Raw genomic sequence first — 57671 nt, 5'->3', positions numbered from 1 at the left:
CTACAGCATCTATACAAGACGCCATCTCTGAACTTCGTCATTAAAATATAAATCGCATAGGAGTGTACATGATGAACATACTGGATCGAGTTGGGATTCCTAAAACACTGGCTTGGGGTTATCTCGGTGTATTGATTTTCATGATGGGTGATGGATTGGAGGCAGGCTGGCTCAGCCCGTATTTGGTACAGCAAGGATTGAGCGTACAGGATGCCGGGCTATTATTTACGATCTATGGTGTAACATTAGCTATCGCTTCCTGGTTCTCCGGTGTATTTTTAGAAGCATTTGGCGCGAAGAAATCGATGTTACTTGGCTTTTTATTTTATGTGATCGGCACTTCGGCATTTATCGCTTTTGGTATTTCGAATCTTAATTATCCGATCATGTTAATCACGTATGCAGTCAAAGGGTTTGGTTATCCACTGTTTGCGTATTCTTTTCTGACGTGGATTACGTATCGAAGTCCGCAAAAGCGTCTCGGTACAGCGATCGGATGGTTCTGGGTCGCTTATTCCGGGGGGATGTTCGTACTGGGTGCATATTATTCCAGTTATGCGATTACCCACCTCGGTTATATGCGCACATTATGGAGTGCCGTAGTACTGGCAGCGATTGGTGCGGTGTTCGCCTTATTGTTAAACCGTGATAAGCTTCCTAAAAAAGCAGGCAATACGAGTGAGACACTGCGCGAGTTGGGCAAAGGGTTAACGATTGTGAAATCTCATCCTAAAGTTGGACTGAGCGGTATTGTACGTATTATTAACAGTGTTGGCTCGTATGGATTCCCTGTCTTTTTACCGTTACATATGGCTCAGTACGGGATTACAACGACAACATGGCTCAATGTATGGGGCACGATTTTCCTCGGAAATATCGTATTTAATCTATTGTTTGGTATAATCGGTGATAAATTTGGTTGGAGACAGACGGTCATGTGGTTTGGCGGTGTAGGCTGCGGAATTTTCACCCTACTGCTATATTATGTGCCCGAATGGACAAATGGTAATCTGTGGCTAACGACGATCGTCGGGTTTATCTGGGGCGGCTTGCTGGCAGGGTATGTACCGATTGCTGCGCTGGCACCGTCCGTGTCTGGCGGCAACAAAGGTCCTGCCATGTCGATTGTCAATCTGGGCGCAGGCTTATCCGCTTTTATTGCGCCTGCGATTGCGTATGCTTTTATCGGTACAATCGGTGCACAGGGAGTCGTCTGGGTGTTTGCGATCCTATATTTTATTAGTGCCGTTATTACTCGATTTATTACGACACCGGAAGAAGAGGCAACACGTGTCAAAGCGAAAAGACGACTGCGTGGCAAAATCGCCTGATTGAGCTGTTGACTTTACCCGTTAACTTTTTTACAATAAAAACATTGTTACAACCGGGCAAGCCATGTCTGGACATACGTAATACTCAGTGAAAAGGAATAGTAGTACCGGTAAGCATTGGTAGAGAGTCGGCGGTTGGTGCAAGCCGATATGATACGGGTACGAACTCGCCTTGGAGATATGTGGCAAGAAAGACTACAGACATGCTGTATGCTGATACAACAGTGCAGTCAATCCAAACCGCATCGGCTTCCTGCCGTTATCAGGCAACTAAGTGAGTGAATAGTGAAGCATACTGTTCGCTAACTAGGGTGGTACCGCGAGAACAGCCTCTCGTCCCTAGCGATTTTATACGCTGGGGATGAGGGGCTTTTTTATGGTTTACGCGCCGTGCACATACGGTATACAGGGTCGCCGCAACGACCATACTTACATTATTTGAAGGAGGAACATGTATGACGACAGATAATCATGCAGCTCCACAGGGTTACCGCCCGCAGGAGATTGAACCGAAGTGGCAAGGCTACTGGGATCAGAACAAAACATTCAAAACCGAGGACGAGACGAGTAAGCCGAAATTTTATGCACTCGATATGTTCCCTTATCCGTCAGGGGCCGGTCTGCACGTAGGTCACCCTGAAGGATACACAGCAACGGATATCGTTTCCCGTTACAAACGGATGAAAGGCTTTAATGTGCTGCATCCGATGGGCTGGGATGCATTCGGTTTGCCAGCAGAGCAGTATGCGATTGATAAGGGTGGTCATCCACGGGACTTTACCCAGCAAAACGTCAACAACTTCCGCCGTCAGATCAAATCACTCGGTTTCTCCTATGATTGGGATCGTGAAATTAGTACGACAGACCCGGATTATTATAAATGGACACAATGGATTTTCCTGCAATTGTACAAAAAAGGTTTGGCTTATATCGCTGAAATTCCGGTGAACTGGTGTCCTGCACTCGGTACCGTACTGGCAAATGAAGAAGTCATCGATGGCAAAAGTGAGCGTGGTGGACACCCGGTTATTCGTCGCCCGATGCGTCAATGGATGCTGAAAATTACCGAGTATGCCGATCGCCTGCTGGATGATCTGGAAGAGTTGGATTGGGCGGAAAGCATCAAAGACATGCAGCGCAACTGGATCGGCAAATCGACCGGTGCGGAAGTGACGTTTGATATTGAAGGCAGTGACGAACAGATTCGTGTGTTCACGACTCGCCCCGATACATTGTTTGGTGCGACATACTGTGTACTTGCGCCAGAACACGCGCTGGTCGAGAAAATCGTCACCGCAGATCAACAGGACGCGATCAAAGCGTATCAGGAGAAAGCATCGCATAAGAGCGATCTGGAACGTACCGATCTGAACAAAGATAAAACAGGCGTATTCACTGGCGCATATGCGATCAATCCGGTGAACGGTGAGAAACTGCCAATTTGGATCGCTGACTATGTACTGGCTGCTTATGGTACAGGCGCAATTATGGCGGTTCCTGGTCATGATACACGCGACTGGGAGTTTGCACAGAAGTTCGAGCTGCCGATCATCGAAGTCGTTGAAGGCGGCGATGTGACGAAGGAAGCTTATACTGGCGAAGGTCCACATGTGAATTCCGGTATGCTGGATGGCATGACGACCGAGCAAGCGATTCCGGCTATGATCGAATGGCTGGAGCAACACGGTAAAGGTGAAGGCAAAACGACGTACCGTCTGCGTGACTGGCTGTTCAGCCGTCAACGTTACTGGGGTGAGCCGATTCCAATCTTGCATCTGGAAGATGGTACGATCAAGCCCGTTCCAGAAGAAAGCTTGCCGCTGTTATTGCCTGATCTGGACGAAATCAAGCCTTCCGGTACAGGGGAATCGCCACTGGCAAACGCAACCGACTGGGTGAACACGATCGATCCAGAAACAGGGATGAAAGCACGCCGCGAGACGAATACGATGCCACAATGGGCAGGTAGCTGCTGGTATTACCTGCGTTATATCGATCCGAAAAATGATCAGGAGCTGTGTTCCAAAGAGAAGCTGGACTACTGGCTGCCCGTCGATCTGTATATCGGTGGTGCAGAGCACGCTGTACTTCACTTGCTGTATGCTCGTTTCTGGCATAAAGTGCTATATGATATTGGTGTTGTGCATACGAAGGAGCCATTCCACAAGCTGGTCAACCAGGGGATGATCCTCGGTACAAACAATGAGAAAATGAGTAAATCGCGCGGTAACGTTATTAATCCAGATGATATCGTAAACGAATACGGCGCAGATACATTGCGTCTGTATGAAATGTTTATGGGTCCACTGGAAGCGACCAAGCCGTGGAACGAAAATGGTGTGGAAGGTATGTATCGCTTCCTCGGACGTGTATGGCGTCTGTTCATCAGCGAAGATGGTAGCCTGAATCCAAAAATCGTTGCTAACGGTGGCGATGATGCGTTCAAACGTACATGGCACAAAACGATTAAAAAAGTGAGCGAAGATATGGAAGCACTGCGCTTTAACACAGCGATCAGTCAGCTGATGATCTTCACGAATGAAGCTTACAAAGTAGAAGAATTGCCACGTCAAGCGATGGAAAACTTTGTGCAGCTGCTGTCCCCGCTGGCTCCGCATATTGCCGAAGAGCTGTGGGCACGTCTTGGTCATGAAGGCGGTATTACGTATCAAGCATGGCCTACACATGACGAAGCATGGACAACAGAATCCGAAGTGGAAATCGTGATTCAGATTACAGGAAAAATCGTACAGCGTGCTAACGTGGCGAAGGATATGGACGCGAAAGCATTGGAAGAGTTCGCACTGTCACTGGAAACGGTGCAAAAAGCAATCGAAGGCAAAACCGTTCGTAAGGTCGTTGCCGTACCGGGCAAGCTGGTAAACATCGTTGCGAACTAATGGTTAAGCTATCGTTTAAAAATTGAACTATAGTTTACTGTGTATAGTTCAACTAAATTTTCATTTATAAAGATGTACTGACCAGTATCGATTTGATGTATCGCTTTATTTTACAATTGTATATTCATAAAGCATGACAAAGTGAAAGCAGCACTTGACGCTCCGACTATCTAATGATGGTCGGAGCGTTGTTTTGTATATATGCGCTCTATTTAATTGCATATTGTTAATGTAGGTGCATATGTTGAATACATCTATACATTCTCAAGCTGTACCGTCAAATAGTTGGATAACGAAATTGTCCACATCTGCTCGTGTTAGTGCTCTTCTAACACGAGGTACAATGAAAAGGGATTTTTGCGAAGGCAAAATATGTTGCTGCTATAGAAACTGAAGCGTCTACATGTTCAGTGATCGCAAGCAAATTCAATAATGGAAATTAAATAAATTGGTAGCAATTAAATAAAGTAATAGCAAGTAAATGCAGTGGTAGCAAGACAATGAGTCATTATGTTCATTACACTACGCTTATTGTATTGTCTGAAAATAATTTTGGCGTAGAAAGGGTAAGCTTTTTCCAATACATAGGAGGTAAGATGATGAAGCGAGGAATGATAGCAGGGATGGCAGTGCTGGGCATGCTAGGAGTCGGATTAATGATCGCCGGACTGATACATTCACCGGACAAGGAGGCAGCATGGCAATCATGGAATGATCGTGTCGCAGTGTCTATGCAGGAAAATGAAGCGACAACGAAGAACAATCCATATAGCAAGCAAAAGGGTACGCCTAACGTTGTGACCGATCCACCAGCAACAAGTCAAGACGCCTATACAGGGGCAGTCAGCAAGGGAAACGTTGTACCGCAAAGCGAGTCAATTACGCACGCTGATCATCGCTCAGTAGCGGATTCAGCAATTGGAGCATCGACAACAGAGGTCATACCAAAGGCTGACCAACGCATGGCTACGGATGCTGCATCAGTTGACGGAGCACCGGCTAACGGAAAAGCAACAAAGGATGCTATGATAGATCATAATAAACATAAGTCAGACACGAATCAGACCGACAACGCGACAACTACGATCGTCGCCAGCGAATCGACTCTTTCCCCAGCTTTATCAGTGCAAGCTAGTAAAATTAGCATCAATGATGCTGGACTGGCTGAACTTACCGAGCTGCCGGGCATTGGAGAGAAAAAAGCACAGGCGATTATCGATTATCGTCGTACACATGGCCCCTTTCGTCATGTGAATGAACTGGATCGTGTAAAAGGGATTGGTAGCAAGATGCTTGCCAAAATGCTGCCGTATGTAAAGCTGTAATGATAGAGGGGGAAGTGGAAATGCGCAAAGATTGGGACACTTATTTTATGGATATCGCCCATATGGTATCTACTCGTTCACGTTGCCCAAGAAGGCATGTAGGAGCTGTACTGGTACAGGGGAAAAAGCTGCTCGGTACCGCTTATAATGGTGCGCCGATGGGCGTGCCGGACTGCTCGGAAGCAGGCTGTATGATTTCCGAAGCAGTCGAGATTGTACGTGTGGATGGCGTGGAAACGATGGTCAAAAAACAGCGCTGTATCCGCACGATTCATGCGGAACAAAATCTACTGCTGTTCACCGATCGCGCCGATCGTGAAGGTTCGACCGTCTATGTCACGGATGAGCCATGCTGGACATGCGCGAATATGCTGGCAAATAGCGGCGTGATTGAGATTGTATACCACCGCAGCTATCCAAAAGATAGCGACAAAGTGCATGAGATGATGGGACAAAAAGGTATTATTTTCCGCCAAATTCAAGCGTATGAACCACCACGTGAGACCGTAGCTTACGAGATTCCATAGAGTCGGCATAGGTAGAACGCTGGGCAGTGGCTGAACATGGCTTGATTGTAGGTAGAACGCTGGACTATGGCTGAACATGGCTTGATTGTAGGTAGAACGCTGGACTATGGCTGAACATGGCTTGATTGTAGGTAGAACGCTGGACTATGGCTGAACATGGCTTGATTGTAGGTAGAACGCTGGACTATGGCTGAACATGGCTTGATTGTAGGTAGAACGCTGGACTATGGCTGAACATGGCTTGATTGTAGGTAGAACGCTGGACTATGGCTGAACATAGCTTGATTGTAGGTAGAACACTGGACTATGGCTGAACATAGCTTGATTATAAGTAAAACATTGGGAAATGGCTGCGCTGCATGATAGGTAGAAGTTCGTACTGAAAAGATACATTGAATTATAGATTCGGGGAAGTATACATTCGTGAAATCTTAGCAAGATCGACTCAACACGATCGAGATCACTTTGAAGTTTGAAAAGTTCATGGCTGCACTATGTGATTGTCCTATGATGCATGAAGCTGCTCAAACTGTTAAATCATCATTATAATAAAGATAGATCAATAAAGATCAATAAAGATCAATAAAGATCAATAAAGATCAATGAAGATCAATGAAGATCAATAATGGAAGAACCGTTATTTTCATCTGCTGTTAGTGTGCTTTGAAGCACTAATCGCTGAGAAATAGCGGTTTTTTGTGTTGTCATTATTTTCGCATAATACGTTGATTACGAGCAAACATGTATAGCTAAATCAAGCTGGTACAGGCGGATATATATGGTCCAACCGATGAATACAAATGCAATAGTAATGTATAGGAGGCTATGACCTAATGAATATAAGTTATACGATAGAAAAGGATAACTCCATCAGACAAATCTACCATAACATAGCGAATGAAATGATAACGAAATCGAGCACAGAACGATGACGCAAACACGTCCATTGGTCGTTTTATGTGTAGCATGGATCGCAGGTAATGCATGTGCAGCATTATTGTCCGGTAACTCTTTCTGGTATGCGTGGTCTGGGGTTGTTATTTTAATGCTGTTAGGTGGGATGTGTTTACATTTTTTGGCGCGCACTTCGTCGCCTAGATCTCATCTACAAGTGCCGGTTGTTATCATACGGTCTGTCTTACTCTGGATGATCGTATTTATTGTAGCGGCAGCTTACTGGCATTGGAACGATGTGTGTAATACAAGTCAGCTGCCAGACATTCTCGGTCAATCCCGTGCTGATCTAATCGGGCAGCAAGCTAAGGTGACGGGTGTTATTGCGGGCGATACGGATATCGATGGAGATTGGGTTCGTTTTCCGCTGGAAGTGTATCAATTGCAGTCTGTTGAGCCAGCAACAACATCGGTTTCGCAGGACTCACCTGATCATCCGTATCATAATGTGCATCAGGATCATAATGAGCACGCGATCCATTTACCAAAACATGAAATGATTATCGTTCAACTCAAACTTGCTCATGAACAAGAACTCCAGCTTGCCGCAGGCTGGCGGCGTGGCGATCAGATAGCTGTGAAAGGAAGCTGGAAAGAGCCGGGCGTAGCGCGTAATTTTGGGGCGTTTGATTATCGGCAATATTTGCGTAAGCAGCATATTCACTGGATGATGGAAACAAATGGAGCTGATTCGCTGCATACAGTAGAGCTACCTTTATCGATAGGGGCGGAGTACAAGGGAAAGATGCTGCGCTGGAATGATCATGTGCGAAAGCAATTGGGCACGCAAATTGAACGCATTTTCTGGGCAGCTGATCAAGGATATATGAAAGGATTGTTGATTGGTGACGCCGATGATATTGATCCAGCATCATTTGCGGCTTTTTCACGGTTAGGCTTGACCCACATTTTGGCGATTTCGGGGTTGCATATTGCGATCTATGTCGGTTTATTATTATGGCTGTTACGTAAAATAGGGCTGACTAAAGAAAGCGCATGTCTGATCGTGATGATATTATTGCCGTTTTATGTCCTGTTAACTGGAGCTTCACCATCTGCAATTCGGGCAGGTTTGATGGGCATGATCGGCCTGTATCTGGCAAGTCGGGGTATGCTCAAAGATGGACTACATATTTTGTGTGTTGTTGGTTGGATGATGCTTTTATATGAGCCTTATTATTTGCTGGATGTGAGCTTTCAGCTGTCTTTTGCTGTGACGGCTGGACTTATCATTTACGTTCCGCTGGTCCATGCACTGCTTGCGAAAGTTCCGGTTCGTATGCGTTCGGCTGTAGCGGTGACACTGGTAGCACAGTTGATTTCATTTCCATTGACGATTTATTATTTTAACCAGTTTTCTTTGCTGTCGTTTGTAGCGAATTTCCTACTTGTTCCCGTGTCAGGCTTGCTCGTATTGCCATTGGGCACACTTGCACTTGCCATTAGTTATGTATGGCTGCCTGTCGGTATAGGACTGGGCAGCTGTGTCTCCTGGTTGAACCAATGGTGTTTCTGGTTGGTCGATGTATTGGATGCGATACCAGGGATGCTAACGATCTGGGCGTCGCCGGAACTATGGCTTATTTTGGCTTATTATGGACTATTGTATGTAGCTTTACGGTGGATGCGCGATATACAACAATGGGTGGAGCAGCATGGGGATGATCCATTGTATAGATCAGGGAATCGGCGTCTGCCTATTCATTCTGTACACCCACATGCACATACCGCACATTCGCATTCTGCACATTCTGCTCATTTATATGAAAATAATACACATGCACATTCTGCCCATTCACATGCGTATACCGCACATTCATATTCACATTCACATACTACACATTCGCATGCCCATACTGCATATTCATGCGAAGCGGATGCGGTTTTTGTCAGAGCGGACTCCTTATTCTATGTAATCCCGTTTTGGAAATTATATGCTCGGCGCGGTTTACACTGGCGTGTCGGTTGGACACGACGTCGGTTGAGGTCGATACCTGCTCTGCTATTAAGTTTAATCATATTACTTGGATACTGGTACCATTCGCCACATCATGGTAGCGATGGCATCGTGCAATTTCTGGATATCGGTCAGGGAGATAGCATTTTGATTACGACACCGACAGGCAAGCATATTTTGGTAGATGGTGGGGGGACGGTACATTTTCAGCCATCAGGTCAGCAATGGCGTCAGCGCAAGCAACCGTATGAAGTAGGCAATAAACTACTTGTACCTTTGCTAAAACAACGCGGCGTGCATGAGCTTGATGCTGTTATTGCTACCCACTGGGATCAGGATCATGTAGGTGGACTGCAAGCGGTCATCGAAGCGATACCTGTGCGCCAATTTCTATTCAATGGAACGATGCCAGACCATCATCAGCGTGCTGAGATGATTCAACTTCTGCTGGATAAAAAGGTGCCGATGTATGCTCCAACTGCCGGTATGACGATGCAGCCGGATGAGGCTACCCGGCTCGATTTTTTGGCACCTGCGGCTTCGTCTTCATCGTCGGTCGCAGCAGTAACAGCTGCGCCGCTTATAGAGAGTGCATGGACTGCTACAGAACAACAAACGATGCCATCAACACTACCAACGTCGTTACCGGTACGCGAAAATCAGAATTTGTATTCACTAGTCTTCATGTTAACGTTGCACGGAAGGCATATATTGTTCACTGGAGATGCAGATACAACCGAAGAACAATCGATATTAAATGAATTACAGGCGCAGCAATTGCAGTGGCGTCCCTCTGCCAAAGCAGATACAAAAGCAACAAACAGCTATGTTGGATATGCTAATGCAATCGATCCGGTTAAGCATGAGAATAAATTGGCAAATACTAAACAAAGTGTTCCAAAGCATACTGCTAACACCACTAAAAGTATTACTGCTAATAACACTACTCATACTTTTAATAACATTGCTAACAGTAACATTAGCAGTGTTATTAAAAATAATGCTGCCAATAGTACCTTCACTGCGATAGATCAAAATAATGTAAATCAATACACAACAAACAGATCTGCACTCGTGCCTTCTGCGGATGCAACGTTACATGTAGCCCCATTTCCTATACCTATCGATGTGTTAAAAGTAGGACATCACGGCAGCAAAACGTCTACGTCAGCCGCATGGCTCCATTATTGGCAACCGCGTTTGTCTGTCATCTCAGCAGGTGTGAATAATCGCTATGGTCATCCGAAACAGGAAGTGTTGGATCGCCTTGCTGCCGTACATTCCGCTATCGCACGTACAGATCAGCAGGGCGAGATTCAAATTCGTATCGATTCTTCCGGTCATATACAAATGCGATCAATGCTTGAAGAGGCTAAGTTTGTAAACTAATAAATTGGTCGCGTTCAACCGTCTGTATTTATATATCTGTATTTGTATACAAGAACCAGATATTGAATGAGGAAACGGCTAATTCCTTCATGCTATGCCATCTGTACATATAGCTTTTCAACTGCGATCGTGTGACAAATTGCGATCTTGTGATAAATAGCGGAGTTTTTAAGCAAAGTATAGAGTCACATGTGTCCATAGATATATATTGTTTGTGAAACTTTTTAGCGCGATATACATGATCCTGTTCATTGGTAAAAGGCAAGATGATGTACAAACCACCTGCATAATGCAGATTGTCTCACATAAGCAAGCGAGCCAGAAGATGACGGATACAGCGGTTTTTGGTATCCTAAATACAGCTATGATTTGTTTTCGCATATGACCCGGCTCGATGTCGCCCGTATAGTAGTCCAAATGCATCCCGGATTCGTATGATTTCTACATAGGGTAAGTGTTTGTAAAGCGATTTACTGCACTTTCCGAGTTGAAGCAATAAAATGAAATTAATTTAACAAAGACTGCAACAATCTGGATGCGTCTTGCGTCTAAGAGGTTGTAAGGAGAGGGGGATCCTCCGTGGTGGAGCAGGGACTCATCAAGGCCGCCCAAGAGGGAGACCGGGATGCTCTAATCACCCTATTAAGAGAGATAGAACATCATGTGTACAAAACAGCTTATTACATTTTGAACAATGAACAAGATGCTCTGGATGCGGCTCAGGAAGCGTTAATTCGCATTTATACCAAAATAGGTTCCTACGAAGAAAAAGCTCAATTTAAGACATGGGTACAGCGGATCGTTACGAATATCTGTATTGATAAATTCCGTCGCAACAAACCGACGGTTTCGATTGAAGAGCACGAAATGGTGTTTGAAGGTCATGATGATGTGGAGCATGAGGTCATGCGGGCGTATACCTCCAATGATGTACGGGAGGCTATTAACCAGCTACCGGAGCACCACCGCACTGTGATTGTACTACGCTATATTCAAGATCTTTCTTACAATGAAATCGCGGACTGCCTGGATTTACCTTTGAACACAGTCAAATCGTATTTATTTCGCGCCCGCCAACAATTACAAAGTCTGCTAGCAGACTATGAGAAAGGAGGATTGATTGGATGAAACGTGAAGTAGCGGAAGAAAGGATGAGCCGCTATTTGGACGGGGACTTGAATGGAGAAGATACCAAGGAGTTGTTCCGCTATATGGATGAGCACCCGGATGCAGCCGAAACTTTTCGCATCATGACCGCATTATCGCTGCGTCTGGAAAAGCTGCCGGATGTGAAACCGAGATACAGCCTTGTGGACGCGATATTGCCTCAGCTGGATGAGCTTGATGCTCAGCGCCGTACCGATAGCGCAGCCGAGATCGGCATTATGGAACGGCAGAAGCCAGAGGTTGATGAAGTGGCTGAACGTCGCCGTCAGCGTGGCAACTGGCGTGATCGACTGCCTGTGCGCACGATCGGGGGGATCGTCGCAGCAGGTGTTGTGCTCGGTATTTCCATCGCCAGCTATGAGCCTAAGACGCTTACTGACGCAGGGCCGGAAGCATCGCCTTATCGTTATAACGAGACAGGCAGCATCGGTCAAAAAGATAGCCCAACTACAAATCCTGAACAAAGTTCTTCACCTAAAGCTTCGGACTCTACCGGTAAGTCGCAGGATACCAAAAAGGACCCGTCCAATGCAACGGACGCAGAAAGTTCATCCAATGAGCCTTCTGACGGAAAGAAATCGACAGACACTCCTGAGAGCACAAAGTCGGATCAGCCACAACAACAGGAGAACAGTACGAAGACGACTCCTCCGCAAAGTGAGTCGAACAGCAGTGACAAGGGTCAACAGACACCATCTTCGGGCAACCGTGGCGGGGTTCCAACAACGACTGATAAAGGCAATTCGCCTTCTACAGACAATAGCGGGACAGCGGGAACTACACCGGACAAGCAGACAGATAAAGGATCTTCTGCTGCTAACTCAGGTAACGATGGTTCAGACAAAGCACGCTCGTTGACGACACCACCATCGGACCCAAGTACAACCAACCCTGAATCTACGAATTCGGGCGAGGCGACTGGCTCTACGAATTCTTCAACACTGACACCGTCAGATGGCCAACCGAATCAAATTGTGCCAGAAGGTACACCATCAACTTCTGGAACAAGTACGCCATCGACCGATTCACCATCCACTCCTAGCTCGACCGGTACTAATAATAATGGTGCAGGCTCAGCAAGTGTGAATTCACTGAAAACGGAGCAGGAATGGAAATCACCGTCGCAGGATTACACGGTCGTTCTGACAACGAACAACACACTTCGCCTGGATAGTATCGCTGCCGATAACGTGAATGGCCGCAGTGTCGTATCTTCGATCCCTTTAAAAGGAACGTGGATCGCTGGCAAATGGTCTGACGATGGCAAAGAATTTACGTACCAGGTGAATGAAAATGGTATTAACAAAACGTACAAAATTACAGTGGGCAACTAAGCTTCGCAGTGCTTAGCGGTTCCAGGGAACCTGTAACGGTATGGAAACGAATGAACGTATGAAGGTCAGAGCAGCACCAGTAACTATGTGTTTCTGGCATCCGGTTCATCAAACAATACAGCAACTTGCTGAAGCAAAGGACTTCCTCGGTGAATTCACCTGGGAAGTCCTTTGTTATGATGTGAGCTACTTTGCGGCTTCTCTATTTTCCGTTACAATGAATATATTGAAGTCAGGAGGCACACGGTATGGATTTGAAGACAGCAAGTAAAGATATTCAAAATAATAATCCTGCGCCGATCTATGTATGTTATGGCGCCGAAAAATACAGAATTAATGAATTTGTCGATTTTGCGATTCAGAAGCTGATTGAACCGGAGCATCGTGATTTTGCCCTTGCTCGCTATGATTTGTCGGAGACACCGCTGGAAACGGTGCTGGAAGATGCAGAGGAAATTCCGTTTATGGTGCCACGCAAGCTTATCATTATACGTGATTCGTCTGTGCTGGCGGCTGGCAAGGATAATGGTAAAATCGAGCATCGGGCGGAGGCATTGCTTCGTTATATGGAGGAGCCAGTTGATTATTCGATCCTATTGTTCTGGGTGAATGCAGAAAAGCTGGACGAGCGCAAAAAGGTTGTAAAAGCACTAAAAAACAAAGCCTGTTTGCTTCCTTTTCAACCGATGAATGCGGACGAGCTATTAACATGGTTAATTCGTCATGCCAAAAAGCAGGAATGCGAATGCTCTAAATCCGTAGCAGAAGCACTTGTACAGGCCGCAGGCACAACGCTTGGCATTTTATCGGCAGAGATGGATAAGCTCTGTCTGCATGCTGGACGCGGCGGTACACTTACCGAACAGGACGTCGAAAAGCTCGTTGCACGTAGCACCGAGCAAAATGTGTTTATTCTCGTTGAGCAGATTGCTGCCGTCCATTTGGAAAAAGCACTGACGATCTTTTATGATTTACTCAAGCAGCGCGAGGAACCGATTAAGATTGCAGCGCTCATTGCTCGCCAATTTCGGATTATGCTACAGGTGAAGGAACTGGCAGGGCAGAACTATTCGCAGCAGCAGATCGCTTCTCAACTGAGCTTGCATCCGTATGCCGTCAAAATTGCCGGCGAGCAAGCCCGCCGATTTGAGTCAGCAAAGCTGCGTTCGATTCTGGCTCATCTGGCACGGTTGGATTACCAGATGAAAACGGGAGCGATTGACAAGGTGCTAGGGCTGGAGATGTTTTTGCTGCGGTTAGGTGCGTAAATAGATAGTAAACTAGGAGAGATAGCCAAATAGTTCGCACCAGATCCAGACCCTAACGAGCTGATTTTACTTGTGAACCTTCGTAATTCTTTTCAGATTAAGCACAGCGAATGCAGAAAAATATATGCAAGTACGTAAGCTGGCAGCACTGTACCTGAATACGTAAACGGTATTGTAGGTCTTGTCATGGGAGAAGTATACAAAAAGCCTGTAAAGTAGAGGGATGCACGAGTAAGATCATCGTGGTATTTTCTACGTTGCAGGCTTTTATTTATCTATTTATTTATTTATTTATTTTGCAGGGCTTATCACTGTTAACAATTAACGATAAAGCGCAGCTTATATCCGCTTTAAAACTTAAATTTGATCGTATAGCGCCATGTCTATAGCTTAAGATTTATATCCGATCTAAAGTTGAAATTAATCTCGGTCAGGATGCCAGACAGAATGAATGATCGATAGCATCTATTTTAAACAGATACGCCTAAAGCGATATATCCTATCAAAATAAACAAATCCCTATAAACAAATTCATACAAACAAATTTATATAAACAAAATAAACCCCTCACCGGCAAAGCCGATCAGGGGTTTATGGAAAAAGCAGCATTACGCTTGGCTGGAAAGTGCGTTCAGTTTCTTAGCCAGGCGAGATTTTTTACGGGATGCTGCGTTTTTGTGGATGTGACCTTTAGTTACAGCTTTATCCAAGCTTTTGGAAGCAGCAGCAACTGCTGTTTTAGCAGCATCAACATCGTTATTCACGAGTGCAGAATCAGCAGCTTTTACGCTAGTACGCAGAGCGGACTTTTGAGCTGCGTTCAGTGCACGACGCTTTTCGCTAGTTTTCACACGTTTTACCGCGGATTTAATGTTAGGCATTACATTCACCTCCTGTAAAGCATATACGAATCATCGTTAAGACTCACAACTCTAAATATATTATCATGTTATATTCAGTTTTGCAATATAAATTGCTGTTCGTTTCTGTTCAGAATGTTTGGGTGCTTTAATTTCTCACTGTTACGCAAATGAATATCAAAGCTTATTATTATTTATGTTGTACTTGCAACAAAAATAGCGTAGGATGAAATCATTTCTATACTATGGCATGTAATCAAACTGTTTTTGTGAGGGCATCAACTACTGTGGGAAGACATAAGGAGAACGACTTCGGTCTCGTACAGGAATCTTTAGAGTGAGAATACAATAGTAGATTCCCATGCTCAAAGGCAGCGCGATATTTTGCTTAAGCAAAAATCCTTTTTCATTGAACCTCGTGTTAGAAGAGCGCTAACACTAGAAGCAGTAAAATATTTTGCTTTGCAAAAATCCTTTTTCATTGAACCCCGTGTTAGAAGAGCACTAACACTAGAAGCAGTGAGATATTTTGCTTCGCCAAAATCCTTTTTCATTGAACCCCGTGTTAGAAGAGCGCTAACACTAGAAGCAGTGAGATATTTTGCTTAAGCAAAAATCCTTTTTCATTGAACCCCGTGTTAGAAGAGCGCTAACACTAGAAGCGGTAACATATTTTGCTTCGCAAAAATCTTTTTTCATTGAACCTCGTGTTAGAAAAGCACTAACACTATAAATCGTCTCTTCCCCTTAGTTCCTTCCCGCAGCGAAGTGCTGCTTACAGAAATACGAGTTTGCTTACACGTCCTAAACTAACCTTTTCCATAACGAAAGGAAGAACATGATGAATCCAACAACTGAATTAAAGCATGTGACCACGATAGAACAGCTCGAACTGGCAAAACATATCCGGCAGCATGTATTTGTAGAAGAACAGGGTGTGCCGCTGGAAGATGAGTTTGACGACTATGATCGTCTGGATGCGGCATGTACGCATCTGCTTGTTTATTATAACGAACAACTGGCAGGTACAGGACGGTGGCGGCTAGTAGACGGTACAGCCAAGCTGGAACGAATCTGTCTGTTGCCGGAGTTCCGTAAATACGGTCTGGGAAGATTTTTGATTGATGGACTGGAGCAGCAGGCACGGAAGCAAGGGCTACGCCATTTCCAGCTGCACGGGCAAAGTCAGGCGGCGCCATTTTATGAAAAGTTAGGATATCGCATCTTTTCCGTACCTTTTATGGAAGATGGAATTGAACATGTATGGATGATTCGTGAGGTGTGATTTGGATTTGCGCTGAATATACAATTAGGCAGGACTTTATTTCGTTCTTCTAATGGGATTGCTGGGTCAACGACCAACTGCTATAATGAATTGATTAATGGGAATGGTTAACCTTTCACACAGGACCGGACCATCAGCATTATATTTCAGGCTTATGTTGGGGGTAAGGCATGACTGATATTTCAGCAAGACAGAAGAACATCCGCAATTTCTCGATTATTGCGCATATTGACCACGGGAAGTCCACACTGGCTGACCGCATTCTGGAGTACACTGGTGCACTCACTTCGCGCGAGATGCAAGAACAGGTACTTGATCAGATGGAACTCGAACGTGAACGCGGCATTACGATTAAACTTCAGGCGGTTCGTTTGACATACAAAGCCGATGATGGCGAGGAGTATCTGCTTAATCTGATCGATACACCGGGACACGTCGACTTTACGTATGAAGTATCTCGAAGTCTCGCAGCCTGCGAAGGCGCATTGCTCGTTGTGGATGCGGCGCAAGGGATCGAGGCACAGACACTCGCTAACGTGTATCTGGCACTGGATAACAATCTGGAGATTTTGCCAGTCATCAACAAAATTGACCTGCCAAGCGCTGATCCTGAACGGGTTAAGCAAGAGGTTGAAGATGTGATCGGCTTGGATGCAAGTGAAGCGGTACTGGCATCTGCAAAAGCAGGAATCGGGATTAAAGAGATTTTGGAGCAGGTTGTACAGAAAGTTCCTGCGCCAACAGGCTCTCCTTCCAATCCGCTTAAAGCGCTCATCTTTGACTCGCACTATGATCCGTACAAAGGTGTTATCATCTATTCACGTATCGTAGACGGCAAGATCAAAGCGGGTTCCAAAATCAAAATGATGGCAACAGGCAAAGAATTCGAAGTTATCGAAGTCGGCGCATTTATGCCACGTATGACGATTGTCGATGAGCTGAATGTCGGCGATGTTGGCTTTATCGTTGCCGGTATCAAAACAGTGGGCGATACGCGTGTCGGTGATACGATTACTGACGCGAAAAATCCGACGACCGAGCCATTGCCGGGTTATCGTAAAATTAACCCGATGGTGTATTGCGGTCTGTATCCGATCGAATCGTCCGATTATATCGATCTGCGTGAAGCGCTCGAAAAACTGCAATTGAACGATGCATCGCTTAGCTTCGAGCCGGAATCTTCCAGCGCACTGGGCTTTGGTTTCCGTTGCGGTTTCCTCGGTCTGCTGCATATGGACGTTATTCAGGAGCGGATCGAGCGTGAGTTCAACATTCCGCTGATTACGACAGCACCAAGCGTTATTTATCACGTTACACTGACGAACGGCGAAGTTGTCACGATCGACAACCCGTCGAACTATCCAGAAGTCGGTCGCATTGAGTATGTAGAAGAGCCTTATGTAAAAGCTTCGATCATCGTGCCAAACGACTACGTTGGAACCGTAATGGAGCTGTGTCAGAACAAACGTGGTGAGTTCATCAATATGGAATATCTGGATACGACGCGCGTAACGATTACGTATCAGGTTCCATTGTCCGAGATCGTATATGACTTCTTCGATCAGCTCAAATCAAGCACGAAAGGGTATGCTTCGTTTGACTATGAGCTGTCCGGCTATCGTCGTTCAAATCTGGCGAAAATGGACATTTTGCTTAACGGCGAACAGGTTGATGCACTGTCCTTTATCGTTCACCGTGATCGTGCGTATCAACGCGGACGCATTATTTGTGAGAAACTGCGCGAGCTGATTCCACGTCAAATGTTCGAAATTCCGATCCAGGCATCAGTAGGGACGAAAGTCGTTGCTCGTGAAACAGTTAAAGCGATGCGTAAGAACGTCCTTGCCAAATGTTACGGCGGTGACATCTCCCGTAAGCGTAAGCTGCTGGAGAAACAAAAAGAAGGTAAAAAGCGGATGAAGCAAGTCGGTAACGTGGAAGTTCCGCAGGAAGCATTTATGGCGGTACTACGGATCGACGATTAGCGTCAAATTACTTCATGTATCATGTGCTAACTGGCATTTCTATCGGTAGACGGAGCGGCATAGCTTTATCTACGATCATGATGCTGAGCTTCACTTTGATATGAAGCGACATGACGGCTACTATCGTTTTGCATAGGGAAGATGTCTAACTTGAACGTTACGATGATGTAGGCTCAGTTGCGTAGAAGCAGACAGGATGATGGATGATGCAGGGAAGGCTCAGCTATGAGCTTTCCCTTTTGTCCATTTGTCGTCGTATATAGGAATAGTGGATGAGTCGGGTGAACCTGCTGTGCTGGACACTTATAAGCCAGTGTATGCTTATGCGCTAAATTGTGCTCATATACTAAAGTAGGCTTATGTGCTAAAATGCGCGCATACATTAAAAGTAGGCTTATGTGCTAAAGTGCGCGCATACATTAAAGTAGGCTTATGCGCTAACGTGTTCTCATACACTAAAGTATGCTCATGCACTACAACATGCCTATACATGAACGTATAGTTTGCACTATTTTACAAGCTAAAATGATATGGTGTGAATGTGAACTACAGGTATATAAAGTTATCGTTTGCCGATGAGATCGATTCGCTGGCATAAGTATACGAAAGCAATAAATCGTAATCATAAAGATGAACAGTCCCCGGTAAGAGCCGGGTTTACAATAGACTGACGGGGAGGATACCGGTCATGAATCAACTGATAACTACAGACGCGCCCCGTGCAATATATGTACACATTCCGTTTTGCACGAATAAGTGCTTTTACTGTGACTTTAATTCTTACGTTCTAAAGGATCAGCCGGTTATGGACTATTTGCGGGCGCTGGATCGTGAGATGGAATATACGGTGGCTCAGACGCCACCAGGTGTGATTGATACGATCTTTGTAGGTGGAGGCACGCCTACGGTATTAAAACATGACGAGATGGAATATTTCCTGCAAAGCTTGCGTCGCCATTTCCCAAACTGGGCGGGTGATATCGAGTTTACAATGGAGGCAAATCCAGGTACAACAGATGCAGACAAACTGGCGATTATGAAGGCAGGCGGTGTGAACCGTGTGAGCTTCGGCGTACAGGCTTTTCAAAATGAGCTGTTAACGGGCATCGGACGTATTCACAATACAGACGATGTGTACCGCAGCCTTGAAAATGCACGCAACGTCGGTTTGACGAATCTATCGATCGACCTGATGTTTGGACTGCCGAATCAGACGCTGGATATGCTGTCCTATAGTGTAGACCGTGCACTGGAGCTGGATCTGCCGCATTATTCGATCTACAGCTTAAAGGTAGAAGAAAACACATTGTTCCATACGATGTTCCAAAAAAATCAGCTACCTTTGCCTGATGAAGAAGTAGAACTAGGCATGTACTTGCTGCTCATGGACAAAATGAAAGCAGCCGGATATGAGCAATATGAGATCAGTAATTTTGCTAAACCCGGCTTCGGCAGTCGCCATAATATGACGTACTGGCGCAATGAGGATTATTACGGTCTGGGCGCTGGAGCACACGGCTATGTGGACGGCAAACGTCATATTAACATCAAAGGCGTAAACCCATACAACGAAGCCGCAGCAAACGGCTTGCCCAGATTGGACGCATCCGAGATCGACCGCGATGAAGCAATGGAAGACTTTATGATGGTCGGCTTACGTATGCTAGAGGGGGTATCCAAAGCACGATTTGCTCAACAATTTGGCGGACAACAGCTGGATGACGTATTCCACAAACAAATCGCCCGTTTGCTTCGTGACGATCTGCTGGAACCAACCGAAGCAGGCTACCGTCTGAGCGAAAAAGGACTTTTGTTCGGTAATGATGTATTCGGCGAGTTTGTAGGTAGTTTGGTGCAGGAGCATGCTTGAGCGGTAGTGCATGGATGATCGTACCAGCGCAACATAGCTGAGCGTATACGTATAGCTAGATATTAGCGAATAGGTACTATTTTATACAATGAGATGGGCTATTGCTTAAGTGGAGCTAATTTTACGAAAAATTATCAAAATTATATAAGCAATCCATGATGCATAAGCCATGATATAGAAGTAATGATATACAGGCAACGATATAAAAGCGTTGTTCCTTATATAGGAGCAGCGCTTTTTTCGCTTAAATGGATTTCGAATATGAAGACGATAATATAAGAGAAGATGATATCAAAGAACGTACGTAGACTGTTCGGTTTGGTAAGAGTGGTATACGTATATTCTCATTTATTTCAGTAAGACATCACCTAACAGCATGAAATCGAATCATGAGAATTTACATATCAGATGGAAATAGAAATTCCACTCTGCTAAAAGTAGTACATTTAATCATTCTTTATAAATGAACTCTGGCAACTAACGAGTCTTTATAAATGAATTCTGGCTACGATACCTATCGAATAAGATATTTGGGATGGCTCTACAAAGAGTGTACGAATCAATGAATTAAAACGGAATTAAAGGTTCACATCATATATAGTACATAGTCTTCATTTCGAACTACTAATCTATACATCTAAACTCGAAAGTGAGTCGAAACTAAATAATTCTTTTCATCTGCCGATAAATTAGAATGTTAAAGCTAATCAAGTATTCTACTTCAACTATGAGTTAGATTTTTAAATTAACGAGCAATACAGCAAATCACATCATACATCTACCCTCATACATACGATAAAACAAACTCACTCCACCAACCACATTACATTTCAACTGATCCCGTTAACAAATCGCTAGCTGTATAAAATACACTCTAATCCGTATGAAACCAACACGATCCACTTACGAATCATTCGAAAAATGAGCGTTAAAATAAACATTACAAACCTACATTTTCCCTATATACCGCGCGGCTTCAGCTACAAAAAATTCAAACGAAAATTTAACATATTTTTTTCTATAAATTCTATTGAATTTTCATTTGCTGTGTTGTATATTTATACGTATTCATTTAACAATGATGTGACATTGTCGGTTATTCAATTCATCCATAGTTTACAAAATTAACATTGCGCAAATAAACGAAGAGGTAGACGGAGCCCTGAACATACCCAAGGACTGATCCGCAACGCCGCAACGAGGAGGAACGTATTCATGTATGCTGTAGTAACTTGCAGAGCAGCCGTACCCGAAGATGTAGAACCATTGTATCAATTAATCGCAGGTTATGCTGAGCGAGGTATCATGTTGCCGCGTTCCCGTGAGGCGCTGCATCGGCAACTGCAACATTTTGTCGTAGCTGAAATTGACGGTGAGCTGGTAGGTTGTGGCTCACTGTGCAAGCTTGGAGAAGAACTGGTCGAGATTCGCTCGCTGGGTATTTCGGAAGGACATAAAGGACAGGGCATTGGTTCCAAGCTCGTCGATACATTGATCGAGCATGCGGCACAGCGCAAATTGCGTAAAGTGATGGCGTTGACGTATGAAGTGTCCTTTTTCAAAAAGAACGGTTTTGAAGTGGTTGAGACGAGCATTTTTCCTGAGAAGGTATGGGCAGATTGCCGTCATTGTCCGAAGCAAGATCGCTGCGATGAAATTGCGGTATTGAAGGTGCTGGATATTTAATCCGAAACGAAGCCTTCTTTTCTATATCGTCTATATTCTTTTCTATATCATCTATCACTTGAGAATAAAGTCGATTGCTCGCTAGTAGAGGGGCAATCGACTTTTTGTATGAGCAGAGAGTAAAAAGGATATCAAATAAGTGTATTAATAGCATAACCATGTAAGAAGCCGTATCCCAATAAAAGCTTGCAAAATAAAATCTAAACTCTATAATATAGTTAGATAATCTAATCATATAGACAAAGGATGGATTTCGATGGTTCGCAAGCATATTAACTATGGCAAGACACCTGATCCATCGCTACCGCGACTTGGGAGTGAAGCGTATAACGAGCTATGTCAGCAAACTGCCGCAACGCACACGTCCGTTTCAGCTGCGCAGCTCGGTCTGTTGATGTTATGGAACAGCGATCATGTGCTTGACGTCATGGATGATGCGCTCGCACCGTATGATATTAGCGAGAGCAAGCTGGATGTGTTGATGCTCATTCGATTGCATGCAGGTCAGCATGATGTGACGGCATCCGAGCTTGCCCAGCGATTGGGAATACGTAAAGCATCGGCGACCATTTTGTTAAATGGACTGGAAAAGAAAGGCTGGATCCATCGTCAGCAAAGTCAGCAGGATGGACGGAAAAGCTTTATTCATTTAACTACAGCGGGCAAGCAACTGCTGGATCATGTATTGCCTGAATTCTGGCAAGCATGTGCTTCCTTAGTCGACGGATTGGATGAACAGGAACGTCAGGTGCTGCATAAGCTGATGCTTAAATTTAATACACATATCGAGAATCGGTTAGGCTCAGGTAGATAAGTAGCCGATTTTCGAATCGGTTTTCTGCGATACAGTTATTTTTTTGTATAAATGATTAGATTATCTAACTATAATAAAGAGGAGAATCGATATGTCGATAGTTCGTGATCAGATTATATTGAATGAAACGCAATACAGATGGAGAACTTGGCTACTCGCCTGGAGCGGTTTGATTGTCATGTGCAGCTTATATGTGACGATTCCACTAAACACTTTATTTGCATCGCAGTTTAACGTGTCTGCTTCTATCGCTGCTCTAAGTAGCAGTATATTTTCAATCTGTTTTGCCTGTGGTTGTCTCCTATATGGCGCAATTGCTGATAAATACGGTCGCAAACGCGTTATTTTGCTCGGTATGCTCGGTCTGGCTTTATTTACACTTGCCGCAAGCTTAGTGCATCCATTTCCAATGTTTATTGTATTACGTGCCTTACAGGGATTAACCGCTGCTACCTTTTCTCCAGTTATTCTTGCTTATATTGTATCGGTGTTCCCTGCCCAGCATCGCGTGACAGCGATTGGCTTTGTTAGCACCGGATTTTTGCTGGCAGGCATTGTAGGTCAGGTCGTTGCTGGATATATTGGCACACATGATGATTGGCATGATTTATTTTTAATGTTTGGCTGTCTGTATAGTATAACCGCCTTATTGCTCTGGAGATTTTTGCCGGGTGATGCGGCTGGGCAGCCAGAGCTGAATGTGTATGTGTATATGAAGCAAATCAAGCATGTTATTTTACAAAAGGGTTTATTGCTAAGTTATGTGGTCGCATTGGTGCTACTGACTTCTTTTATCGTGATGTATGCGATATTGAATCATCAGTTGCAAAGTGTTACTTATGGACTGAATGAGCAGTCGATCTTGTGGATTCGAATTGCAGGTATCGCGGGCATGATCTGTGCACCGCTGGCTGGGATCATTTCGCAAAAAAGAAGCTCATGCTTTACATTGCTACTCGGATTGACGACGAGTATGCTCAGTCTTATCATGATGGCGGTCTCTGTAGCTCTGCCACTGCTAGTATTGTTCAGTGTATGCGCTGTAGCTGGCATCGCGATTAGTGTACCCGCACTCGTATCAATTGTAGGACAGCTGGGGTTGCAGCAGCGAGGTATTGCTGTTTCGTTGTATACATTTGTACTGTTTGTCGGAACGGCATTTGCCCCATTTTTATCGATGCACTTCATCTCGCTACAGAGCGGTATGCTAGCTTTTGGTAGCAATGCATTGCTACTGCTGCCTGCGATACTAGCGACACTTGTTATTCGTCTGCCGAAGTAAGAGGGAGTGTAGTCTATGGCAAGCATGTAAGCACATAGATGAATTTCAAATTGAGCACTGGAAAAATACCAAACTGACTTGACAATAAAGTCGTCGATTTGGTATTTTTGTATTAACCGTTAGCACTCAACTCGAACGAGTGCTAACGAAAGCGATACACAGGTGTAATTTTAGATGCCACTGATATGTAGGGATGGCATAGGTAGTGTACAGGCGATCTATAACAGGACGTTGTAGCATCGCTCTTTGCAAGGCACTCAAAGGGAGGGAGCCTCATGTTAACCGAGCGTCAACAAATGATTCTGAATGCAATCGTAGATGATTATATTCGTTCGGCAGAGCCTGTCGGGTCCCGTAGCATCTCCAAGCGTGGCGATGTGAACTATAGCCCGGCGACGATTCGTAATGAAATGGCGGATCTGGAGGAGCTAGGCTTTCTTGAGCAACCGCACACGTCGGCTGGACGTATTCCTTCTAACAAAGGATATCGTTATTATGTCGATCATCTTACGCCGGTGCATTCGGTGAAGCCCGCCGAGGTCAAAGAGCTGAAACGCTTTTTCACCGAGCAGCTTAGCGCTGCTGAGCAGATGATGCAGCATGCAGCTATGGTATTGTCGCATGTTACCAATTATACGTCCATTTTGCTAGGACCGGAGGTATTCCATACCTCATTACGTCATTTCCAACTGTTACCGCTGGAAGATCAGAGTGCAATTGCCATTATGGTCACAAGCACAGGACAGGTGGAAAACCGCAAAATCCGTATTCCGGATCATGTGTCTGCCTCCGAATTGGAGCAGACGGTCAATCTGCTGAACAGTCGATTGATTGGCGTACCTTTATATAAACTCAAAACACGTATTTTTTCTGAAATTAGCGAAGAAATGCAGCGTCATCTTGAGCATTATGAAGAGATGATGACTGCGCTGGATGGTGCATTCGGTCAGGAGCAAGAACAGAAAATTTTCCTGAGTGGTGCGACCAATATGCTGATTCAACCAGAATTCCGCGATATGGATAAGGTGAAGAGCATTCTTGACCTGCTGGAAGAGACGCCAACGTTGACCCGGTTAATGACCGAGGCAGCAGCGCCACAGGGCATTCAGGTGCGGATCGGCGCAGAGAATGCGCATGAAGCATTTGAAAATTGCAGCTTGATCACTGCTACCTATGAGCTGGATGGCGAATCACTAGGTACTATTGGTATACTAGGACCGACGCGAATGGAGTACGGACGGGTGATCGGCATTCTCAATATGCTCTCACACGATATGACGCGTATTCTGAAGCAATGGTATCGTTAATTCATTGTTCTCTCTAACATGTAATATGATTCGCTGATTGGATCGACCCGTACTTGCGGTAATGATTACTTTGACTGCGTCCGACTGTGTCTTGATTGCACTCCAGTTGCTGGATGACACGGGCACAGTGGCGGACGCGACGATGCATCTATTTTAAGGAGGTGAACAATCTTGAATAAAGAGCAATCCTTTCAAGAAAACAATAACGCTGAGGAGCAGATTCCGGTGCAAGAAACCGAAGCTGCTGAAGCGGTAAACAATAACGAACCAACCGAAGCAGGGAGCGATACGGCTGAGCCGACGACCGAACAAGTCGTAAGCAAAGACGAGTTGGATCGCGCTCAGGCACATGCCGAAGAGCAAACCCAGCGCCTTTTGCGTGCACAGGCAGACTTTGATAACTTCCGTCGCCGTACACAAAAGGAAAAAGAAGATCTGGCGAAATATGCATCCGCACAGCTCATCACCGAGCTGATTCCGGTTATCGATAATTTTGAACGCGCGATGATGACCAAGCCTGATCATCCAGAGCTTGAGTCTTTTTCCAAAGGCGTCGATATGATTTTCCGTCAGCTGTCGGATGTGCTGAAAAATGCAGGTCTGACTACGATGGAAACGGTAGGTCAACCGTTCAATCCTGAATTCCATCAAGCGGTTATGCAGGTGGAGTCGGATGAATATGAAGAAGGAATCATTGTGGAAGAACTGCAAAAAGGCTATGCGCTGAAAGATAAAGTGCTGCGCCCGGCTATGGTTAAAGTTAGCGGCTAGTTAGCGTGACATGATCCACAATAGAAAGCTTGTAGCATGTGAATTACGACTATAAATGATCAATAACTTTACATTATGAGGAGGATATTTAAGGATGAGCAGAGTAATTGGTATCGACTTAGGTACAACGAATTCATGTGTAGCAGTAATGGAGGGCGGCGAGGCTGTCGTTATTCCTAACCCGGAAGGCGCACGTACAACCCCTTCTGTAGTTGGTTTCAAAAAAGACGGCGAGCGTATCGTTGGTGAAACAGCGAAACGTCAATCGATCACGAACCCGGATCGTACCATCAGTTCGATCAAACGTCATATTGGTACAGACTACAAAGTACAAATCGACGACAAAAATTACAGCCCACAGGAAATCTCCGCGATGATCCTGCAAAAGCTGAAATCCGATGCAGAAGCTTATCTCGGTCAAACGGTAACACAAGCGGTTATTACTGTACCTGCTTACTTCAATGACAGTCAGCGTCAAGCAACAAAAGATGCGGGTAAAATCGCAGGTCTGGAAGTACTGCGTATCGTCAACGAGCCAACAGCAGCAGCACTGGCATACGGTCTGGAAAAATCCGAAGATCAAACGATTCTCGTTTATGACCTCGGTGGCGGTACATTTGACGTATCGATTCTTGAACTGGGCGATGGCTTCTTCGAAGTTAAAGCAACTAGTGGTGACAACCATCTTGGTGGTGACGACTTTGACCAGGTCATCATCGATTACCTCGTAAGTGAATTCAAAAAAGATCAGGGCGTAGACCTGAGCAAAGATAAAGCAGCCGTACAACGTCTGAAAGACGCTGCTGAAAAAGCGAAAAAAGAACTGTCCGGCGTAATGACAACAACGATTTCGCTGCCATTTATTACTGTTGTTGACGGCGTACCTCAGCATCTTGAGGTGAACCTGACTCGTGCGAAATTCGAAGAACTGTCTGCTGAGCTGGTAGAGCGTACACTGGCTCCAACTCGCCGTGCTATTCAAGACTCCGGTCTGAGTGCAAGCGAGATTGACAAAATCGTTCTTGTTGGTGGTTCCACACGTATTCCAGCCGTGCAGGAAGCGATCAAAAAACTGACGGGTAAAGAGCCTCACAAAGGCGTGAACCCGGATGAAGTGGTAGCGCTTGGTGCTGCGGTTCAAGCGGGCGTACTGACTGGTGATGTTAAAGACGTCGTTCTGCTCGACGTAACTCCACTGTCCCTCGGTATCGAGACAGCGGGTGGCGTATTCACTAAAATGATCGAGCGCAACACAACGATCCCAACAAGCAAATCCCAGGTGTTCTCCACCTACGCGGATAACCAGCCTAGCGTAGAAATTCACGTCCTGCAAGGTGAGCGTGAGATGGCTGCTGGTAACAAAACACTCGGTCGCTTCATGCTGGGCGATATCCCTGCTGCACCACGTGGCGTACCACAAATCGAAGTTACTTTTGACATCGATGCGAACGGTATCGTTAACGTATCCGCAACAGACAAAGGTACAGGTAAGAGCCAGAAAATCACGATCACTTCTTCCAGCGGTCTGAGCGATGACGAAGTAGAACGCATGATGAAGGACGCTGAGCTGCACGCAGAGGAAGACCGTAAACGTAAAGAAACGGTTGAAGTGAAAAACAGCGCCGATCAACTGATCTATCAAGTGGAAAAAACGATTAAAGATCTGGGCGAAAAAGCGGATGCAGGCGAAGTCGAAAAAGCGAATGCTGCGAAAGACAAGCTGAAATCTACACTGGAAGGCGAAGATGTAGAAGCGATCAAAGCCGCTACAGAAGAACTGAACACGGTAGCACAGGCACTGGCTGTGAAGCTGTATGAGCAAGCAGCAGCGGAAGAACAAGCAGCAGGTGGAGCCGACCAATCCGCTCCGAAAAACGACAATGTCGTGGACGCTGAATACGAAGTGGTCGACGAAGACAAAAAAGATTAATTTATATATCATTATCTGAACTTTTGGAACTGGGAAGGTCAAAGCCGGGGCATCCCGTGCTTTGACTTTCATTTTTTATGTCTGCATGGTATAACGGCATAGTGAGTCATACGATCGGAACTCTATATGTTCATACCTGATAATCAGGCAAAACATACATGAATCGTTGAAGCACTGGATCAGACAAATACGTAGATTAGCGATATGAACAGGACAAAGCTAATCCGAATGAGCGAGTGGAGGTGGACCAATGGCGGATAAACGCGATTATTATGAGGTGCTTGGCTTAGGCAAAGACGCTTCTGAAGATGAGATTAAAAAGGCATACCGCAAGCTGGCACGCCAGTATCACCCGGACGTGAATAAAGCGGACGATGCGGAAGCGAAGTTTAAAGAAGTAAAAGAAGCGTATGATGTACTCAGCGATTCGTCCAAACGGGCACAGTACGATCAATATGGACATATGGATCCGAATCAAGGCGGCTTTGGCGGCGGTGGCTTCTCTGGTGGCGGTTTTGGCGATATTTTCGATATGTTCTTTGGAGGTGGCGGCAGACAGCGTAACCCGAACGCGCCGCAGCGCGGGAACGATCTACAGTACACGATGACACTGGAGTTCAAGGAAGCTGTATTCGGTAAGGATACAGAAATTACGATTAATCGTACCGAAAATTGTGATGTGTGTAATGGTAGTGGTGCCAAACCGGGTACACAGCCGAAGACGTGTTCGGTCTGTCATGGCTCTGGACAGGAAGAAGTGGTGCAAAACACACCATTTGGCCGTATGGTCAATCGTCGTAGCTGTTCGAACTGTGGCGGTACAGGTACGATCATCGAAGAGAAATGCGGCAATTGTAACGGTGCGGGCCGCGTGAAAAAGCAGCGCAAAATTCGCATTAACATCCCGGCAGGTGTGGACGATGGTTCACAAATGCGCGTAAACGGTGAAGGGGAAGGCGGTATGCGTGGAGGCCCTCCAGGTGATCTGTATATCGTATTCCGTGTGAAAGAGCATGATTTCTTCCAGCGTGAAGACGATGATATCTACTGTGAGATTCCGCTTACGTTTACCCAGGCAGCGCTTGGTGATGAGATCGAAGTGCCGACAATGACGGAAAAAGTGAAAATCAAAGTTCCGGCAGGTACACAGACGGGTACGTATTTCCGTTTGAAAGGTAAAGGCGTTCCGCGTCTGCGTGGTACCGGACAGGGCGATCAGCATATTAAAGTCGTTGTGGTAACACCAAGCAATCTGACGGACGACCAGAAGGATTTGCTTCGTCAGTTCGGTTCATTAAGCGGCGAGAACACGCATGAAAATGAACAATCGTTTTTTGATCGTGTAAAACGTGCTTTTCGCGGAGATTGAGTGAATTGCGGCAACAGCTCGCGAATGTACAGCTCGTTCATTTAACATAAACACTGGAGCAGCCCGGTTCTGGCATAGAGCCGGGCTTTGCTCTGTGACAAGACATGATAAGCAGGAATATTTTCTGAAACGTTATCGTGCTCGCTAGCTTGCCGATCATGATGTCAAGAGGTGCTGAGTAGAGCAAGACCGGTCGTCCGTACATATGGATAGGTAGATATACGGGCATCCCGATGTGTGAACGAAGGTGTTATTGATGAATGAGAGCGTGAGCAGCAGAAGTTTTTGAACTGCATGGCTTATCTGTAGTACAATGAAGCGAAATGCAAACTGGGCGGCTGGATGAAAGCCCAACAATGATCAGGAGGAATGTAATCATGTTATGGCATGAATTAACGATACATACAACCGAGCAGGCGATCGAAATGATCTCTAACTTCCTGCACGAAGCAGGCGCAGGTGGGGTGACGATTGAGGAATCGGGTACGCTGAATAAGGAGCGTGACACGTCCTATGGACAGTGGTACGAGCTGCCGCTGAACGATATTCCAGAGGGAGAAGCAGTCGTTCAGGGCTATTTTGCCGAAGAAACGGATATGACGACGCTATCTGATGAAGTCGCAGGCCGTATCGCCCAGTTGAAGGAATTTGGCATTGATGCCGGTGCGGCTACGATGTCTGTACGTACAGTGGATGAAGAAGATTGGGCAGATGCGTGGAAAAAGTATTTTAAACCACTGCGTGTGTCGAAACGTCTGACGATCAAGCCAACATGGGAAGACTACACACCGGAGAACGAACAGGAACAGATTATCGAGCTTGATCCGGGAATGGCATTTGGTACAGGGACTCACCCGACGACATCGCTTTGCCTGCGTACACTGGAAACGGTCATTCACGGCGGTGAAGAAGTGATCGATGTCGGTACTGGCTCTGGGATTCTAGCGATCGGTGCAATCAAGCTCGGTGCGAAAAGTGTGCTGGCACTTGATCTCGATCCGGTGGCGGTATCCAGCGCACGTGAGAATACGAAGCTTAACGGATTAAGTGACCATATCCATGTATATGAAAGCGATCTGCTGTCTGTATTAAAGGCGGAGGGGCAGGAAGCTGCGAATGCATTGAATGTTACATTACCGGTGCAGGTCGTCGTCGCGAATATTTTGGCAGAGATTATTTTGCTGTTTATCGATGACGTGTACAATGCATTGCGTCCGGACGGCGTGTATATCGCTTCCGGTATTTATAAAAATAAAGAAGATTCGGTACGCGAAGCGCTGGAGGCTGCTGGCTTCGAAATCGAGGGTGCGCATCGGGATGAAGACTGGATCGCCTTTGTCGCGAGAAAGAGGTAAGTATGGATTTTTTGAATCGAATTTTATTTGTTAACCTGGATGTATTGCCATTTTATGTGATGGCACTGGTGATTGGGTTTACAGTGCATGAGTTTTCTCACGCCTATTTTGCTAATAAATTCGGTGATCCAACGGCGAAAATGCTCGGTCGGGTCACATTAAATCCAGCAGCACATATCGATCTTTTCGGTATGATCCTGCTACTCATTGCTGGTTTTGGCTGGGCACGTCCAGTGCCGGTGAATCGCGCGAACTTTGATCGTCCGCGTCTGATGAGCATTGTCGTTTCAGCGGCTGGTCCGGTCAGTAACTTGATCGTCGCGCTCTTAACGGCGATTATCTATTATGCGCTGAATTACTTTGGGGTGATCGGCTCATTTGCAAACAATCGGATCGATATCGCTATTTATACATTTGTGCAGTATATGATTCTGATGAACTGCTTCCTGTTCATTTTCAATTTGATTCCGCTGCCGCCACTGGATGGGTATCGGGTTTTGAGCGAGCTGCTGCCACCGCGTATTAGTGCGAAGCTGCAAGGGTTGGAGCAATGGGCATTTCTGTTGTTCCTGCTGGTCGTATTTTTACCGCCGCTGAAAATGTACACCATTCAGCCGTTGTATGAGCTGGCAGGCGCCTTATCCGGCAGTTTCTATAGTCTCGGCAATTTACTATTTGGACGATAAATGTTTCTATTCATTCAAGGGATCAAAGATCTATATCCGAGATGTAACCCAAGCTTAAAACGTATTAAAATGAAATGATTTGCATTAGCTTTTCCTAAAAAATACCAAACAATCTTGATTGTTGACTTCAGGCCGATATTCGGAATAGATCCGAATATCGGCTTTATTGTATGTTCATGAACTTCATGAAGATCGTCGCTATCCTTGTGGTTAAGCCATTCTTCCATTCATGTAAGCGCTTAAAAACTAAAAAGGGCAAATATGAACAATTGTTGAACTTTTTGCGCCAGTTTGATTTTATTAAAATGGATAAACGCGTCGTCTATCAGGGTAATGAAGAAAGAGGATGACGGCCGTTGTATGAAGATTAAGTGAAGTCGGCTGCATCGCTTGACAGCAACTATCGTCTAGTATGATAATGGTTCTCAGATTATAATTATTCTAATTACACATTGGAGTAATTAAAAAATCATTGGATAATGGGAGGAATTTTATTATGTCTCTGATCGGTAAAAAAGTAGAAGCGTTTAACGCAAAAGCATTTCACAACGGTGAATTCATCGACGTGTCCGAACAAAACTTCCAGGGTAAATGGAGCGTAGTATGCTTCTATCCTGCGGATTTCACATTTGTATGCCCAACCGAACTGGGTGACCTGCAAGATCAATACGCTACACTGAAAAGCCTGGGTGCTGAAGTATATTCCGTATCGACAGACACTCATTTCACGCATAAAGCATGGCATGATCATTCCGATGTGATCGGTAAAATCGAGTACACGATGATCGGTGATCCATCCCAACGCATTTCCCGTCTGTTTGAAGTTCTGGACGAAGAAGAAGGTCTGGCACAACGCGGTACATTTATCATCGATCCAGATGGTATCGTACAAACGGTAGAAATTAACGCTGACGGTATCGGTCGCGATGCAAGTACACTGGTGGACAAAATTAAAGCCGCTCAATACGTTCGCAACAATCCGGGTGAAGTTTGCCCTGCAAAATGGAAAGAAGGCGCTGAAACATTGAAACCAAGCCTGGATCTGGTTGGTAAAATCTAAGCGATTCTTTTTGAACGATTCGATAAATTGAAGCTAAACGTCATTCACGTTTACGTGTAAGGAGCATAAAGCAAATGGCATTAGATGCAGAAATGAAAGTCCAATTGTCGCAATACTTGCAATTGCTGGAAAGCGACATCGTTCTGAAAGTTAGCGCTGGCGATGACAAAGCATCTCAAGAAACGCTGGAACTGCTGGATGAGCTGGCTGCCATTTCCTCGCGCATCACGGTCGAAAAAGCAACCCTTGAACGCACACCAAGCTTTAGCGTAAATCGTGGACAGGAGGACACCGGTGTTGTATTTGCCGGTGTTCCGCTTGGACACGAGTTCACTTCGCTGATTATGGCGCTGCTTCAAGTAAGCGGCCGTGCGCCTAAGGTAGATGACAGCCTGATCGCTCAAGCTAAAGCGATTCAAGGCCAGTACAATTTTGAATCGTATGTAAGTCTGACGTGTCATAACTGTCCTGACGTTGTGCAGGCGCTAAATATTTTGAGTGTACTGAATCCGAACATCCGTCATACGATGGTCGAAGGCGGCGCATTCAAGCACGAGATCGATAGCAAAAATATTATGGCTGTACCTACGGTGTTCCTGAATGGTGAGCCATTTGGCAACGGTCGTATGTCGCTGCAAGATATTTTGAGCAAGCTGGGTGCAGGTCCGAATGCAGATGAACTAGCGAACAAAGAAGCATATGATGTGCTTGTTGTTGGCGGCGGTCCGTCCGGTGCCAGTGCAGCGATCTATGCAGCTCGTAAAGGTATTCGTACCGGTCTTGTAGCTGAACGCTTTGGCGGACAGATTATGGATACGGTCGGTATCGAAAACTTTGTCAGTGTGAAATATACCGAAGGTCCTAAGCTTGCAGCCAGTCTGGAAGAGCATGTAAAGGAATACGGCGTAGACATTATGCCATCCCAACGTGCAAAGCATCTGGCTAAAAAAGATCTCGTTGAAGTCGAACTGGAGAACGGGGCTATACTTAAAAGTAAAACCGTCATCCTGTCGACAGGTGCACGCTGGCGTAATATCGGCGTACCGGGTGAAGAAGAGTTTAAAAACAAAGGTGTTGCCTACTGTCCGCACTGTGATGGCCCTCTATTTGAAGGCAAGCGTGTAGCGGTCATTGGTGGCGGCAACTCCGGCGTTGAAGCTGCGATTGACCTGGCTGGTATCGTAAAGCATGTCACGGTGATTGAATTTGGTGCTGAGCTGAAAGCGGACTCCGTATTGCAGGAGCGTCTGTACAGCCTGCCTAACGTAACAGTTGTCAAAAATGCACAAACGAAAGAAATCACAGGTACAGATACCGTTAACGGTATTACGTATGTTGATCGTGATTCACTCGAAGTGCATCATGTAGAGCTGGAAGGTGTATTCGTTCAGATCGGTCTGGTGCCTAACACCGACTGGCTGAAAGATTCGCTCGAACTGACTCGCATGGGTGAAATCGTGACAGACAAGCATGGCGCAACAAGCCTGCCAGGCGTGTTCGCTGCTGGCGATTGCACCGATAGTGCGTATAAGCAGATCATTATCTCGATGGGTTCGGGCGCAACCGCAGCGCTGGGCGCATTTGATTACATGATCCGTAACTAATTGAACAATTGAATCTCTGGCGCTTAGCCGGGGATGAATAAAGCCCTTTTCGATCTGGCATTTAGCTGGGTGGAGAAGGGTTCTTTGTTTTGTAGGCGGATGTTGACCCTGATATCATGATATAATGTTAAAAAGTTTAGCTTGAGAGGAAGGATGTGATGCCTATGCCTTACCAATCTAAAGTTAAACGTGCAGTAGGTCTGGCAAAATCTAAACGGAGCACTCCATTGCGACATCATCGATATATTTCTATGCGATCTTCTCTATTGGATCGAGATTTTCTAAGCATTCATGCGCCTTTGTCCAAGACGAGTGCTAAAGAAGTCCGCGCCTATATTCAAGAGCTACGAAAACAAAACAATCAATGGTTGAACCACAAATTGATCATTAAGCATGTCTACATGAAAAGCATTGTCCCGATGGCGACAGTGCTTTATTTATTTCATCAGTAACTAGAGTTTGGCGTGCCAGTTTTATACATAGCTAAACGATCATGTATTGTGTCCATATCATGGGCTGATCTCTGTACAAATTGCGCCAAAACTCTAGCCCTCGCTGTCTAAAAGTTGTATCATAAGGTTTCAGGGTTCATGTTCCAACCGAGAATGTGCGGTAGGATTGTCGAGAAGTCCGGCTGGTTCACACGGTCGGGCTATTTGAATGCGAGGCGCAGGTCTGGTAGCCTTGGAAGATGAACAAGTTCAGGAATCATATGTTGATCCTATGCATAGAAAGTGGATGAGTGATGCAGCGATATTTTGTACCCGTAGCGCAGTTTAGTGAACACAGCGTAACAATTACCGGTGAAGATGCCCGGCATATTATAAAAGTAATGCGTTCCGAGGAGGGCGACGAATTTATCGCCTGTGATGGAGCGCAGTTAGATGTACTCGCTGCAATTGAAAGTATGGAAGATGGTATCGTCACCGCGCGCATTGTCGAGCGACTGGAACAGCTTTCCGAAGCTAGAGTGCACGTCACGATCGCACAAAGTTTGCCAAAGGGCGATAAGATGGAAACGGTGATCCAGAAGTGTACAGAGCTAGGTGCAGCTGCATTTGTTCCTTTTCTATCCGCGCGTACTGTGGTGCAATACGATTCGCGTAAGGAAGAGAAGCGTCTGCAACGCTGGAGTAAAATTGCCAAAGAAGCGGCAGAGCAAAGTCATCGTAGCCGTATTCCGGTGATTGGGCATCCTCTGAGCTGGAAACAATTACTCGCTTCGCTGGCACAGTATGATCTGATCTGTTTTTGTTATGAAAAGGAAAGTGGAAGTCAGCTTCGCGATGTTGTTCAACCTTTTGCAGCCAGTCTGAAGCAGCGTCAGCATGGTGAACAGCCTGTGCGTGTACTGGTTGTCGTAGGGCCAGAAGGTGGCTTTACCGAGCAGGAAGTGGAGACGGCAGAGCAACATGGAGCGGTATCGACCGGACTCGGACGGCGTATTTTACGCACCGAAACGGCAGCGATGACCGCGCTGGCTTGTATTATGTATGAAACCGGAGAAATGGGAGGAATTTAAATTATGCCATCTGTAGCATTTTATACTCTGGGCTGCAAAGTAAACTTTTACGATACCGAAGCGATGTGGCAACTGTTTAAAAATGAAGGTTATGAGCAGGTTGATTTTGAAGAAAAAACAGCTGACGTGTACGTGATTAACACATGTACGGTAACAAATACAGGCGACAAAAAAAGCCGCCAAATTATTCGCCGTGCGGTACGCCGCAACCCGGATGCGATTATTGCTGTAACGGGCTGCTATGCCCAAACTTCGCCTGCTGAGATTCTCGATATCGAAGGGGTCGATCTGGTCGTTGGTACACAGGATCGTGAGAAGCTGATGGATCATATCCATACGCTGCAATCCGAGCGTCAGCCGATCAACGCCGTGCGTAACATTATGAAAACACGCGAGTTCGAGGAACTGGATGTGCCGGACTTTGCCAATCATACACGTGCCTTTTTGAAAATTCAGGAGGGCTGCAACAACTTCTGTACGTTCTGTATTATTCCCTGGTCACGCGGTCTGTCTCGTAGTCGTGCAGCAAGCAGCGTCATTGCTCAGGCGCATCAGCTCGTAGCCGCAGGCTACAAGGAAATCGTGCTGACAGGTATTCATACAGGCGGTTATGGCGACGATCTGGAAGATTATGATCTGGCTGATCTGCTGTGGGATCTGGACAAAGTGGAAGGTTTGGAGCGCATTCGGATTAGCTCTATCGAAGCGAGTCAGATTACAGACAAAGTGCTGGACGTGCTGAATCGTTCGTCCAAAATGTGCCGTCACTTCCACATTCCGCTGCAAGCTGGAGATGATACGGTGCTGAAACGTATGCGCCGTAAATATACTGTAGCTGAATACGCCGAGAAAATTCGCCGTATCCGTCAATCGATGCCAGACGTGGCGATCACGACTGACGTGATCGTAGGCTTCCCCGGCGAAACGGACGAAATGTTCCAAAACGGCTACAATATGATGAAGTCGATCGGCTTCTCGGAAATGCACGTATTCCCTTACTCCAAACGTACCGGTACACCGGCAGCACGTATGGAAGATCAGGTAGACGACGAAGTGAAGCATGCACGTGTGCATCAACTCATCGACCTGTCCGAGCAAATGCAATTGTCCTACGCGGAGAAGTTTGTCGGTCATGTGCTGGATATTATCCCAGAAAACAACGACAAAGGCGTATTCGGCGAAGGTATGATCGGCGGTTATAGCGATAACTATTTGCAAATCGCCTTTGAAGGTTCAGAAGAACTCGTTGGTAAACTATGTCGCGTGAAGCTTGTTGAGCCAGGTGCGAACACGTCGAAAGGTCAACTTGTACGCGTGCTGGAGCAGGAGCCAAGTCAACTCGCTTAAAACCAATTTGATGTGCTTAAAATAGCTTTTGGTATTTGTAAATTAAGCATTTTGGTAAGAAATATAGATATATGGATTCAGATGTATTTGACGTATTAGCTTATTCAAACTTCTTTTAGAATGAAAAAGATTTTGATACGGTATGTAAAAATAAGTATGTAGTAACATCCGCTGAACGAAGGAAAGTGAATTCGAGAAAAGGACGACTTTGGAGTAGGAGAATCTACATGATCACCTAATCGATAGATTGTCTCACATCTCACACCACCTGAGTGCGTTCTCTTATTGCTTGACGGAGTGTTTGATGCTACATGCACCAGTTATACACTAAGCTTCATAACAATATTTAGCAGGATTTCATTTTGCGTAACTGGCGAGATGCCGGAGCCGCAAGGTGAAATCCTTTGTTGTGCCATGAACGGTATTGGATCGTGATAAATATGCGATGGATCGATAGATGTGAGTGATTGATCGTAAATCGATCGGTATTTGACCGTATTAGGATGTACGTATAAAAGGAGTGAGCCAGTGTGGCAGCAATTATTTTACAGCAAAAACGTAAGAAAAGAGTAGAGCAGGGACATCCGTGGGTGTTTGAAGGAGAAATCGCTACCGTAGAAGGCGAGCCGCAAGCAGGCGAAGTGGTGCAGGTGATGAATCATCAGCGCAAGTTCCTCGCTACGGGGTATTACAATCCCGCTTCGAAAATTACCGTTCGCCTCATTTCCAGACAGCCAGTAATCGAGATGGATCAGGCGTTTTTTGCAGAGCGGTTCCGCTGGTGTGTGCAGCATCGGGAGCGTTTTTTACCTACAGAGCGTGCGTATCGCCTTGTGTATGGTGAAGCGGACTTTTTGCCGGGCTTGATCGTAGATCGTTTTGACGATGTACTGGTTGTACAATTGCTCACACTCGGTATGGATCAGCGCCGTCAGCAGATTATCGCTGCACTGGTAGAAGTGGTTCAGCCAAAAGGCATTTATGAGCGCAGTGATGTATCGGTGCGCAAGCTGGAAGGTTTGGAAGAAACAACAGGCATACTGTATGGCGAATGCCCACGTCATGTGACCGTGCAGGAAAATGGACTGTGGATTAAAGTCGATATCGAACAGGGTCAGAAAACAGGTTATTTCTTCGATCAACGCGAAAATCGTGCATCCATCGCTCCGCTTATGCTCGGCTGGGGGGAACGCAGTGGGATTACGCTGCAATCAGTCACAGATAATGGCGAGACCGTGCAAGCTCCGGTTAACCGCAAAGGCAATGTCGTTGAATTCCCTTACTGGGATGGTGCGACTGTGTTGGAATGTTTCTCACATACAGGTAGTTTTACGCTCAATGCTTGTAAATACGGTGCGAAAAAAGTGACCTGTCTCGATATTTCGGCGCATGCGATTGAAAGTGCAGAGGAAAATGTACGTTTAAACGGGTTCGAGGATCGGGTTGAGTTTGTCGTAGCGGATGCGTTTGATTATTTACGCAGCAATGCTAAAGGGTTGGAGGAACGTCGCGATCGTGCAGCAGGCAGCAAGCATGACACCTCCGTACCGATGACCGCAGGCGGTGGACGTAGCTGGGATGTTGTTATTCTCGATCCACCTGCTTTTGCTAAAACAAAAAGTGCGGTGGCTGGCGCAGTACGCGGCTACAAGGACATTAACTTGCATGGGATGAAGCTGGTCAATGAAGGCGGCTATCTGGTGACCGCAAGTTGCTCGTATCATATGAAGCCAGAGCTATTTCTGGAAACGATTCAAGAAGCGGCTCAGGATGCAGGGAAAGTGCTACGTCTGGTGGAGTGGAGAGCAGCGGGTAAAGATCATCCGCAAATCCTCGGTGTCACCGAAGGGCATTATTTGAAATTTGCGATCTTTGAAGTGCGTAGCGCTTCGTTTTAAAATATTGTTGTAAGGTTGTAAGGTTGTAAGGTTGTAAGGTTGTAAGGTTGTAAGGTTGTAAGGTTGTAAGGTTGTAAGGTTGTGAGGTTGTATAGAGGTTGGAATTTTCGCTTTGCGGATCGATTATTGATGAAGCTCGATCCAGCGTTATTTTGATTATAAACTAACAACGGGTACTTACTTCACCACTGTGAAACGAACGCACGATGAGTGCAAATTGAATAAGAATGGAATACAAAATAACGATCTCCAGTACATGCCATTATCATCCAGCACGCCTTATAGTATAATTATAGTTATGGTGAGGAATCCCCTCCGCCTGTCGTACCGTATTGTACGCCTGGGACGGTGGGGATTTGCTCGTTTACGGGTATAATGTACAGCAACGAATCGATAGGTTCATCATAGCGACATAGCAGCGGTATTGAAATAACACATAGGTTACGATAAAATGGATGTATGGGAACATTTGTTCTGATTAAAAGAATGATGTATGAGAACATTTTGTGGCGATATACAAAGCGATTTTACAGACAAAAGGGGATGTGCACATGCCTCTCAAGTTTATGATAGGCCGCTCGGGCAGCGGTAAGACGACAACGATCATTAATCGAGTGATTGATAAAATTGCAGCGGACCCTACGGGTGCACCGCTGTTTATCCTTGTGCCAGAACAGGCATCGTTTCAAACCGAGCATGCGTTCATTCGGACGGAACGTGTGCGCGGCAATATGCGTGCGAGTGCGCACGGTTTTCGGCGTTTGGCTCAGCTTGTACTGCGTGAAGTAGGTGGTTCGGCACGAATCGTCATTGCAGATGAAGGCAAAAAGATGCTGCTGTATAAGCTGCTTCAACAGCAGCAAGCACAGCTCAAATTATTTGGACGCTCGGGTGAGCAGTTTGGCTTTATTAGTCAGCTCAGCGAGCTATACAGTGAATTTAAGCATTATGCGTTGTCGGCCGAACAGCTGGAAGGCTATGTCAAGCAAACGGTAACGGGTGTCTCGCCACTGCTGACGGACAAATTGCATGATTTGCAGCATATTTATCGTCAGTACGAGTATGGCTTGTCTCAGTTGTATATCGATCGCGATGATACGCTCGATGATCTGGCAGAAGCGATTCCACAATCAGAGATGCTGAATGGCGCCGAAGTGTGGATTGACGGGTTTCATAGCTTTACACCGCAGGAATACAGAGTCATTATGGCACTGTTGGAAAAGGTAGATTGTGTGACGGTTTCGCTGACGCTTGATCGTCCTTACTGGCATGAGCAGCCACCGGAGATGGAGCTATTTTACCAGCAGGCACTGGCATGTCGGCGCTTGTATCAATTCGCCGAAGCGCTAGGTCACGCTGACCCGGAAGCGGTCGAAAATTTATCACCTGCTCATGAGGATGTACCTGTACGTTTCCAGCATAGTCCGCTGCTTGGACATCTGGAAAAGGGGTATCGTACACGCAGTATATGGAAGGGCGGCGGTGTGCAACATGGCTCATCCGACGAATTGTCCGTACACTGTGCGCCGGATCGCAGAACCGAGATCGAAGGGGCGCTGCGTGAGCTGGTGAAGCTGGCACGTCAGCAGGGAGCACGCTGGCGTGAAATGGCGATTTTTGTGCGTAATCTGGAAGATTATGAACATCTGATTGCACCGCTGATGGAAGACTATGCTATTCCTTATTTTCTCGATAAACGACGCGGGATACTGCATCATCCGCTGGCAGAGCTAATGCGCGCTGCACTGGATGTGGTGCAATATAACTGGCGATATGAGGATGTGTTTCGCTGTATCAAAACCGGATTGCTCGTCACGCTGGATGAGGAAGTGACAGCAGATGATCTGGATCGCCTTGAAAATGTAGTGTTGGCATGTGGTATTCATGGATACCGCTGGACAGACGGACGAGAATGGCGTGGGATTCCAAGTCTATCGCTGGAAGCGGAAGATACGGAAAATGGACAACCGAGCGAGCGTGAGGCGATGCAAGCACAACAGATCGAACGGGTACGCCGCAGAGTGGCTGCGCCACTGCAACGTCTGGAAAAAAAGCTCAACAAGGCGAAACACGCCACCGAGATGTGTATCGCTCTGTATGAACTGCTGGAAGAGCTGCATGTAGCGGACAAACTGGAACAATGGAGCAGCGAAGCTGCTGCTAGTGGGCAACCACTGCGCGCGCGCGAACATATTCAAATTCATGGCGGCATCATTGAGCTAATGGAGCAAATGGTCGATATTATGGCAGAGGATGAGCTGCAACTGGAAACCTTTGCTGGCTTATTGGAAACCGGTTTGGCAGGTTTACGGCTTGGTGTCGTACCGCCAGCGATCGATCAGGTATTGATCGGTTCACTGGATCGTACACGCCCGCTCGATATTAAATATGCCTTTGTAATCGGTGTGAACGATGGGATTGTGCCGTCTGTATTTCCAGATCAGGGCATTTTGAATGAAGCGGAGCGGTTGAATTTGACCGATAGCGGTCTGGAGCTGGCTCCAGGCATTACACGTCGTCAATTAGACGAACAGTTTATTATTTATCATGCGCTGACGGTTGCGAGTGATCGACTGTGGATGAGCTATGCGATGAGCGATGAAGAGGGACGCGGTTTGATCGCTTCGGAAGTGATCACTACCGTTAAGGCGCTCTTCCCTGGTTTGCGAGAGCAATCGATTAGTAGGACTGCGGATTTCCGGCACACACCGGAGCAGCAGCTTCAGCTCATTGGTCGCCCGGGCGTGACACTTCCACATTTGATCGGTCAGCTGCGTGAATGGAGTCGGGGCACGAATATACCAGTGTTATGGTGGCATGTGTTGCGCTGGTACGATGCGAATGAAGTATGGAAGCCGCAGCTTCAGCGACTGCTCGGTTCGCTATTTTATAAAAATATCGGTCATCGACTGAACCCAGATACGAGTCAGCGTCTGTATGGACGTGTATTGCGCACCAGTGTGTCGGGGATGGAGCAATTTGTATCGTGTCCGTTTGCCCATTTTGCGGCGCGTGGCTTGAAGCTGCGAGAGCGACAGGAATATCGCCTGAAAGCGCCGGATATCGGACAGTTATTCCATGCTTCATTAACGACGCTGGCGCAAGATTTGAAGGCGCAGGGACGCAACTGGGGCGATCTGACACCGGAGGAATGTGTACAGGTGGCAGAGGCGGCGGTAGACAAGCATACGCCGCGTTTGCAGGGCGAGATTTTGCTTAGTTCCAGACGATACGGGTATATTACGCGCAAGCTGCGTGATATCGTCAGTCGCGCTTCGGTCATTATTGGTGAGCAGTCGCGCCGTGGGCAGTTTGAGCCACTGTATTTGGAGCTGGCGTTTGGACCGGACGGCAATTGGCCTGCGCTGCGTTTTACATTGGATAATGGATATACGATGGAGATTGTCGGACGAATTGACCGGGTTGATGTGGCAGAAGGTGAAGGCAATCTGCTGATTCGTATTATTGACTATAAGTCCAGCTCGACTGACTTGAAGCTACATGAAGTGTATTACGGTCTGGCGCTGCAAATGCTAACTTATCTCGATGTGTTGCTCACGCATGCGGAAGATAGACTGGGACAAAAAGCAGATCCAGCAGGTGCTCTATATTTCCATGTGCACAATCCGCTGCTGCAAGCCGGCAATCGTCTGAGCATGGAGCAGTCACGTCAGGAGCTGCTCAAGCGTTTTAAAATGAAAGGTTTACTCGTTGCCGATCGCGATGTGATCGGCAAAATGGACAATACGCTCGAAAAAGGGCATTCAGCGATCTTGCCGGTAGCGGTGAAGGCAGATGGCGGCTTTTATAGCAGTTCCGCCGTCGCTTCACCTCAGCAATGGCAGGAGCTGCTGACCAATGTACGGCAGACCGCGCGTCAGATCGGTGAAGGTATTACAGGCGGTGTGACACAGATCGAGCCTTACCGGATCGATCAGGAAAAAGCGTGTACATTTTGCGCGTACAAGTCGGTCTGTCAATTTGATGAAAGTATTAAAGGGAATGCCTATAATGTGCTGAAAAAACCGAACAAAAACGAAACCTGGGAACTGCTGCAAAGCCAGCAAAACCCGCAGGAAGGAGAAAACGGACATGAACGATCATGAGCGTGAACAAGAGCAATGGCATAACGGGCTGAGCGATCATGCCGAGTCTGCGGGTTCCGGTCATGCTGGCTCCCCTTCTTCGCATCGGGAACGTGCCCGGGCACTACAGCAACTGACGATGCCACGACCGGAGGACAGCACATGGACCGAGGATCAGTGGAAGGCTGTTTCGCTGCGCGGTGACAATATACTCGTTGCTGCCGCTGCCGGTTCCGGGAAAACAGCGGTGCTCGTTGAACGCATTATTCGTCAGGTGACCGATCCAGAGCATCCGCTTGATGTGGATCGCATGCTGGTGGCGACATTTACGAAAGCCGCAGCGACCGAAATGCGGCAGCGAATACGGGCAGCGCTTGATCGCGAAGTGCTGAATCGGCCGACCGATGAGCGACTGCGCAGACAGCTTGCCCTGTTGGGTCAGGCGTCGATCACGACGCTGCATTCCTTTTGCATGGAGGTCATTCAGCGTTATTATGCGATGATTCCGCTTGATCCGGGCTTTCGGATTGCAAGTGAAAATGAATGCGCGATGATGCGAGAGGAATTGCTGGAAGAGCTATTCGAGGATAAATATACAGAGGAAGAAGAGCGGGATAATAAGCAATTTCATCGTTTAATCAACTGGTTTGGCGGTGAACGTAGCGATGAAGCAGCGATGCAGCTGGTAGAACGGTTATATCATTTTGCACGTAGTCATCCGTGGCCAGAGCATTGGCTACGAGAAACGGCGAAGTCTTTTAACGTACAAGATGCAAGGCAGCTAGAACAATCGGTCTGGGTGGAGCAGATCGTGAACGATTTGCATATGGCACTTCAAGGGCTGGAGGCGCTTGTCCAGCAGGCGATCGAGACTGCACTACAGCCGGGTGGTCCTGCCGCTTATGTGGACACGCTACGTGGCGATCTGGAATTGATTCATAGTCTACAGGATGCAGTCGCATTGAAGCCGTGGAGTGAGCTGTATCCGGTCTTTCAACAGATCGCCTTTGGTAAGCTTAAGTCGGTGCGCAAAGATGATGCACTGGATGTGCAGCTTCAGGACGCCGTCAAGCAACTTCGTGAAACGGTTAAAAAGTCGCTTACCGAGCTAGGCAATCTCTTTTTCGGTCGTACCGCTGCTGAATTTGCGCAGGAGCTGCGTGAATCGGCTCCATTGATGGAAGAGCTGGCTGAGCTGGTCATTCGCTTTAGCGAGCGGTATGGGCAGGAGAAGCAGCGACGCGGCTGGGTAGACTTTTCCGATCTGGAGCATTATGCGCTGCAAGTGCTGCGTGATCCATCGTCCACACCGGAGCAAGTTCTGCCTTCGGCAGCGGCGCAGGAGTATCGGGCGCGCTTTGATGAAGTGATGCTGGATGAGTATCAGGATACAAACTCTGTACAGGAGCAGCTGGTACAGCTCATTTCGCGTGAACTGCCTGGCAATCGCTTTATGGTTGGTGATGTGAAGCAGAGTATTTATCGCTTCCGTCTTGCTGAACCGGGACTATTTTTGCAAAAGTATCATCAGTATCGTGATGATTGGAGCGGCGAAGGTCGTCGTATTGACCTGTCCCGTAACTTCCGTAGTCGGGTGCAGGTCGTCGATGCGGTCAATATGCTATTTCGCCAGCTCATGAATGAAAAGGTTGCTGAGATCGTGTATGACGAACGGGCAGAGCTAGTTGCCGGAGCGAAATATCCGGACGGACATGAGGCGGATTATGAGCCGGAATTTTGGCTGCTTGAGCGCGGTGGAAGTGGGACATCCGATCGTACCGATGATGAATCTAATGATAGTGGCGATGCCTTTACTGGAGCGGATGATGCCGAGCTGGAATCGGCACGTCTTGAAGCACAGGCGATCATTGCGCGTGTGCGAGAGATGACTTCACCGAATGGTAAACCGCTCATGATTTATGATAAAGGGATCGATGGACTGCGTCCGGCACAATATCGCGATATGGTGATTTTGCTGCGTTCGACGGCGATCTGGGCACCATTGATGCTGGATGAGTTGAAGCTGGCTGGCGTGCCAGCGTATAGCGATGTGGAGCAGGGCTATTTTGAAGCGGTCGAAGTGGATGTGATGCTGTCGCTGCTCGACATTATCGATAATCCGCAGCAGGATATTCCATTTGCCGCTGTATTGCGGTCGCCTATTGTCGGCTTGAACGAAGACGAGCTTGCTCAAGTCAGGCTGGCGCAGAAGCAGGTACCCTTTTACGAGGCGATGAAAACGCTGCTGGAAGCTACGGCAACTGAAGCAGCGGAAGCGCACAAAGAAACTGGAAAAGAAGCAGGAATGGAAACAAGAGCAGAACCGAAAGCAGAGACAACCGACTCTATTATTCGACCTTCTGCGGACATTGCCGCAACAGCGCCAGAGCGTGCACAACCAGCGGATGAATGGCACGATGCGACTGGCTTAACGGACAAGCTACGCCGTTTCCATGCGCAGTTATTAAGCTGGCGTGCGGAAGCGCGTGAGGGTGAGCTGGGCAGTCTGATCTGGCGTATTTATCGGGAGACCGGTTATATGGACTGGCTTGGCGGTTTGCCGGGCGGTGTACAGCGACAGCATAACTTGCGCATATTGTATGAGCGAGCATTGCAGTTCGAACGTTCAGGTTCATCACAGGGACTATTCCGCTTCCTGCGTTTTATTCGCCGCCTTAAGGACACAGGTGGTGATCTGGGTTCGGTATCCGGCGGAGCCGAGGAAAATGCAATTCGGATGATGACGATCCATAAAAGTAAAGGGTTGGAGTTTCCGGTTGTCTTTCTGGCAGGGATGGCCAAAATGTTCAATATGCAGGATCTGAATGCACCATTCCTCATGCATAAAGAGCTTGGCTTTGGTCCAAAATTTGTGGATGAAGATACACGGGTTAGCTATCCAACATTGCCGAATCTGGCAATTCGTCGCCGTGCGATGAAAGAGCTGCTGGCGGAAGAACTGCGTGTATTATACGTCGCCTTAACCCGTCCACGGGATAAGCTGATCATGCTGGCAACGGTCAAAGATCTGGATAAGCGAATTGCGTCCTGGAGTCAGGTGCAGTCGCACCCGGCATTAGAGTTGCCTGATTATGTACTATCACGCGCACGTAGTTATATCGACTGGCTCGGTCCAGCCTTTATGCGCCATCGTGCGGCACGTGTATTCCGTGAGCGTAATGAAGCAGCGACTGCGCCTTATGCAGCTGTACTGGCTGATGATCCGGCAACCTGGCAAGTACATGTGCTGGATACACGACAGTTGCTCCAGACTAATGAAGCGGACGAACCGACGACAGTTGCGCCACGCCAACATGATCCGAAATGGCAGGCGATGGAGGCAGGTCAACCTTTACAATGGCAAGATATCATTGCAGCTGCGCTGGAACAGGAGCAAAGGAATGAACATGTAAACGTAACGGCTGAAACCGATGGAGTCGCTAAAAGGGATGGAGCAGGCGCTGAAACGGAACAGAAGCTATTTTCGACTGAGACCTATGTAGCGAATCATACTGATCCATTAAGCATTGCTAACGATGTTACAAATACGAACAATGATGGAGCAGTTACCGATGCGACTACGCCTATAAATCAGCCACATATAAGCGAAGCCGATTGGATTCGTCTGGACGAGCAGGAACGGCAAGCAGCAGGGGCGATGGAGGCACGTCTGAATTGGACGTATCCGTATGAGCAGGCCGCCCATATCGCTGCCAAAACAACGGTGAGTGAATTAAAGCAGCAACTCGTATCCGACGAAGTTCCAGATGCCGATCTATGGGAAGGCATCTGGGATTTGAATCCTCAGCTTCAAGCTTATATCGACGCTCAAAAGCAGAAAGATGAGCAGCAAGTTAACGGTCAAACCCAGAACGATAAACAGCAGAACACGCGGCTTGAACAACTACCCGCGACGACAGACACAGCCTTTATAACAGATGCTGCTCTGTCCAAATCAATGCGAGGAACATCCCAAGATGCCTCTCCTGAAACTGCTGATCGTCATCGACACAGTCTTAAGCTGGAGCGACCCTCTTTTATGGAGAAAAAAGGACTGACCGGTGCGGAGCGTGGGACAGCGTACCATACCGTTATGCAGCGTGTGCCATTGCAAGCCGGCGAAGTGACGATAGCGCTGGTTGAGGAGACGAAGCAGCGTCTAGTGGATCAGCAGATTTTGCGACAACCGGAGGCAGACAGTGTACAGCCGGATGAAGTGGCTGGATTTTTCCGTACAGCACTTGGTGAGCGTATGATGAATGCTTCCTGGTTGCGGCGTGAGCTGGCATTCAGTCATGCTTTGCCTGTAAATGAGCATGGTGATCTGATGCTCACACAGGGCATTATTGACTGCCTATTCCGTGAAGGCGAACGCACGATTCTGGTTGATTACAAAACAGACCGCGTCTTTGCTCATGAAGGTGGAATAGAAACGTTAAAGGAACGTTATCGCATACAGCTAGAGCTTTATGCGCAGGCTGTACAGCAATCATTTGGCTGGCATGTGGATGAGTTATGGCTATACTTTTTCGATGGTAAGCATGAGATTCGCTTAGATGAGTAAAGCTTAGATGGATAAATAGGCTGGAATTGAACCGACAGTCGAACCGTATGACTCCAACCCTATGTTGTTGCTTATAAGGGAGGGGAGTACGATTCGACTTGTCGTCATTCCAGATGTTATGAGCATGGTCAATTGATAAGCGATACAATAGACAGATGCTCCATCGCAAACTGAAATATAAAGGGGGAGTTTTGTGCGTATTTTACATACCGCAGACTGGCATTTTGGTAAAACGCTGGAAGGGCGTAGCCGAATGGAAGAACAGGCTGCGTTTGTGGATGAATTGGTACGGCTCGCAGACGATCAGCAGGCTGATCTTATTTTGATGGCTGGCGATGTGTATGATTCAGTCAATCCTCCGGCACTAGCAGAGCAGCTTTTTTATGAGGCTACCGCACGTTTGACGGAAAAAGGCAGACCATTCGTCGTCATTGCTGGCAACCATGATCAGCCGGAACGCATCTCGTCCGCCTCTCCACTTGTACGCGGACGCGGAATTCATTTGCTCGGTGTACCCGAAGCGGCAGGTCTGGACATTTATATTCCACGTACCGAGGAAACGGCGATCATTGCGCCACTTTCGTATCCGTCCGAGGCACGGTTAAATGAATTGCTAACAGAGGAAAATGAAGAAAATACCGTTCGTCGCGCATACAGCGAACGTGTTGGGCGTTTGATGCGTCAACTCGGTTCTGGATTTCGCAGCGATACGGTTAATCTGGCGATGAGTCATATTTATGTGCTTGGCGGCGTAGAAACAGACTCCGAACGACCGATTCAGGTCGGTGGAGCGTATACGGTTGATCCATCCGCACTGGATACAGGCGCACAATATACGGCGCTTGGACATTTGCATCGTGCACAGGCGGTGAAAGGAACAGGCATGATTCGTTACAGCGGTTCGCCGCTTGCTTATAGTTTTTCCGAATCAGGCCAGGCTAAATCTGTCACGGTGTTAGATATTGCACCTGGACAAACGCCGCAAATGGAAGAGGTATTCCTGACCAGCGGGCGACCACTTGTACGATGGAAGGCGAAAAATGGTCTAACCGAGGTGTATCAATGGCTGGAAGAAGGACGTGATCCAAATGCGTTTATCGATCTGGAAATTTCGCTCGTTGAAGCGTTATCGATGAGCGATATTCAGACGCTACGCAAAGCGTGCGGCGGTATCGTCAATATTCGTCCGGTCTATGCGCAAATGGAAACACAGGAGCTGCTTAGCGAACGTGCGCAATTGCCGGTACATGAGCTATTCCGTAAATTTTACGAACGTCAAACCGGTGGGGCGGTGCCAGAGGATCGCTTGATTGAGCTTTTTCTGGAGCTGATCGATGGTGAGGATACGATCGGCGTGTCGGATGATAATACCATTCATGATTTTGAAGGATAAGGAAGTGCAGCCATGAGGCCTATAACGTTAAAGCTATCCGGTCTGCAAAGTTATCGTGAGCAGCAGGAGATTGATTTTACCGAGCTGTGCGAAACCGGTCTGTTTGGCATTTTCGGACCGACAGGCAGCGGCAAATCTACGGTTCTGGACGCGATCACACTGGCGCTGTATGGCAAGGTGGAGCGTGCGCAAAACGGAACACAGGGGATATTGAATCATTCAGAGGATGCGGTATTTGTATCCTTTTCGTTTGAGTTACTGTCTGACGCCGGACCTCAGCAGTATCGGGTTGAGCGCAGATTTAAACGTACCGGCGATCATACGGTGAGTAATAGCATGAGCCGTTTTATAGTCTGTGAGCCGGATGGCGATAAAGTTGTCGCCGATAAACTTGGCGATGTGACTCGCTGTGTGGAGGAATATATCGGTCTGAAAATGGACGATTTTACCCGTGCGGTTGTACTGCCACAGGGGAAATTCGCTGAATTTCTATCGCTTAAAGGCAGTGATCGCAGACAGATGCTACAGCGGTTATTCCATCTGGAGCGCTATGGTGATCGGCTTATGCAGAAGCTTAGTCAGCGTGTAAAAGAAACGGATCATCAGCTGGAGCGATTCGCCTCAGAACAGACTGGACTTGGTGCTGCATCAGCTGATGCAGTCAAGCAAGCGAAAGCGCATCTAGCAGAGGCAACACGGGAAGCCGAGCGTGTGCGGACGCATCTGCTTGATATGAATGCCCAGGTGGAGCAGCTAGGTAAGGTGCGCGATCTGCTGCGTGATCGTGAGCTACTGCATATCCGTCAGGAGGAGCTGCGAAAGCATGAACCGGCAATGGTTCAACTGGAGCAAGAGCTAACAGATGCGGAATCGGCGCGTACATTATTACCACTGCTGGATGCGTGGAAAGACGTACAGGCGCAAGCGGCAGAAGCCGAGCAACGTATGAAACAGTTACAATTACAGCTAGCCCAAACGGAACAAACCTACACAGACGCTGCTGCTAGCGAGGAGAAAGCACGGCTGGAGCTGGCGACGCATGAACCGCGTCTCGTCTTACGTCTGGAACAGCTACAGCAGGCGCTGGAATTGCAGCAGCAATGTGCCGAGCTGGAACAGTCCCAGCGTCACTTGCATGAGCGTTTGGAGCACATTGCCGCAGAGCTTGTACAGGTACAGCAGCAGGCAGAAACCGAGCAGCGTATGCTCGGGAAGGCGGAGCAGCGGCGAGCCGAGCTGGAGCAACAGCTCAAAGAATGTGAGGTGCGCAGCAGTGATCGGCAACAGCTACAACAGGCCCAGCAGCGGCTTAACACATTGGACGGCTTGCGTAGCCGTCAGGCTGAACTGGAGCAGGAACACCGCGATTATGCCGCCGCCCATGAGCGCCATCATGAACAATGGAGCGCATTGCAGCAGCAGTCTGTGCAATTTGCCTTCAAAGAGCAACAGCTGTACAGCATGGCTGTAGCGGTACAGCATATCCACCAACAGCAAGATCATCTGCTGCTCGAAGCACGCGAACAGCTGGAGCAATTCGAGCAGCAGTGTCAGCAGGCGTCTCGCGCAGCGGAATCTCATCGTCTCGCTGCGATACTGGCAGCCGACTTGCAGGATGGGCAGCCTTGTTCGGTATGTGGATCGATTCATCATCCACAGCCAGCTATAGCTACAGACGGAGACGATTCGGAAACTACAGATTCCAATAAATATCTGCAAAAGCTCCAACCTCTGCGTCAGCAGGCGATGCAATATAGTGAACGTGTTCGCAATCATGGCTATGAGCTGGAGCGTCTTTTGGCCGATTGGGAATGGCAGCATACACAAGCGGAAGGGGGATCTGCAACGAACACGTCCCAGCTCCTGCCTGAGAACCAGCTTAGCAATCCATTAGTGAACGTATCTGTGCTCCTCCTAAACGAGGCTGAACCGTCTGACCCTGATGCAAGTTTGCAACTGGCAGCGACATGGCTATCACAATATGGCATAGCGGTTCAGCAAGTCGAACAGCAACTGGATGATGTACGTCAGCAACTACGCGCATGGCGACAGGAGCAACGTGACTGGACGCAGCGATATACCGCTGTCCAGGCGGAACGTCAAAGTGCATTGCGTCTGTTTGAGCAAGCGACCGCACGCCTGCAAGCAGCACAACAGGCTGTACAAACGGCACTGGATGAATGGCAGCATACTTTTAAAGGGCTGTCCGAACAGGAAGCACGTGAACAGTTTGCTGATCTGGCGAAGCGAGATGAGCAGGCAGATGGGATTCGCACGGGTTTGGAGAAGAGCGTGCCGTATATTGAGGAGCGTAAACGTAAGCTACAGGAATGTGAACAGCAGCTGAATGCGCTGGAGCGTCAGCATATTCAGGAGCGTACTCGCTTTGAAGGCGAAGAGCGTGTACTGCAAGAGAAACGCAGCCGTTTGGAGCAGTGGATCGGTGAACAGTCTGCTGAGCAATTGCTGCGTCAGTCGCAGGCTGAGCTGGATCGCTATCGGGAGCAGTCTGTACAATGGACACGTAAGCTGCGTGAAGCACAGGAGCAACAGCAGCAAGCATCTCAGGCATATGCACTGGCGACGCAAACTGCGCAATCACTAGCAGCGCAGTCAGAGCAGGCACAGTCGCGCTGGCAACAGGCACTGTCAGCATCGCGTTTTGACGATGAACAGCAAGTTACGGCTGCACGTATGGACGAACAGCAGCAAGCCGAAGGTCGCCAGCGAATGGAGCAGCATCGGGAGCAGCAGAGGGAGCTAACCGTTCACTTGCGTGAGCTGGAATCAAAGCTGAATGGACAGCAGGTGTCAGAAGAAGACTGGCAACAGTTGCAACAGAGCTGGCAGGAAGCAAGACAGGCAGATGAAGCCGCACTGGAACTACGCGCCCGTGCTACACGCGATGTGGAAGATTTGGAACAACGTCATATTCGCTGGCTGGAGCTAGAGCAACAACGAGAGCAACTGGCCATTGAAGCCGGATATTTATCCAAGCTGCAAGCGAGTATGCGGGGTAATGCGTTTGTCGAATATATTGCTGAAGAACAGCTGATGCAGGTAAGTTTAGCGGCTTCGGAACGACTTCGCTTTCTAACCCGTCAGCGTTATTCGCTGGAAGTCGATTCCGGCGGTGGCTTTGTTATTTGTGATAATGGTAATGGCGGTATTCGTCGTCCGGTATCGACGCTATCCGGTGGCGAAACATTTCTGACCTCGTTATCGCTGGCACTTGCATTGTCCGCGCAAATTCAGCTACGCGGTAAATATCCACTCCAATTCTTTTTCCTGGATGAAGGATTTGGTACACTGGACCCCGAACTTCTGGATACAGTGGTCACTTCGCTGGAGAAACTGCATACTGATCGCCTTGCCGTCGGCATTATTAGCCACGTACCGGAGCTACGGATGCGCTTGCCACGTAAGCTTGTGATTGTACCAGCAGAGCAAGCAGGCAAAGGCTCCAGAGTCGTACTGGAAAAAATGTAAATGATAAGCACTGTATAATCGATTCACTTTCATCATGTTACAATGATTATGATCGGTTCCTTTACACCACAGCCGTTATATGAAAGGGGAATTTGTATGTTTAAAGAAGATTGTCTGTTTTGTAAAATTGTCGCGGGTACGATCCCATGCAATAAAGTGTATGAGGATGAGCAGATTTTGGCCTTTCACGATATCGCGCCGGCTGCACCTGTACACGTATTGATCATTCCGAAAAAGCACATCGATTCGATGAATGAAGTAACAGCAGAAGATTTGCCGCTGATTAGCGAAATTCATCGGGTTGCGATTGAATTGGCCAAGCAGCTAGGCATTGCCGAATCCGGTTATCGTCTGATTAACAACTGTGGCCCGGATAGCGGACAGGCAGTACAGCATTTGCACTATCATCTGCTCGGTGGTGGCAAGCTTGGTGCATTGACAGGGATATCTGATTCGCATGCTTGAGTGAATACAGCGTTGTAGTGGTTTGAAAAGGGTAGTGATGATGTGAATGGGTTTGCAATAGTCAGTCCTATGATTGCGAAGGTTTGTCATTTTGTCATGGATTGCTGTTCACCTAAGCTAGCTCTGAACAACGATGAATAGCTGTGAAGCTCGCTTTATGGACACCATTGATCATCAATATGAAAGGCTCGCCGTTTGGCGAGCCTTTTTGAGCTACACATTGTTTTGAGCTACACATTGTTTTGAGCTACACATTGTTTTGAACTTCATACTGTTTTGAGCTACACATTGTTTTGAGCTTCATACTGTTTTGAATTTGCTGTTTTTTTGAAGTGGGCATTATGTTGAATAGGCATACGGTTTGGACGTTTAATAGTATAGTGCAATAGATTTATAATCAGCATCGGAATATTTCACCGACTACATCACTACATGCTTCACTACATACAAACTAGCAACTGACAAGCTACAAACCTCGAACCTCGCCTCGAACCTCGAACATCAATCTCGAGTCTCAATCATAAACCATAAGCCTAAAGCCTAAAGCCTAAAGCCTAAAACCTAAAACCTAAAACCTAAAACCTCCGATATCAATCCAACCCATCATCCAATACTGCATAATCCAAACGAGACGTCTGCTGCATCATCGTATCGTCCTCCAACCGTAGCCAGCTATCCAGCCGACGTTCACCTTCATGCAGTACAATCACCCGTGCTCCACGTGGTAAATTGCCATACGTGTTATAGCCAGCGACCCGACCGAAGGCAAGCTTGATTCCATGCCACTGCCCGCAATAATCATTATCATGATCATGTCCGGCGAAAATGGCGAATACATCTTGACCATCCAGCAGCGCCGCAAATAAACCGCTGTTAATATCCGGACAGCACACATCCTCACCTTTGCCACCAACGGTAGTGTCGCTATGCCATGCTTCCCGATATTCTGGCAAAGGAATATGCATAAAGCCCAGTGCAGGCAAAACCGTGCCATATTGCTCGCGATACTGCTTCGACTGCTCTCGATACCAGTGAATCTGATCGCTATGAATCCATGCATAGCCACCGATCTGCTCTGGCGCATCCGCACCTGAATCCCAGAAATAGAGCAGGGCGGCAGCTTCCATCCCATCTGCTTGTTGAATCGGTAACACATAATTGCCGGTGCCATGAATATGCGCTGGGCCGGATTCGCCCTGATACAGTGTATACTGGTCAGCGATTTGCTGTAGCTGCTCCCGTGTAACATGCTTTTCGGAATCATGATTACCATAAATGACGGCAAAGGGAATGCCTGCATGCTGCGCACATTGAAGCGCCCGGCGAAAGGCATATTCGGTTGCGGCGGCATCCACAGCATCATGGCTGGACACGATATCGCCTGTGTACACGATTAGATCCGGTTGCTCGATCGCGATGATGCGTTCAACCAGCTCAAGCGTGCGCTGATCAAGCGCATTATGCTGCACATCCTGCAAATGCAGATCGGTCAGCTGGACAATTTTAAAAGTACCTTGCTCGTTGAATGCCAGTCTATGTTGCCCCATGATTCAGCCGCCTTTCCTTTATACTCTAATGACGATCCTATGCCTACAACATAAACCGCTATGGAAATAACTCTCATCTTATTCGATAACTCATTGTACCTATGATGACTCATTGTATCTATGATGACTCATCGTACCTATATAGATGTCCATCTGTCGTCCTACCTGTACATGTGTCCATCCGTACAGGTAGGGATAGTTTAGGGTAGGGAGCACCTTACGCCTTATTCCTTCAACGCGCCTGCCGATACCCCTTTGGTAAAATGCTTTTGCACAAATGGAAAGATGAACAAAATAGGCAAAATGACGAGCAGGATCATCGCCATTTTCAACGATTCACCGGTCACTTGCATTCGATCCAGCATTTCATACGCATGACCTGGACGCAGTAGCGATTGACTTAGCGCTTCCTGACTGACGAGCATTTCCTGCAATAATGTGGCAGCCGGCTTCAATTGCTGCTCACGAACGAAAAATGCCCCGGTAAACCAGTCATTCCAGTGCGACACGCCATTAAACAAAGCCATACTGGCAAGTACAGGCTTGCTGAGCGGCAAGACGATTTTTAAAAAAATACCCGTTTCATTTAGCCCATCCATTCGAGCGGCTTCCTGTAATTCCACAGGCACCTGCTGGAAAAAGGTACGCATAACCATCATATTCCACACGCTGTACAGACTGGGCACGATATATACCCAGATCGTATTCGTCAAATGCAGATCTTTGAGTACCAGATAGTACGGAATCAATCCACCGCTAAACAACATCGTAAAAAAGATCATAAACGCAATCGGTCCGCGAGCTGGCAATGTACGACTGGTCAGTGCATAAGCAGCGAGCGCAGTCATGAACACACTGGCAGCTGTACCGACTACTGTGCGAAACAGCGAGACGAGAAAGCCGTTCACCATATGCGATTGTGTGAACACCTCGGTGAAATTTTGCAGTGACCACACACGAGGCCATAGATAAATACCGCCACGCTGTGCATCTGCGCCGCTATTGAAAGCAAGTGCTGTAATGTTTAATAATGGGAATAACACCGTCAGGCAAGCCAGTATAATCACTACATAATTGAGGACTGAAAATAACAACTCCTCCGGTACATACGATGAACGTTTACGTGTTGGCATCTCTGTACTCCTTGTATATTTGATGGGCAGTTGGTCAGTCAGAGCCTGGTATGCCTGCTCTTACGCGGCACTGAATCGTCACTAGTCACACCATGTATTACAGATTCGTACCGCGCATGACAAGCTTCACACCGTGCATAACAAGCTTCCTATCGCCATCCACCGCATTAAAATTTGATCGTAATCTTATCCTGACTTTCCTTCTGATTCAAAAACTGGATAAAGCGATCCAGCAATTGCCCATTGTTCAGCTGTGCATTCGCATCGTTCATAATGGCGCGCGCTTGATCCATATTGTCGCTAAAATAAGCTTTGATCAGGCTATCCTTGTAATTATTAATCGCTTGATTCAACTCATCGCCACGATCAAATTCACTTAAAAAGGAAAGTGGAGTCAAGCCGTCTACGATTTTTGCTTGCTTGCGTCGCTCGTCATAATGCCATAGTTGCAGTATCTTTTTGGCGGTTGCATCGCTGTTTGAATTGCTCGCCTCGCCATACACCGCTTCACCAAAATCATCGGTGTCATCGATATCGGTTAAGCCGAGATACTCGCCCCAATAATTGCCCACACCGCTAAAACCAAGTTTTTCCGCCTCGGCTGGATTGCTTTTCATCAGATCAACGACTGACTTTTTGACGATTGGATTGCCTTTGCTATCCAGTGTGTAATCGCGGCCTTCAATGCCATATTTGAACAGGAGCTTTCCTTCACGACTGGCGAGGAAATCAGCCAGCTTTACGATATCTTCTGGATGCTCGGTCGTTGTTGGGATCGCCCAGCCTGCGGAGTACGATTTGTAATCAAGCTGCTTATAATAAGGACCATTCACAAAATTGATCGGTCCAAGCGGTACGTAGGTCATATCATTGTTTTGCGGAATGTAGTTGTGCATATCAGCGACGATACCAAAGGAGTGGTTGAGCACGCCTTCCCGCGCTTCATTTTCCGACATGGTGAAAAATTCCGGGCTAATTAACTGTTCATGACGCAAGTTTTGGATCAATTGAATGCGTTTGAGCGGATAATCGGTCTGGCTTTCAAACTTAATCGTACCGCTGGCATCGCGCAGAAATTTCTCGTCACTTGGTCCTGTCCAGACCAGATCGTTGAACAGCGTATCGACATCTTTACCACCCCAAACGGTCGGGCCAATCGGTGTGATCGGTTTGCCATTGGCATCTGTAAAATGACCGGCTTGCATTTTTTGTGCCAGTTCATACAGCTGCTGTGAAGTTTGGATGGAAGCTGGATCAATGCCAAGTTTGTCCATAATATCTTTGCGTACATAGGGACCACCAACGTACTTCTTGCCGACATAGCCTGGATTGCGTGAAATGTCCATATTAACAAGGTAGGCCGCACCGTTAAATTCCGGGCGGAACACGATATTTTTCTGCGAATCCATCGGCAGATAGCCAGGCTGAAAATATTTGCTATAAATGTTCGTCTGCTTCAAATAAGGAGCGACATCGGTAAACATGCCTTCGCGCGCCGCTTTGAGCAAAATCGGCATCTCCGGTCGACCGCTATTGTCCAGATAAAAACCGACAAAGTCAGGCAGATCGCCTGCCGCTAAGCCTGCTGCAAGCGCCTGCGTGGAATCATTACCGCTCACCCCTTGAATTTTCAGCGTAATGCCTGTTTTTTCTTTCAGTACACGAGCAATATCTGGATTCATCTCGGTTGATACATCGCCTGCATCTTCGAAAATCAAACCTGTAATGACACGATCGGCAATCCACGTTGACGGCTTATTCGCATTGTCGCTGCTCTGGCTATCCTTTGCTGTAGCCGATTGAGTTGAAGAACAGCCCGTTGCCAGCATCGTAACGAGCAGAGGAATAGCCAGTACCGCAGTCCACTTTTTCATAAGTCAATCTCCTCAATTTCAATTTTTACCAGAGTGATACCTCAAACCATTTTTTACATAATTGATTGACGGTCACGACGAGAAGCAAACCGATCACACCTTGCATCAAACCAACAGCGGTCGCATAGCCGAACTGTGCATCCTGAATCCCGACATGAATAATGTACGTGTCCAAAATTTGCGCCACTTCAGCATTAGCAGGATTTTGTAGCAAATAGATTTGATCAAAGCCAGCGGACAAAATGCTGCTAAGCGACATAATGAACAGAATAAGAATCGTCGGCCGGATGCCGGGTAAGGTAATATGCCAGATCTGGCGAAACCGTCCAGCGCCATCC

General features: G+C 47.0%; 37 protein-coding genes and 1 other annotated feature (2 of these 38 running past the window's edge). Of the genes, 32 read left to right on the top strand and 5 right to left on the bottom strand.

The window, feature by feature from the left end:
• The 10 genes from AAHF22_RS14450 to holA all read left to right on the top strand — a co-directional run.
• Window positions 1-44, top strand: the final stretch of a protein-coding gene (locus tag AAHF22_RS14450; RefSeq protein WP_347325726.1) for an FGGY-family carbohydrate kinase. The gene continues 1459 nt to the left of window position 1, outside the view; the window shows 44 of its 1503 coding nt (coding positions 1460-1503); its start codon lies beyond the left edge, outside the window; it ends in the stop codon at window positions 42-44.
• A gap of 33 nt (window positions 45-77) precedes the next feature.
• Entirely contained in the window at window positions 78-1331 is a 1254-nt protein-coding gene (locus tag AAHF22_RS14445; protein WP_347325860.1) for an MFS transporter, read from the top strand.
• Window positions 1332-1410: 79 nt separating this feature from the next.
• Window positions 1411-1675, top strand: a binding site (T-box leader).
• Between the two features lie 111 nt (window positions 1676-1786).
• Window positions 1787-4231, top strand: coding sequence for a leucine--tRNA ligase (gene leuS / locus AAHF22_RS14440; protein WP_347325725.1), 2445 nt, complete (start codon window positions 1787-1789; stop codon window positions 4229-4231).
• A gap of 599 nt (window positions 4232-4830) precedes the next feature.
• On the top strand, window positions 4831-5556 hold the full coding sequence (locus AAHF22_RS14435) for a ComEA family DNA-binding protein (RefSeq protein WP_347325724.1): 726 nt from the start codon (window positions 4831-4833) through the stop codon (window positions 5554-5556).
• A gap of 20 nt (window positions 5557-5576) precedes the next feature.
• Entirely contained in the window at window positions 5577-6083 is a 507-nt protein-coding gene (locus tag AAHF22_RS14430) for a deoxycytidylate deaminase (protein ID WP_347325723.1), read from the top strand.
• 928 nt (window positions 6084-7011) lie between these two features.
• Window positions 7012-10383 (top strand): ComEC/Rec2 family competence protein, encoded by a 3372-nt coding sequence (locus AAHF22_RS14425; protein WP_347325722.1) that lies wholly within the window; start codon window positions 7012-7014, stop codon window positions 10381-10383.
• 579 nt (window positions 10384-10962) lie between these two features.
• Entirely contained in the window at window positions 10963-11511 is a 549-nt protein-coding gene (locus AAHF22_RS14420; RefSeq protein WP_347325721.1) for an RNA polymerase sigma factor, read from the top strand.
• Window positions 11508-12884 carry a hypothetical protein gene (locus tag AAHF22_RS14415; protein ID WP_347325720.1) on the top strand — a complete coding sequence of 459 codons (1377 nt, stop codon included), beginning with the start codon at window positions 11508-11510 and terminating at the stop codon, window positions 12882-12884. Before AAHF22_RS14420 ends, AAHF22_RS14415 begins: the two co-directional genes overlap by 4 nt.
• Before the next feature lie 40 nt (window positions 12885-12924).
• Entirely contained in the window at window positions 12925-13155 is a 231-nt protein-coding gene (locus AAHF22_RS14410; protein ID WP_347325719.1) for a hypothetical protein, read from the top strand.
• Complete coding sequence (holA, locus tag AAHF22_RS14405) at window positions 13133-14152, top strand: DNA polymerase III subunit delta (protein ID WP_347325718.1); 1020 nt, start codon at window positions 13133-13135, stop codon at window positions 14150-14152. Before AAHF22_RS14410 ends, holA begins: the two co-directional genes overlap by 23 nt.
• Before the next feature lie 608 nt (window positions 14153-14760).
• On the opposite strand, the gene rpsT is transcribed toward holA, so the two are convergent.
• Window positions 14761-15033: a 30S ribosomal protein S20 gene (gene rpsT / locus AAHF22_RS14400; RefSeq protein ID WP_347325717.1), complete on the bottom strand. Its 273-nt coding sequence runs from the start codon at window positions 15031-15033 to the stop codon at window positions 14761-14763.
• An 820-nt stretch (window positions 15034-15853) separates the two neighbouring features.
• Here rpsT and AAHF22_RS14395 point away from each other — a divergent pair.
• The 22 genes from AAHF22_RS14395 (at window position 15854) to AAHF22_RS14290 (ending at window position 52779) form a co-directional block, all read left to right on the top strand.
• Window positions 15854-16297: a GNAT family N-acetyltransferase gene (locus AAHF22_RS14395; RefSeq protein ID WP_347325716.1), complete on the top strand. Its 444-nt coding sequence runs from the start codon at window positions 15854-15856 to the stop codon at window positions 16295-16297.
• Between the two features lie 170 nt (window positions 16298-16467).
• The gene (gene lepA, locus AAHF22_RS14390) at window positions 16468-18282 is read left to right on the top strand and encodes a translation elongation factor 4 (RefSeq protein ID WP_347325715.1); all 1815 of its coding nucleotides are present in this window, start codon (window positions 16468-16470) and stop codon (window positions 18280-18282) included.
• 688 nt (window positions 18283-18970) lie between these two features.
• Complete coding sequence (gene hemW / locus AAHF22_RS14385; protein ID WP_347325714.1) at window positions 18971-20152, top strand: radical SAM family heme chaperone HemW; 1182 nt, start codon at window positions 18971-18973, stop codon at window positions 20150-20152.
• A 1215-nt stretch (window positions 20153-21367) separates the two neighbouring features.
• Window positions 21368-21838 (top strand): N-acetyltransferase, encoded by a 471-nt coding sequence (locus AAHF22_RS14380; protein ID WP_347325713.1) that lies wholly within the window; start codon window positions 21368-21370, stop codon window positions 21836-21838.
• Window positions 21839-22094: 256 nt separating this feature from the next.
• The gene (locus AAHF22_RS14375) at window positions 22095-22652 is read left to right on the top strand and encodes a MarR family winged helix-turn-helix transcriptional regulator (RefSeq protein ID WP_347325712.1); all 558 of its coding nucleotides are present in this window, start codon (window positions 22095-22097) and stop codon (window positions 22650-22652) included.
• 91 nt (window positions 22653-22743) lie between these two features.
• On the top strand, window positions 22744-23934 hold the full coding sequence (locus AAHF22_RS14370; protein WP_347325711.1) for an MFS transporter: 1191 nt from the start codon (window positions 22744-22746) through the stop codon (window positions 23932-23934).
• A 275-nt stretch (window positions 23935-24209) separates the two neighbouring features.
• Complete coding sequence (gene hrcA / locus AAHF22_RS14365; protein ID WP_347325710.1) at window positions 24210-25241, top strand: heat-inducible transcriptional repressor HrcA; 1032 nt, start codon at window positions 24210-24212, stop codon at window positions 25239-25241.
• A 171-nt stretch (window positions 25242-25412) separates the two neighbouring features.
• Entirely contained in the window at window positions 25413-26012 is a 600-nt protein-coding gene (grpE, locus tag AAHF22_RS14360; RefSeq protein WP_347325709.1) for a nucleotide exchange factor GrpE, read from the top strand.
• Window positions 26013-26106: 94 nt separating this feature from the next.
• Complete coding sequence (gene dnaK, locus AAHF22_RS14355) at window positions 26107-27942, top strand: molecular chaperone DnaK (protein ID WP_347325708.1); 1836 nt, start codon at window positions 26107-26109, stop codon at window positions 27940-27942.
• Between the two features lie 250 nt (window positions 27943-28192).
• Window positions 28193-29311: a molecular chaperone DnaJ gene (dnaJ, locus tag AAHF22_RS14350; protein ID WP_347325707.1), complete on the top strand. Its 1119-nt coding sequence runs from the start codon at window positions 28193-28195 to the stop codon at window positions 29309-29311.
• Between the two features lie 377 nt (window positions 29312-29688).
• Window positions 29689-30666 carry a 50S ribosomal protein L11 methyltransferase gene (gene prmA / locus AAHF22_RS14345; protein ID WP_347325706.1) on the top strand — a complete coding sequence of 326 codons (978 nt, stop codon included), beginning with the start codon at window positions 29689-29691 and terminating at the stop codon, window positions 30664-30666.
• Window positions 30667-30668: 2 nt separating this feature from the next.
• On the top strand, window positions 30669-31352 hold the full coding sequence (locus AAHF22_RS14340) for a site-2 protease family protein (RefSeq protein WP_347325705.1): 684 nt from the start codon (window positions 30669-30671) through the stop codon (window positions 31350-31352).
• A gap of 496 nt (window positions 31353-31848) precedes the next feature.
• Complete coding sequence (ahpC, locus tag AAHF22_RS14335; protein WP_188776335.1) at window positions 31849-32412, top strand: alkyl hydroperoxide reductase subunit C; 564 nt, start codon at window positions 31849-31851, stop codon at window positions 32410-32412.
• A gap of 74 nt (window positions 32413-32486) precedes the next feature.
• A complete protein-coding gene (ahpF, locus tag AAHF22_RS14330; protein WP_347325704.1) occupies window positions 32487-34016 on the top strand; it encodes an alkyl hydroperoxide reductase subunit F in 1530 nt (509 codons plus the stop codon).
• 745 nt (window positions 34017-34761) lie between these two features.
• Entirely contained in the window at window positions 34762-35538 is a 777-nt protein-coding gene (locus AAHF22_RS14325) for a 16S rRNA (uracil(1498)-N(3))-methyltransferase (RefSeq protein ID WP_347325703.1), read from the top strand.
• 3 nt (window positions 35539-35541) lie between these two features.
• Window positions 35542-36885, top strand: coding sequence for a tRNA (N(6)-L-threonylcarbamoyladenosine(37)-C(2))-methylthiotransferase MtaB (mtaB, locus tag AAHF22_RS14320; protein ID WP_347325702.1), 1344 nt, complete (start codon window positions 35542-35544; stop codon window positions 36883-36885).
• A 530-nt stretch (window positions 36886-37415) separates the two neighbouring features.
• On the top strand, window positions 37416-38783 hold the full coding sequence (locus tag AAHF22_RS14315) for a class I SAM-dependent rRNA methyltransferase (RefSeq protein WP_347325701.1): 1368 nt from the start codon (window positions 37416-37418) through the stop codon (window positions 38781-38783).
• 551 nt (window positions 38784-39334) lie between these two features.
• A complete protein-coding gene (addB, locus tag AAHF22_RS14310; RefSeq protein ID WP_347325700.1) occupies window positions 39335-42889 on the top strand; it encodes a helicase-exonuclease AddAB subunit AddB in 3555 nt (1184 codons plus the stop codon).
• On the top strand, window positions 42876-47432 hold the full coding sequence (addA, locus tag AAHF22_RS14305) for a helicase-exonuclease AddAB subunit AddA (protein WP_347325699.1): 4557 nt from the start codon (window positions 42876-42878) through the stop codon (window positions 47430-47432). Before addB ends, addA begins: the two co-directional genes overlap by 14 nt.
• 193 nt (window positions 47433-47625) lie before the next feature.
• Entirely contained in the window at window positions 47626-48825 is a 1200-nt protein-coding gene (locus tag AAHF22_RS14300; protein WP_347325698.1) for an exonuclease SbcCD subunit D, read from the top strand.
• Window positions 48826-48837: 12 nt separating this feature from the next.
• Window positions 48838-52314 (top strand): AAA family ATPase, encoded by a 3477-nt coding sequence (locus AAHF22_RS14295; RefSeq protein WP_347325697.1) that lies wholly within the window; start codon window positions 48838-48840, stop codon window positions 52312-52314.
• A gap of 96 nt (window positions 52315-52410) precedes the next feature.
• Window positions 52411-52779 carry a histidine triad nucleotide-binding protein gene (locus AAHF22_RS14290; protein WP_347325696.1) on the top strand — a complete coding sequence of 123 codons (369 nt, stop codon included), beginning with the start codon at window positions 52411-52413 and terminating at the stop codon, window positions 52777-52779.
• Window positions 52780-53369: 590 nt separating this feature from the next.
• Here the strand turns inward: AAHF22_RS14290 and AAHF22_RS14285 are convergent.
• From AAHF22_RS14285 to AAHF22_RS14270, 4 genes are all read right to left on the bottom strand, one after another.
• Window positions 53370-54326 (bottom strand): metallophosphoesterase family protein, encoded by a 957-nt coding sequence (locus AAHF22_RS14285; RefSeq protein ID WP_347325695.1) that lies wholly within the window; start codon window positions 54324-54326, stop codon window positions 53370-53372.
• A 224-nt stretch (window positions 54327-54550) separates the two neighbouring features.
• The gene (locus AAHF22_RS14280) at window positions 54551-55459 is read right to left on the bottom strand and encodes a carbohydrate ABC transporter permease (RefSeq protein ID WP_347325694.1); all 909 of its coding nucleotides are present in this window, start codon (window positions 55457-55459) and stop codon (window positions 54551-54553) included.
• Window positions 55460-55626: 167 nt separating this feature from the next.
• Window positions 55627-57333, bottom strand: a complete 1707-nt coding sequence (locus AAHF22_RS14275; protein ID WP_347325693.1) for an extracellular solute-binding protein — start codon at window positions 57331-57333, stop codon at window positions 55627-55629.
• 25 nt (window positions 57334-57358) lie between these two features.
• On the bottom strand, window positions 57359-57671 hold the 3' end of the coding sequence (locus AAHF22_RS14270) for an ABC transporter permease (protein ID WP_347325692.1). Its footprint extends 596 nt past the window's final position; the window shows 313 of its 909 coding nt (coding positions 597-909); its start codon lies off the right edge, out of view; its stop codon occupies window positions 57359-57361.

This window comes from Paenibacillus wenxiniae (assembly GCF_039822605.1).
GTDB classification, from domain to species: Bacteria; Bacillota; Bacilli; order Paenibacillales; family Paenibacillaceae; genus Saccharibacillus; species Saccharibacillus wenxiniae.
The sequence above is the reverse complement of the archived record's forward strand: the minus strand, read 5'-3'. Positions and strand labels throughout refer to the sequence as shown.

Coding starts and splice junctions, on each gene's coding strand:
- leuS (WP_347325725.1), top strand. CDS start 1,787: ATGACGACAGATAATCATGCAGCTCCACAGGGTTACCGCCCGCAGGAG.
- AAHF22_RS14275 (WP_347325693.1), bottom strand. CDS start 57,333: ATGAAAAAGTGGACTGCGGTACTGGCTATTCCTCTGCTCGTTACGATG.
- AAHF22_RS14370 (WP_347325711.1), top strand. CDS start 22,744: ATGTCGATAGTTCGTGATCAGATTATATTGAATGAAACGCAATACAGA.
- AAHF22_RS14430 (WP_347325723.1), top strand. CDS start 5,577: ATGCGCAAAGATTGGGACACTTATTTTATGGATATCGCCCATATGGTA.
- AAHF22_RS14340 (WP_347325705.1), top strand. CDS start 30,669: ATGGATTTTTTGAATCGAATTTTATTTGTTAACCTGGATGTATTGCCA.
- ahpC (WP_188776335.1), top strand. CDS start 31,849: ATGTCTCTGATCGGTAAAAAAGTAGAAGCGTTTAACGCAAAAGCATTT.
- AAHF22_RS14325 (WP_347325703.1), top strand. CDS start 34,762: ATGCAGCGATATTTTGTACCCGTAGCGCAGTTTAGTGAACACAGCGTA.
- dnaJ (WP_347325707.1), top strand. CDS start 28,193: ATGGCGGATAAACGCGATTATTATGAGGTGCTTGGCTTAGGCAAAGAC.
- hrcA (WP_347325710.1), top strand. CDS start 24,210: ATGTTAACCGAGCGTCAACAAATGATTCTGAATGCAATCGTAGATGAT.
- hemW (WP_347325714.1), top strand. CDS start 18,971: ATGAATCAACTGATAACTACAGACGCGCCCCGTGCAATATATGTACAC.
- AAHF22_RS14435 (WP_347325724.1), top strand. CDS start 4,831: ATGAAGCGAGGAATGATAGCAGGGATGGCAGTGCTGGGCATGCTAGGA.
- AAHF22_RS14410 (WP_347325719.1), top strand. CDS start 12,925: ATGGAAACGAATGAACGTATGAAGGTCAGAGCAGCACCAGTAACTATG.
- dnaK (WP_347325708.1), top strand. CDS start 26,107: ATGAGCAGAGTAATTGGTATCGACTTAGGTACAACGAATTCATGTGTA.
- ahpF (WP_347325704.1), top strand. CDS start 32,487: ATGGCATTAGATGCAGAAATGAAAGTCCAATTGTCGCAATACTTGCAA.
- AAHF22_RS14380 (WP_347325713.1), top strand. CDS start 21,368: ATGTATGCTGTAGTAACTTGCAGAGCAGCCGTACCCGAAGATGTAGAA.
- prmA (WP_347325706.1), top strand. CDS start 29,689: ATGTTATGGCATGAATTAACGATACATACAACCGAGCAGGCGATCGAA.
- holA (WP_347325718.1), top strand. CDS start 13,133: ATGGATTTGAAGACAGCAAGTAAAGATATTCAAAATAATAATCCTGCG.
- mtaB (WP_347325702.1), top strand. CDS start 35,542: ATGCCATCTGTAGCATTTTATACTCTGGGCTGCAAAGTAAACTTTTAC.
- AAHF22_RS14295 (WP_347325697.1), top strand. CDS start 48,838: ATGAGGCCTATAACGTTAAAGCTATCCGGTCTGCAAAGTTATCGTGAG.
- AAHF22_RS14280 (WP_347325694.1), bottom strand. CDS start 55,459: ATGCCAACACGTAAACGTTCATCGTATGTACCGGAGGAGTTGTTATTT.
- addA (WP_347325699.1), top strand. CDS start 42,876: ATGAACGATCATGAGCGTGAACAAGAGCAATGGCATAACGGGCTGAGC.
- AAHF22_RS14375 (WP_347325712.1), top strand. CDS start 22,095: ATGGTTCGCAAGCATATTAACTATGGCAAGACACCTGATCCATCGCTA.
- addB (WP_347325700.1), top strand. CDS start 39,335: ATGCCTCTCAAGTTTATGATAGGCCGCTCGGGCAGCGGTAAGACGACA.
- AAHF22_RS14395 (WP_347325716.1), top strand. CDS start 15,854: ATGAATCCAACAACTGAATTAAAGCATGTGACCACGATAGAACAGCTC.
- rpsT (WP_347325717.1), bottom strand. CDS start 15,033: ATGCCTAACATTAAATCCGCGGTAAAACGTGTGAAAACTAGCGAAAAG.
- AAHF22_RS14290 (WP_347325696.1), top strand. CDS start 52,411: ATGTTTAAAGAAGATTGTCTGTTTTGTAAAATTGTCGCGGGTACGATC.
- AAHF22_RS14425 (WP_347325722.1), top strand. CDS start 7,012: ATGACGCAAACACGTCCATTGGTCGTTTTATGTGTAGCATGGATCGCA.
- AAHF22_RS14285 (WP_347325695.1), bottom strand. CDS start 54,326: ATGGGGCAACATAGACTGGCATTCAACGAGCAAGGTACTTTTAAAATT.
- AAHF22_RS14415 (WP_347325720.1), top strand. CDS start 11,508: ATGAAACGTGAAGTAGCGGAAGAAAGGATGAGCCGCTATTTGGACGGG.
- lepA (WP_347325715.1), top strand. CDS start 16,468: ATGACTGATATTTCAGCAAGACAGAAGAACATCCGCAATTTCTCGATT.